This window comes from Caballeronia sp. LZ034LL (assembly GCF_031451215.1).
GTDB lineage: Bacteria > Pseudomonadota > Gammaproteobacteria > Burkholderiales > Burkholderiaceae > Caballeronia.
Genome location: NZ_JARUXR010000002.1, coordinates 685,680 through 741,323 on the forward strand (window position 1 = coordinate 685,680; position 55,644 = coordinate 741,323).

Consider the following 55,644-nt stretch of genomic DNA (forward strand, 5'->3'; position numbering starts at 1 on the left):
CGATTGCATAACCGACCAACGTTTCCTGCAGCGTCGCGACAATGTGCGGCCACAGGCTGCCGCTGGCGAAACCCTCGGCAAGCGCGCGCCAGACCTGTGCGGGCGCCGGCAGCACGTAGTCGGGAATCGCGAATGCGCGCACCGCAATCTGCCAGCATCCAATCACCACGGCGAGGCTCAAAAGCGGATAGATAAACCCCGGCACGGGGCGACGCGGACGTTGCGTGCTCACTGAAAATGTCTCCTCAAATGCGCGCATGCAGCGACGAATGCAGGGTCGCTCATGATGGACGCGGCGCGCGGGCGCGGCAGATCGATGCGCACGTCGTCGACGATGCGTCCCGGCCGCGCCGACATCACCAGCACGCGATCCGCGAGAAACACCGCCTCCGCGATGCTGTGCGTGATGAACAACACCGATTTGCGCTGCGTGAGCCAGATGCGCTGCAGTTCGAGCGTGAGCGCTTCGCGCGTCATTGCGTCGAGCGCGGCGAAGGGCTCGTCCATCAGCAGCAGATGGGGATCGTGCAGCAGCATGCGGGCGATGCCCACGCGCTGCTGCATGCCGCCCGACAGCTCGGCGGGATAGTTGCGGGCGAACGCAGCGAGATCGACCAGTTCGAGCAGCGCCTGGGCGCGGGCGCGTGCGGCCTCTTTGGGGAGTCCCAAGGTGCGCGCGGGCAGCATGACGTTGTCGAGCACCGTGCGCCATGGCAGCAGGTTCGGCTTCTGAAAAGCCACCCCTGCTTCCCTGGACGGCTTCGACAGCCGCGCGCCGCCGATGCGCGCCTCGCCCGCGGTCGGCGTCACGAGTCCCGCCGCCACCTTGAGCAAGGTGGACTTGCCGCACCCCGACGGGCCGAGCAGTGCGACGAATTCGCCTTCCCCCACGTGCAGATCGATCCCGGCGAGCGCATCGATGCTGCCGGTCCGCGTCGCGTAGCGCACCGAAAGCCGCTCCGCACTGAAAGCATGTCGTTCGCTGTTCATCGCGCCCCGCTTGTCTCGGCGAGAAATGCGAGCACGCGCGCCCACGAAGCTTCGTTCGCGCGCGCGTTCGCAGCAGCCGTGCCGCCCGCCGTCAGCGCGACACGGGCAACGGGATGCACGCGTGCAATGCGCGTCGTCGGCACATGGGGGAACAGGATCGCGTGGCCGGCGCCTTCGTTGCGCTGATGCTCGAGGCAATGTCCGAAGCCGCGCGCCGTCAGGTCCGCGACGATCATCCCGGCGTAGTGCGTCGAAGGCCAGAAACCGTCGTCGGTGCCGGAGATCAGCAGGATCGGCGCACGGATGCGTTCGACCTCGATGCGGGCCCGTGCGACCGCCTGTGCGTCGCGCAACGCGGTTTCGAACGCCGGCGCCTGACGCACCGCCTCGCCGGGCTTTGCCGGATCACGAAAGGCGCGCCAGTCGGCCTCGGCGTTGTCCTGCCAAACGTGCGGCAAGGGCCTGCCATCGAGCGTCCAGGCGATCGCGTCGGGCGGCTCAGCGGCGGCTCCGGCGCGCAACGTGCCGTGGCGCACGGCACTCGGCACGTAGCCGATCACCGCCGATACGCGCGCGGGCCACGTTGCCGCGAGTTGCAGCGCAAGTTCGCCGCCGCGCGACTGGCCGGCGACCGCGACGAAATCCCCGGCGGGCGCAACCGTCTCGCGCAGCCAGTCGAGCGCGTTGGCGAAGTATTCGAGCGGTATCCGCGAAATCGTCGCGGGCAGGCCCGGCGCGTTGAAATAGCCGAGCGCCAGCGCCGCATAGCCGTGCGCCGCGTACAGGGCCGCGCGCGGCTCGTTGATGCCCCCGCCCGAGCCGTTGAGCACGACGATGGCGGGATGCGGTCCCGGCGTCGCCGGCAGGAACAGCGTGCCGACGACACCCGCTTCGCTGATCGCGCGCCGCGTCACGCCATCGGCGACGAAATGCTGCTCGAAACTGGCGCTGGCCGCATTGCCGTCCTGATCGCGCGCGTCGATGCGCACGGTAAGCGGCGCGATGGCGTCGGCGGGCGGCGCATCCTTCACGCAGCGCATCGACCAGACGATCCCCATCGGCTGCGCGCCGTGTCCGGCATAGTCACCCGACACAGGCGCATCCGCCGCGAGATCCACCCGCCCTGCTTCATTCGCGGCGAAGCGGTTGTCGCTGCGCCACTCGCTGCCGTCGGCCATCGTCAGATGCGCGCTCAGGTCGACTTCGGCGCCGGCTGCGAAGCCCGTCAGCACGATCTGTCGCGTCACGTCGACCAGCGCCACACGCGGCGTCACCTCAATGCGCGCGCTCATTGCTTTAGCGCGCGCGCACGCAGCGCGGCCTCGTCGAAGCGGCTGAACTCCGGCACGAACTGGTTCGTGAAGACCTGATCGACCGGCACGTCGCCGGCCGGAAATTCGCCGACCTTCTGCATGACCGCGAGGTTGGCGCGCACCGCGGGCAGATCGTAGGCGCCGGGCTGGCGCGGCTTGCCATCGGCGGTGCGCAGCACGCGATCCAGCCGGCGCTTGAGCAACTCGACCGCTTCACGCAGATTCTTCTGCTCGTCGCCTTGAGGTTTCGATTCAGGATGCTGTTCCCAGAATGCCTTGACGCAGAACGCGGGATTGGCGTCGCAGACCACCTGCGCTTCGGTGTAGGCGCGCCCGAACCGCGCAATCAGTTGCGGCTGCGACACGAAAGTGTCGCGATGCGCGATGAAGCCGTTGCCCGCGGTCGCATCGAACACGGCGGGATAGCGGATGCGGCGGATCGGCGTGCCGGAGAGTTCGAGCGCGTCATCCCAGCTGCTGTTGAAGTTGAGCGCGTCGACCGCGCCGGTCTTGAGCGCATGGAAACCGGCGCCGAGCGCACCGACCGCCACATACTCGACGTTCTTGCCCGGCTCCAGCCCGGCTTCGCGCAAAGCGGCACGGCCGCCGGGGATCGTGCCCCACGTCAGCGCGCCGACGCCGACCTTCTTGCCCTTCAGGTCGCCGAGCGCATGCACCGGCGATGACGCGAGCACCGCAAACTCCATCGTGTTCGACGGCACGCCGTTATAGAAATAGCGCACCGGCACGGGCGTGCCGCCGTTCAGATAGCTCGACAGGATCGGCTCGGCGGTGGGATAACCGAAGGTGATGCGCTTGCTCGCGACCTGCGGAATCAGCGCGCCCGCGCCCTGGAAGACGATGAGCTTCACGTCGAGACCTTCGGCCTTGAAGAGCCCGAGTTTGTCGGCGGCGGCGTACGGTGCGCCGTCGTGCACGGCCGGCGGAATCGCCAGACCGACGGTGACGGCGTCGAGCGCCAGTGCAGCGTGCGGTGCGAGCAGCGGCGCGCACAACACGGCGGCCGATGCGACTCTGCGGATGACCTGCTTCATGCGTGATCCTTCGATGCTTCGATGCGACGCGCCGCAAGCGCCTTCAGCGCCGCGCGGTCGATCTTGTTGGTGGCGGCAAGCGGCAGCGCGTCCACGAACCACACGCGGCGCGGATGCTGATACGCCGGCGCGTGTTCGAGCGCGAAGCGCTTCACCTCGTCTTCGTCGAGCGAGCCTTCCCGCGCGATGACGAACGCGACCGGCTTGGTGCCCTTGATCGCATCGTCGACCGGCACGACGCATGCCTGCGCAATCTGCGGATGGCGCTCCAGCATGCGCTCCACATCGCCGGGCCAGATGTTTTCGCCGCCCGACACAAACATGTCGTCGCGCCGGCCAACGAAGGTGTAGAAGCCGTGCGCGTCGCGCTGGAAGATATCGCCCGTGCGGTAATAGCCGTCGGCCGTGATCGGCGGCGGCAGATCGGGACGGTTGTGATAGCCCGTCATCAGTCCGGGACTCTTCAGCCACAGTTCGCCCTGCTGCGCGTCGCTTCCGGTCTCATCCACAAGGCGCAGCGCCACCCGCGGATGCGCCGCGCCCACCGCGAGCGGCGGCGGCGGCAGGCCATCCGGATGCGGTCCGAACACTACCGGCCCGCCCTCGGTCGTACCGTAGGCATTGATCACGCGGGCATTCGGCAAGAGTGCGCGGATCTGCTCGAACAGCGCGCCGCTGACCGGCGCCGACCCCATGCGCACGGTGCGCACCGAGCTCAGATCACTGTGCGCCAGCGTGTCGCGCTCGCGCAGCATCATCGCGATCATCGGTGGGACGGACGTGAGCCACGTGCAACGCCAGGTGTCGATCGCGCGGATGGCATTCGTCGCCTCGAACTGCGGCAGCATGACCGTGGTCGCGTGCGCGGCCAGCGTCAGGAAGACGAGCGCCAGTGCGTTCATGTGAAACAGCGGCGCGGCGATCAGCACGCGTTCGCCGGACAGCGGCTGCGATTCGAGCCGCGTCTGCACGACCCACAGATGGCTCTCGTGCGACAACAGCACGCCCTTCGGCCGGCCGGTCGAGCCGGACGTGTAGAGCATCAGGGCGGTTTCGCCGGGCACGGGCTCGACCGGCTCGACACGCGTACCGTTTGTCTGCCCGACATAAGACGAGAACGGCGTCGCGCTCGAGGCAGTGGCCGGACCGCGCGAGTCGAACACGACCGCGGGCAGCGCATCGGGCACATCGGCGCTGCGCCCGTCGTCGCAAAACACGAGACGCGCACCGCTGTCCGCAATCACGTCCGCAAGCAGCGCGCGCGGAAAGCGGAAGTTCACCGGCACCGCAACCAGCCCCGCACGCATGATGCCGAGCACCGTCGCGACGTAATGCGCCGAGTTGGCGGCCAGCACCGCCACGCGATCGCCGCGCGCGTAGTCACGTGCAAGCGTCGCGGCGACGCGGTCCGCCAGCATGTCCAGTGCGGCGAAGCTGTATTGAACCGGCTCGAGCGCCTCATCCAGTTCGATGAATGCGAGCGCCTCACCGTCGGCGTCACGGTCGATGAGCGCACCGAGATTGCGTCGCCCTTTCATGGTACGAACTCCAGCAAGGTATCGAAGCGCGGCAACGCGACGACCGTATGCACATCGCTCGTTTCGAAGGGCAGCGCCGCGTCTTTTGCGCGGGCGCCGATTTCGCGCCACTGCGGCGTGCGCAGCGTAATCGCGGCGAAACGCGGCGCGCGCGGTGAGACATGCGCCGCCGATGAGCCGAAGCGGGCATCGAATGCCGCGCGCGCGTGGAACGCCAGCGAGAAGCGCGCCGACGGTTCGCCGAGGCGGGCATAGGCCGCGCGGTCCGCATCGATCAGATGCAACGCGGCGAGCGCATAAGCGCCGTTCTCGTGCGTGCGCCATTCGTCGCGGAATACGAACTCGGGCGTCAGATGCTGGCAGAAGTACACGCGCCCGCCTTCGAACTGCCCCGGCTTGAGCCGCACCGTCGCGAAACGCGCCTCACCGTGTGGCTCGACCGGCCGCGAGAAGAACTGCGGCGGCGTGGCTTCCAGACCGGCGGCGGCGAGCGTATCGAACGTGCGCTGCGGGTCGTCGCTGCGATAGACGAGACCGTCCGCGCCAGGCGCGCTGTCCGCGATCTCCTGGCGGATCACCGAGCCATCGGCGGGCAGGCCGATGAGCTCCAGATAGCTGTCGTCGAACACCATCAGATGATTGATCGAGCCGAGCGTGTGATATCCGCGCGGTGTCAGCGTGAAGCCGAGTTGCGCGAATTGATCACGCGCCGCATCGGTATCGAAGCGCGTGTTGATAACGAGATGATCGAGTTCGAGCATCACGGCTTCGCGGCTTGCGGCGCAGGCGCGGTCGAATAGACGCCGCGCCCGCTCGCGACGAGCTTGCCGTCGGCGTCGTACACATGGGCTTCCGCGCTCGACACCTGCGCGCCGAAACGGATCACCTTGCCCTTGACGCGCAGATCGCCGGGAAACGCCGCGCGGTGATAGTCCACCCGCAAGTCGATGGTCGGCACGCCGCGCCCGGTCTTCGAGACGAGCGCCCAGTCGGCGGCGAGATCGACCAGCGCAGCCAGAATGCCGCCGTGCGTGTAGCGCTTGTCGGGATTGACGACCCATTCCTCGCGCCAGGTGGCGGTCAGTTCGATCTCGCCGTCGCCCACGGACGCCACCTTGAGTCCGAGCCATTCGTGATACGGCGCGCGGCGCAGTTTCGCTTCGATATCCTGTGCCGTTGGCAGCGCCGGTGTCGTGTTGTCGCTCATGATCTGATTCTCCCTGGTTGTTTACGGATTGACGACGACCTTGCCCAGCACTTCGCGATCGCGAATCAGGCGCAATCCTTCTGCCGCCTGCTCGAGCGGCACCGCGCGATCGATCGCCGGCTTGAGCTCGCCCTTTTCGATCTGCGTCAGCAGCGCACGCAGGTTGTCGTCGTAGAAGCTGTTGGAGCCGATCACCTTGAGCTCGAAGCTCCAGATGTAGCGCAGGTCTTCCTTCGGATCGTGGCCCGCCGTGGCGCCGCACACGAGCAGCGTGCCGCCGCGCTTCAGGCACTTGAGCGACGGCACCCAGGTGTCGCCGCCGGTGAAGTTCACCACCACGTCCACGCCGCCTTCATGGGTGCGGCGTTGCGGTTTGCCATACGTGCCGATGGCCCACTTCGAGAAGTCCGTCGTGCGGTAGTTGACGACGTGATCCGCGCCGAGCGCCTTGAGTTGTTCGAGCTTCTCGTCGCTGCCCGCGCAGGCAATCACTTCCGCGCCGAGTTGCTTCGCGAGCAGGAGCGAGGCGGTCCCGACTCCGCCGCTCGCGCCAAGGATCAACACGCGGTCGCCTGCCTTGACCGTGTTGTGGGTGATCAGCATGCGATGCGCGGTGCCGTACGCGACCGGCAACGCCGACGCATCGTCGAAGCTGACTGCATCGGGCAACGCGATCAGTTGCGCCGCCGACACCGCGCAGTATTGCGCCATGCCGCCGTCGAGCATCTCGCCCATCAGCCCCTTGTCGCGATTGAGCGGATTGACGAGCACGCGGTCTCCCGCCTTCCAGCCTTCGACATCGCCGCCGACCGCGACGATCTCGCCCGCCATGTCGAGGCCGATCACGACCGGCAGCGGCACCTTGATGCCCGGCATGCCGCGTACCGTGAACACGTCGTGATAGTTGAACGAGGACGCGCGCACGCGGATCACGACGCCGTCGGGCGCGGCCTGCGGCACGGGCTTGTCGGTGACGACCTTCAGCTGATCGAGATCGCCATGGGCGTCCAGCACGAGGGCTTTCATCGTCGCTGGAAGAGGACTGGTCATGTTTTGACTCCGGTTTTGAGTGGTGACAAGGGGTTCAGTGCTGCGCCTTCGAGGCGTCGTAAGCTTGCGTCGCGAACAGGTCGGCGGGCAGCGTGCCCTTGATGACGCCGCCTTCCACGAAGATCTGGTGCTCGCGTTTGAGCGTGTCGATGTCGAGCGGCTCGAAGGTCACGCGATTGATGTCCGACCAGCGCGACGCGTAGGCATCGGCGTCCGCGGCGGGCAGATTGGCGCTCTTCTGCAGGATCGCGGCCACTTCCGTGCGATGCGACGCGCCCCACTGCAACGCGGTCCGCATGCCGGCGATGAGCTTCGCGATCTCGTCCGGATGCTTCGCGAGGAAGTCCGAGCGCACCGCGCTCACACCGATGTACGGCGTCGCGTCCGACTTCGTGAGCTTCTTCCATTCGTCGCCGAAGTTGCCGAGGCGGCGCACCTTCAGCTCCTTGAGCTGCGCGACCGTCACCGAGCGCAACGCGGCGGCGTCCACCTGTTTCTGCACGAGGAACTGCGCGAGCCGCGCCTCGTTGCCGGGCACGATCGAAAAATCCGCTGCGCCGATCTTGTCGTTGCCCTGCAGGACAGCCGTTGCGATTGCCGCGACGGAACTGCCCGGCGGCGACATGCCGACCTTCTTGCCGCGCAGGTCGGCGAGCGACTTGATCGGCGAATCATCGGGGGTGACGAACTCGACGTCGGCAGGCTGGGTGGCGAGCACGATCTTCACCGGAACGCCGTCGGCAGCGGAGCTGAAGACCGCCGCGGCCGGCGCGGCGAAGGCGAAATCGATTGCATTGGCGGCGAGCGCGCGGTTCGGTGCATTGACGTCGGAGAAGCGCACGAACTGCACGTCGAGTCCGCGTTGCTGCAGGAATTTCTGCGCCTCCAGCACCGCGCCGAAGCCGAGGCTCACGCCGCTCGTCCAGTAGCCGATCCGGATCGGCTCGGCATGCGCTGCCTGCGTGGTGAGGCCGAGCGAAGCGGCCGCGACGCTCGCGGCGAGCGCCGCGCGCTTGAAGATGGCGAAGACCGACATGTGTGATTCCCCGTAGTATGCGAATGAAAATGGTCTAGACCGTCCGCTTCCAGCGGAACAGCCGGCGTTCGAGCGGCTTGAGCACGCCCGCTTCAAGCAGCAGCATCAGCACGACGAGCGTGAGCGTCCAGGCGAAGACCTGATCCGTCTGCACGAGATCGGCCGCCTGTCGCAGGCGATAGCCGATGCCGCTCGACGAGCCGATGGTTTCCGCCACCAGCGAGACGCGCCAGCCGAAGCCGAACGCGAGCCGTGCGCCGGCGAACAGGTGCGGCAGGACGGTCGGCACGAAAATCTTGCGCATGATCTGCGCGCGCGACATGTGGAAGCTGCGCGCGAGCTCCACGTGCTGCGCGTCGACGGTGCGCGCTCCCTGCCAGACGTTGGTCAGGATCAGCGGCATCGCGGTCATGAAGACGACGAAGATCGTCGTCGTATTGGAAATGCCGAACCAGATGATCGCGAAGACGGCCCAGATGGCGGACGACACGGTGTTGACGATCGACAGGACCGGCTCGAAGAAGCGCGCGCCCCGCGGATTCGAACCCAGCACAATGCCGAGCGGCCCGCCCACGGCGACCGCAATCAGAAAGCCCGCCAGGACGCGGTACAGCGTGGCGCCAAGATCGGTGAAGAAGGTTTCCGAATGCACGAGCGCGTCGAGTGCCTCGATGACCCGGAGCGGCCCGGGAAGCACGAACGCGGGCATGCGCAGCGCGGCGAACTGCCATGCCGCGACGAGCAGCGCCACGAGCAGCGCGCGCTGCGCCACGAGCAACGGCAAGGAGCGAGTTTCAACAGTGGACATCGATGGACAGGAACCCGGTTGGATTGTCAGACGAGCAGGCGCAGACGGCGCACGGCTTCGGCCACGTCGCGATCGGTGGCGTCGCGCGGACGCGGCAAATCGACGTTCACGATCTCGCGCACGCGCCCGGGACGCGGCGCCAGCACCACGACACGATCGGCCAGCACGACCGCTTCCTCGACGTCGTGCGTGACGAACAGCACCGTCGTATTGCGCAGCGCGCGGATACGCAGCAACTCTCCATGCATCTGCGAGCGCGTCTGCGGATCGAGCTTCGAGAACGGTTCGTCCATCAGCAGGATGCGCGGTTCGCCGACCAGACTGCGCGCCAGCGCGACGCGGCTGCGCATGCCGCCGGACAGCTGATGCGGATGGCTTTCCGCGAAGCCGTCCAGCCCCACCATCTCCAGTGCGGCAAGCGCCCGGGTCCGCCGCTCTTTGCCGGACAACGCCGGGCGCGCGGCTTCGAGACCGAACTCCGCGTTGGCGCGCACTGTGCGCCAGGGCAACAGCCGGTCTTCCTGGAACATGTAGGCGAGCGCGCGGCGGTCATCCGGCCGCGTGGCGCGCGCGTTGCCGAGCCAGAGCTCGCCGGCGTCCGGTTCAGTCAGCCCCGCGATGATGTTGAGCAGCGTGCTCTTGCCGCAACCTGAGGTGCCGAGCAAGGCGACCGTCTCGCCATCGGCGACCTCGAACGCGATGTCGTCGAGCACCGCCAGCTCGCCGAAACGCTTGCTGACACCTCTCACCGAGATGGCTCCGCTCGTCATCGGCGTGGCTCCACGGTCGTGAACACGGGCAACGAGGCGCCCGCGCTCGACAGGCTCGCGTAGACCTTCTCCATCGTCATGTCGCGGAAAGTCTCGATATGCCGCCGGGCGATGGTTTCAGCGCGACGGCAGTCGTTGGCATCGAAGGCGTCGATCATCGCCTTGTGATCGTGCTTGATCTCGGGCTTGGTCTTCTGCACGCCGAAGCCCAGCGCGACCAGCCGCGACATCTCGTCCATCAGGTTCGCCAGCATGCGATGCAGTCTTTCGTTGCCGCTCGCCTTCGCGATCGCCAGATGAAACTCGCGGTTTGCGTCCATGAACACGTCGATCTGGTCGTTGAGGGCGCGCTCGGGATGCGGCACACGGCACGCTGCCTCCAGCCGCCGCAACAAGGCGGTATCGACCCGGCCGCAGGCAAGCCGGGCGGCCAGCGGTTCGAGTTGCACCCGCAACGCAAACACTTCTTCGACATCGCGCAAGGTGACGGCGGCGATCCGGTAGCCCTGCCGCGGCATCGCGCGGACATAGCCTTCATGGGCGAGACGCACGAGCGCAATGCGGCAGCTGCTTTTGCCGAAGCTGTACTGCTCCATCAGCTGATGCTCGGTGAGCACCGATCCCGGCATGAAGCGGCAGGTCAGCACGTCGTGGCGGATGCGCTCGTAGGCGTCTTCGCCGCGCGGCGTCTGACCCGGTGAGCTTGCCTCTGTTGAATCGTGCGATGAAGGTTGAAGCTGTTCTGAGCTGCTCACGAGACTCTCTTGAATGACTCAAGAGGTCATCGTAAAACCGTCTCGTTCGTCTGATAACGAAGAAATTCGCACAAGAATGTGAGCAGATGCGATAGCGTGAGCCGCCCAGAGCAGCGCTGAGCGACTTGCACGCATGCACGCCATGTGCGGGAGACTAGTCCAGCGAGGGGCTGACAGGCTCTGCCGAAGCTTTGTCGAGAGGGGTCGCGCGTGAGGATCGCGTCGCGCTGCGCGCCAGCAGAGCATGCGCGATCCATTGCAACGCGCCGCACAGCGCGAGATAGACGATGCCCACGAACAGGAAGATCTGCGCGGGATAGATCATCAGCCGGTTGTTGAGCTGATTGGCGAGGAAGGTGAACTCCGGCACGCCGACGATGTAGGCCAGCGACGTATCCTTGATGAGCGAGACCCACTGATTGACGAACGACGGCATCATGACCCGCACGGCCTGCGGCAGGACGACTTCACGAAGCGCCTGCCAGGGCGTGAGCCCGAGAGACAGCGCCGCTTGCCGTTGCCCTTCGCCGATCGCGGCGATGCCCGCGTGCACCGAATGCGACAGATACGCGCCGCCGATCAGCGCGAGTGCGCAGACGACCGTCGCCAGTCCGGGAACGTCGATGTGCAGAAGCACGGGGATCAGGAAGAAGGTCCAGAAAATCAGCATCAGGACCGGGATGGCGCGAAAGAAGGCGACCACCGCCGTGAGTGCGAGATGCGCGACACCGTGCGTCATGGCAAGCGCAATGCCGCCCGCGAGTCCGATCAGCGCCGCGAGTATCGCGGAAAGGACCGAGAGCGTCACCGTCAGCGCAACGCCACCCAGAGGGCCCGCGGGAAACGCGCCGAGCAGCAGGTAGCGCAGCGCGGGAAGCCATTCGGCGAGACTCATGCGTGCCTCCGCAGCAGCGCGCGCGTGCCGGTGCGCTGCCAGACAACCAGCGCCGCTTCAATGACCGCGATCGTCAAGACGTAGAACACCGTCGCCGTACCGAATGCCTGGAAGGTCTTGAAGGTTTCCGTGTCGACCTGCCGCGACATGTATGAAAGCTCGGCAACGCCGATCGCCATCGTCAGCGACGAGTTCTTCACGACGTTCATGTACTGCCCCGCGAGCGGCGGCGTCGCGATGCGCAGTGCCTGCGGCAGAACGACATGGCGCAGCGTCGTATAGCGGTTCATGCCGAGTGCGGCGGCCGCCTGCTGCTGCGCCGGGGTTACGCCGCGCATTCCGGCACGAAACTCCTCGCCGATGAACGCAGTCGTGTAGCAGGTCAGGCCTACCCAGCCCGCGAACAGTTCGAAGCTCGGCCAGCGCAGCGTGAAGGAGCCGAGCACGGCGGCATGCGGCGTATTGAGCCACGTCATCCAGTCGGACGGCAGCAAGGCGGCGGCCCCGAAGTACCAGAACAGCAACTGCACGAGCAGCGGCGAATTACGGAAGATGAAGACGTAACAGGCGCCGGCGCGCGCGAGCGCCGCATTGTGCGAGGTGCGCCCGACGGCCAGCAGGAAGCCGAACAGCGTCGCGCAGATCGCCGCGCACGCCGAAAGCAGGAGCGTGACGACGAAGCCTTGTTGCAGCCAGGTGAAATACTTCGGTTCGAGCCAGCTTTGCATGATTCACGGGAACGGCGACAGAATGCAAGAAGCCCGGGCCGCCGATGCACTCGGGCGGCCCGGGACAGGGTCAACGACGAGAACGATCAGCCTGCTTTCTGCGGATCGCCGATCTTGAACAGCCGGGGCAGCGGTGCGGCGCTTTTCGGGCCGAACCATTTGTCGTAGATCCTGCCCGCTTCGCCGTCCGCTTCGAGCTTCGTCAGCGTGCCGTTCACGGCGTCGAGCAAGCGCGTCTCGCCCTTCGGGACGCCCACGCCTTCGTAGTCGTTCGAGATCGTGAAGGGCGGAATCTCGTAGCTGGCCTTGTCCGGTACGCGCGCGAGCAGCGCGACCAGCTTCGGTCCGTCCTGCGTGATCGCCTGCACGTTGCCGGTCCGCAGCGCCGCGAATGCGAAAGGCGTGTCGTCATAGGCGACGATGGTTGCGCCCGGAAACTTCGCGCGCACCTGCTGCTCGTTCGTCGTGCCCTTGTCCGCGCCGATGCGCAGGCTGCCCAGCTGGTCGGGAGACTTCAGTACGCCCTTCTTCGCTATGAACTGCGTGCCCGATGCGAAATACGGCGTGCTGAAATCGACTTCCTTCTTCCGTTCATCGGTGATCGTGAAGTTCGCGAAGACGAGATCGACCTTGCCCGATTTCAGGAACGCGATGCGATTGGCGGGGTTGGTCGGCTGCACCTCCAGCTTCACACCGAGGCTCTTCGCGACGGCACGCGCGTAGTCGACATCGAGGCCCACGATCTGGTTGTCCTTGGGATCGACGAAGCCGAACGGCGGATTGCTGTCGAAGGCAGCGACGCGCAGCACGCCTGCTTTCCTGATGTCGTCCAGACGATCCGCATGCGCGGCAGTCGATGCCACCAACAGCAGCGCTGTGAGCGCTGCTCCCCAGATTTTCGTTTTCATTGCTTGGTTCCTTGTTGTGGTGCCTCACGTCGCCGGCTGATGCCGGCGCACAGGCCAGGCACGCACTTTAGCGATGCGGCTCTCACGAGGGAACCAAGTTTTTGTCAGGTCGAAAGCATGTGCGCCGATTAGCCGGATGGGGTTCGGAGTGTGTTCGAACAAGTAATCGAGCGTGTCGAAGTGGAAGGACGTTCCGTGCGGCTCCCTGTGACTCTCGATCGTCAGGGCGATGCCGGCGTCACTAAACCATCGTTCTGTGTTTGCAAATCAGCAGGAAGATCGAATGTTCTTCATGTTGGCGCGACTTCGATTTGCAGCGTGAGCGTCGAATTACAAATGACAAGGCCTGAACATTACACATTCGAAATAGATTGTTCGGATGCAGTAAGCCAAAACTTAAGATCGGCTTCCCCAAAACCCGTGCTTGTCACGTCAATAAAGGAAGCAAATGAAACGAGTCGCACCCGTCGTCGCAACAGGTATCCTGATCGCCCTTCCCGGTATCACGCACGCGCAAAGCTCCGTCACCTTGTACGGTCTCGTCGACGCCGGCATCGCATACACCAACAACCAGCGCGGTGCGCATAACTTTCAGGCGACGAGCGGCAAACTCAACGGCAGCCGCTGGGGCCTCAAGGGCGTCGAAGATCTTGGCGGCGGCTACAAGGCGCTGTTCACGCTCGAAAGCGGCTTTCGCGTCAATGACGGAGCGCTCGGTCAGGGCGGCCGCGAGTTCGGCCGGCAAGCCTTCGTCGGCGTGGCGAAGACGGGCGTCGGCACGCTCACGCTCGGGCGTCAGTACGATCCGAATACCGACCTGGTGTCCGCCTATGCCGGACCGGGCTTCTGGTCGCCCGCCACGCATATCGGCGACAACGACAACCTGAACCAGACTTTCCGCATCAACAACGCCGTGAAGTTTCGCAGCGATACCATCGCCGGGTTCACCGTCGATGCGCTCTATGCGTTCAGCAATCAGGCGAACAGCGGAGCAGGCACCGGCTTCGGCAACAATCGCGCGTGGGGCGTCTCGGCGAACTATGTGAACGGGCCGCTGTCGCTCGGCGGCGGTTACGTCAGGCTCGACCATCCGAACGCCACGTCGAATACGGGCGGCGCCTTGGGTGGCGCATCGAGCACCAGTGGCGATGATTACAGCGGCGCGTTCTTCTATGGCGTGAATGGCGGCGTGGCGCGCCAGCAGATCGCGGTCGGCGGCGCGAACTACGCGCTCGGTCCGGCGACGCTCGGCTTCGCATTCAGCCATACGCAGCTCGACTATAACGACGGCTCGTCTCGCAAGTTCAACAACTACGACGTGAATGCGCGGTACAACATCACGCCGGCCACGACGCTCGTCGGTGTGTACACCTTCACCGACGGCCGCGCCAACAGTCTGCCGGGCGCCGGCGGAGAAACGCTCAAGCCGCGCTGGCACCAGTTCACGCTGGGCGTCGATTACGTGCTGTCGAAGCGCACCGACCTCTATCTGTCGGCGGTGTACCAGCTTGCGTCAGGCGATGCATCGACGCGCGTGGGCAGCGGCTACCAGAAGGTCGCGGCGATCGCGGACGCGGGCGCGCCCTCTTCCACCAATCGCCAGGTGGCTGCGTTCGGAGGCGTGCGCGTACGCTTCTGAGATTGCCTGCTGCGCGATCGGCGACGTGTAAGCGTGTCGCCGATCGCGAATGACGCTGTTCATCCTGCGGCATAACCCAAGCGCTTTCCGCTCCGAAGCCTTGATACAGGACACGTCTGGAAGCCGTCTGAGCCGTGCGCTCCCGGGTCACACACGGGCGACATTGCGTGTCGCCCTCCTAACCCGCCTGGCTGCTTTCATTATCTTTATTCGATATTTGGGAAGCACGACGGCGTCGATATACTGCCGCCCCGTATGCACGCCGTACCGGGTCCGCGCCCCGCAGGTCCTAGCGCCCATCGTTTCGCCCCTCCTCCACACAAGCAAGATGTCGACGTCCCTGTCTCGCCAAATCAAGCTGGCCGCCTATGTCATGGCTGGCCCGGTCTCGGGTCATCATGGCGGCTGGCGCTATCCGTCCGCGCAACATGACATTCTGAATGTGCGCTTCTATCAGGATCTCGGCCGCCAGCTCGAAGCGGGCAAGTTCGACATGATGTTCATGCCGGACATCCAGGCGCTTCCCCGCCGTCTGGGCGACAGCCTCAACAGTCAGCTCACGCACGGCGCGCTCGGCGCGTTGCGTCTCGACCCGCTGCTCGTGCTGACTGCCATTGCCGGCAGCACCTCGCGGCTCGGTCTCGCGGCCACGATTTCGACTTCGTATTTTTCGCCCTTCCAGGTGGCGCGCTCGCTTGCAACCATGGACCACCTGAGCGCGGGACGCGCCGCCTGGAACATCGTCACCTCGTTCCAGGACGCGGAAGCGCGCAATTACGGCCTCAAGGAGCAACTCTCGCGCGACGAGCGTTATGCCCGCGCCGAGGAGTTCGTCGACGTGACCTGCAAGCTGTGGAACAGCTGGCACGACGACGCGCTCAAGTGGGACCGCGCCGCGCCCCAGTTCGCCGACCCGTCCCGTGTCGCGCCCATCGATCACCATGGCAAGTGGTTCGACGTGGCCGGGCCGCTCAACGTGAGCCGCCCGCCGCAAGGCCGCCCGGTCTTCATCCAGGCGGGCGCTTCGGAGCGCGGCAGAGACTTCGCGGCGAAATGGGCCGAGGTGATCTTCGTCACGCATTCGTCGATCGAGTCCGCACAGGCGTTCTACGCCGACATCAAGGAGCGCGCGCGCAAGTTCGGCCGCGACCCCGATCAGGTCAACGTGCTGCTCGGCATGGTGCCGGTCGTCGGCGAGACCAATGCGATCGCGCGGGACAAGCAGGCGCTGCTCGACTCGCTGTGCGAGCCGGAAGCCGGCCTGTCGACGCTTTCTTATCAGCTCGATGTCGACCTCTCGCCATTTCCGCAAGACGAAGTGCTGCCCGATCTCGACGTCGCCGGCGTGCAGGGACACTACCGCGAAGTGGCCGAACTCACGCGCAAGCAGAACCTGTCGCTGCGCGATATCGGCAAGCGCTACGGCATCGGCCCGCTGCGCGACTTCAACGGCTCCGGCAGCACCGTGGCCGCGCGCATGCAGGAATGGTTCGACGCGCGCGCCTGCGACGGCTTCATGGTGCAGATGCCCTACCTGCCTGGCGGCGTCGAGGACTTCGTGCGCCTGGTCGTCCCCGAACTGCAAACGCGCCGCGTCTTCCGCGAAGACTACGCCGGCACGACGCTGCGCGAGCATCTCGGCCTCGACCGCCCGGCGCACTGAGCAGCCAGTGCAGCGCGCCCGCTCCCTATAAAAACCACCGGACTACCCCACGTCATGAAGACCACACCGCCCAACACCAGCCGACGCCGCTTTCTCGCACAAGGCACTGCGGCGGCAGCCGCCCTGTCGTTTCCGATGATCTCGCGCGCCGCGCCGCCGACCATCCGCTATGCGAGCGCGGGCGTCGTCGGCCCCGGCGAACTGGAGACGGTGATCTTCAGCGACTGGTTCAAGGCCAACGTGCTGAAGCGTCATGGCAAGGAGTACGTGATCGAAACCACGACCGCGCGCGGCACGCCCGGCGTGGCGACGCTGCTGGCCGCCGAGCAGGCCGATCTCGGCACGCTCGCCTTCACGAGTTTCGCCACGCTGATCGGCACGGATGCAGTACCGGGCGGCGTGAAAGCCGTCGCGGAGATCCATCGTGACGCGGTGAAAGGCTACGCGTCGAACCCCTTCGTCGTGCTGGCGGACAGTCCGATCAAGCGCATCGAGGACCTGAAGGGCAAGTCGGTCGCCGTCAACGCGTTCAACGGCAGCGTCGACATCATTCTGCGCATCGCGCTTCAGCAGCACGGCCTCGACCCGAAGAAGGACGTACGGGTCGTGGAGATGCCGTTCGGCAACATCGGGCCGGCGCTGCGGCAGAAGCGCGTCGACTGCGGCGTGCTGGCGATGCCGTTCCAGGTGGACGAGGCGAAACGCGGCGGCATCCGCACGCTATTCGACGCGGTGGGCGTGGTGCCGCCCTATCCGGTGTTGTTCCAGAGCGCGCGCAACCGCTTCCTGCAGGCGCAACCGCAAGCCGTGCGCGCGTGGCTCGCGGACTATGTCGAAGCGCAACAGTGGATCTACGCGCCCGCGAACCGGCAGAAAGTCGTGGAACTCACCGCGGATCTCGCCAAGACCCCGGCGAAGTCGCTGGACGAATACTTCCTGACGAACAAGGACTTCTACCGCGACAGGAACGCCACCATCTCGGCGGCGAACATCCAGCCGCCGGTCGATGCAATGAGCAAGCTGGGCCTGCTGCCGAAACCCGTCTCGGTCGCGTCGTTCGTGGACGCTTCGTACCTGCCGCGTCGCGCATGAACGCCGTCTTGCAGCGCGCGGACGCCATCGCCATCGAAGGCGTGTCCAAATGGTTCGACAAGGACGGCGCGCGTACCACGGCGCTCGACGGCGTCGACCTGCACGTCGCGCCAGGTTCGCGCGTGGCGCTGGTCGGCCCGTCGGGCTGCGGCAAGAGCACGCTGCTCTATGTGGTGGGCGGCTTCGTCGAGCCGAGCGCGGGCACGGCCAGCGCATTCGGCGCGCATATCGACGGGCCGGGCGTCGAGCGCGGTGTCGTGTTCCAGGAATACGCGCTGTTTCCCTGGCTGACGGTGGCCGACAACATCGCGTATGGATTGCGGCGCAAAGGCGTGAGCAAGCGTGAGACCGCACGGATCGTCGAGCGTTACGTCGCCCGCATGCATCTGCAGGGCTTCGAGCATCACTACCCACGCGATCTCTCGGGCGGCATGCGCCAGCGCGTCGCGCTCGCACGCACCTTCGCCACCGAGCCGCCGATCCTTCTGCTGGACGAACCGTTCGGCGCACTCGACGCGCAAACGCGCGAATACATGCAGGATGCCCTGCTCGATCTGTGGAACGCGTCGGAGAATACGCTTCTTCTGGTCACGCACGACATCGACGAAGCGGTGTATCTGTGCGACACCGTGTACGTGATGTCGCGCCGGCCGGGACGCATCGTCAAGCGCATCGACGTGGATCTCGATCATGGCGAGGGCCGCGAATCGATCATGCTGTCCGAACGGTTCCGTGAACTGCGCAACGACGTGTGGCTCGCAGTGCGCGACCAGGTGCGGGGCCACGACGACGAGGCGCACCGCTGATGTTCGCCGCGCTCGCCCGCCGCGAAGAAGTGGCGAAGCCGCTGACCGGCGTGCTGTCCGTGCTCGCGTTCCTGCTCGCATGGGAGACCGCCGCGCGCCTCGAACTGTTTCCGCAAGGCTTCGTGCCTGCTCCCGCCGAGGTGTGGCGCGCAGGGCTGCATCTGATCCGCAGCGGCGAACTCTTTGGCAATCTCTGGTCGACCGTATGTTCGGCCGCACTCGGTCTCGCGGCCGGAAGCGTGCTCGGCTGTCTCCTCGGCATGGCGATGGCGCTGTGGCCGCGCTTCGACGTGCTCGTGTCGCCGCTCGTGCGCTGCACCTATGCGCTGCCGAAGACCACGCTGATTCCGCTGCTGGTGCTCTGGTTCGGCGTGGGCGGCGCGACCAATGTCGTGGTGGTGGCCGTCACCGCGATGCTGCCGCTCATCGCCTATACGCTGCGCGGCACCCGCGACGTGCCGCAGGTGCTGATCTGGAGCGCGCGGACGCTCGGCACGCCGCCGCTGCAGATTGTCTGGCGCGTGCTGTTGCCCGCCGCGCTGCCGCAGGTGCTCGCGGGTGTGCGCGTGGCGCTCGGGCTTTCGGTGCTCGTCGCCGTGTCTTGCGAGATGATCGTCTCCAATCAGGGTATCGGCAAACTGATGCTTCAATACGGCGAGCAGGGCAGCTACGACTATCTACTCGCCGGTCTCGTCGTGGCAACGTTGGCCGCGTGGCTGGCGGACATCGCGTTGCGCGGCATCTCCGCGCGGCTGCTGCGCTGGCATGAAAGCAGTGCAACGGCCCGCTCACGCCGCGCCCGGCGTGCCACGTCCTGAAACCGATCGAGTTTGCATGCCTTCGCTCCGCCTGACGTCCTCCTCCGCGCCGACCTTGCCTCGTATCGGCGAGTTCATCCGTCGCGCCTGCCTCACCGCCCTGCCGATCGCCGGCGTGCTGGCGCTCTGGCAACTCGCCGTCTCGCTCGGCTGGGTGCGCGCGATTTTCCTGCCGCCGCTGCCCGCCGTATGGGATGCGCTGACCGGCATCGTGACGACGTCCCTCATCGCCGACACGCTCGGCACCAGCGTGCTCCGCGCGGTCCTGGGTGTGGCGCTTGCCGCGGCGGTTGGCATTCCGGTCGGCTTCGCCATTGCCGAGGTGCGCTGGCTGCGCTGGTGGTGCGAGCCCTATGTTGCCTTCGGCTATCCGCTCCCGAAGATCGCGCTGGTGCCGGTCATCACCGTCTGGTTCGGCGTGGCGGACTTGTCGAAGGTGGTGCTCGTCTTCGCCACCTGTGTCTTTCCGTTTTTGCTCGCCGCTCAGTCCGGGGCCGCACTGGTGCCGCAGAAACTGCGCTGGGCCGCGCTCGCGCTCGGCACGCGTCGCCACGAACTGTTCCGCCGCGTGATCCTGCCCGCCAGCGTGCCGTCGCTCATCACCGGCTTGCGAGTGGCATTTCCCGTCGGGCTGATTACCGTGTTCACGGCCGAGATGGTGTCGGGCGGCGGGCTCGGCGAAGCCATCGTGCAGGCGCAGCGCTATTTCCAGTCCGCGCAGGTCTATGCCTATGTCATTCTGACGATGATCGTCGGCTATCTGGCGGATCAATTCATCGCCTGGCTGCAACGGCGTCTCGCGCCCAGTGCCTGAGGTTCCCGGCGCTTCTCCGGAGTAGTCCATGTCCGACTCGCAGCACCACTCAACCACCGCGCAAGGTCATCGCGAGCCCGGCTTTCTTGTCGATACCGCGTGGCTCGCCGCTCACCTCGGCCGCCCCGACCTGCGCCTGTTCGACTGCAGCGCAACCATGCAGGTCGATCCTGTCATCCAGCAACGCGTGCATCCCGAGCGTGATGCTTTCGAGGCCGCGCATATTCCTGGGGCGCGTTTCATCGACATCGAGGCTGATCTCTCCGACCGCTCGCATCAAGTGCATCTGATGCTGCCGCCGCGCGACGCATTTGCTCAGGCCATGTCGACACTCGGCGTGTCGAACGACAGCCTCGTCGTCATCTACAGCACGAGCAACATCTGGTGGGCCACACGCGTCTGGTGGATGCTGCGCGTCTATGGCTTCGACAATGCTCACATCCTCGATGGCGGCCTCGCCAGGTGGCGGGCGGAGGGACGTGCCCTCGAAGCGGGACCTTCCGCGCCGGCCGCGCCAGGGCGCTTCGTGGCCTCGCCGCCGCGCCCGCTCGTCGCCGGGCGTGATGACGTGCTGAGCGCGATCGGTACGCCGCACACGCGCATCGTCAATGCGCTGAGGCCCACGCAATACAGCGGAGAAGAAGCGCCGCGCAAGGGACGGCGCGGGCATATCGAAAGCAGCATCAACGTCCCGGCCGGTTCGCTGCTCGACGCCGCCACCGGTTGCCTGCTCGATGATGCGGCATTGCAGGCCGTGTTCGGATCAGCGGGGATCGAGCCTTCGCAACGGGTCATTGCCTATTGCGGCGGCGGGGTCTCGGCGAGCCTCGACGTGTTCGCGCTGACCAAGCTCGGTTACAAGGACGTCTGGCTTTACGACGCGTCGCTCGGCGAGTGGGGATCGGACGACAGCTTGCCGATGCGGGAGGAACCGACCGCTTGAGTGGAGTGTCCCTCAGGACGAGCAATAGACGCTATCTCGGGCGAGCTCGCCCTCATGCAGTCCGGCGGCATCCATGTCCGGACGTTGAAAAGACACGCAACCGGTGCGCGATGATCGTCATCGCGCACCGGCGTCTTCGTATGAACCCGTCGTTCCGTAATGCCCTCTCCGCAGGCTTCTTCATCAGAACCGATGCAAACCACATCTGCTGCCGATTGATATCGACATTCCTTTTACTCGTTTAGGTTTTTCGGGTGCGCACGTCATCATCGGGTGTTTGCCGCCTTGTCGGCTCTGCATCGGATCGAGACGCCTGACGGCCGTACGGCGGTCATCAGGCTGGAGCAGCCGTACAGCGCGGGTTTTCCTTTCAAGCCCGGTTCGCACGATCCCGACCACGCAAATCAAACGAGGAGCACCGTCATGCTTGATACCACGTACGAAACCATCTCCGTGCAACCGCTCACGCGGCATATCGGCGCGTTGATCGGCGGCATCGATCTGACGCAGCCGCTCGTACCGCAGCAAGTGGCGGACGTGCGCCGTGCGCTGCTGGCGCACCAGGTGATCTTCCTTCGCGATCAGCCCATCACGCTCGATCAGCACCTTGCGTTCGGCCGGCACTTCGGCTCGCTGCATATCCACCCGAACAGTCCCGGGCCGGACGGCTATCCGGAGATTCTCACCATCCATAGCGATGCCGGCACGAAGCGGGTGGCCGGCGACCGCTGGCACAGCGACGTCTCCTGCGACGAAGCTCCGCCGATGGGCAGCATCCTGCATTTGCACACCCTGCCTTCGCATGGCGGCGATACCCTCTTTTCAAGCTCCTACGCGGTGTATGAGTCACTGTCGCCCGGTCTGCGCAGGTATCTCGAAGGCCTGACGGCGACGCACGATGGCGAGCCAACCTATCGGCAGCGCAACCGGCTGCGCGGTATCGACGATACCGGCAAGCGCTTTCCCAAAGCGTCACATCCCGTGGTGCGCACGCACCCCGAGACGGGCCGCAAGGGCGTGTTCGTGAACTCGAACTTCACCACGCACATCGACAATGTGCCTGCCGCCGAAAGCGACGGCATCCTGCGGCTGCTGTTCGAGCGCTTTGCCTCACCCGAATTTCAGGTGCGCTTTCGCTGGGAGCCGGACTCGATAGCCTTCTGGGACAACCGCGCGGTGCAGCATCTTGCGGTGTGGGACTACTACCCGGAGGTGCGTTCGGGATATCGCGTGACCATCAATGGAGACAAGCCGTTCCTGTGAGCACGCGGTCGCGGTCGCATCCGGGCACCCGGCGAAACAAGAGATATGCAATGCATCATATCTACGTTCAACCCGGCGACGAAGCCGACTAGGATGGAGACTTGTGGTGAACGACGAGCGCATCAGCCCGTTCACCCGTCCGGGAGACTGGGGCGCATCCTGCCCCGGCTCATTGATCTCACGTCAACGCAGGTGCTCATCGATGATTTCCTACCATAACGGCGCTGCGATCCAGGCCTCCGCGGTTCGCCTGGGCAACCTGTTCATCGCGCGCGCCTCGATTCTCGAGGAAGACGGTGAAGCCACTTCCTTGGGCGATCTCGGCGTCTTCGCCAATAGTCAAGGCGCCTGCCGGTTCGCCGTCCGCTGCGCGGCAGCGTTCATCGACGGCGAGAACATGCCGCTTCCTCCCTGCCGGATCGCCACGGCCTGACCCCACGCAACATGGGCCATCGCACCGCGCCAGTCTGGCGCGGCCCGAATGTCTTGCTGAACGGCGTCTTGAACGCCGCCTGCAAGTCCTGACACGACGCGCTCAGCCTGTCACTTCCACGTCGCCGAGCGGAAATCGAGATTCCATCCCGCCGATTGCGGTTGCCAGTTGAGTGATGGATCCTGTACATAGTTCAGCTTCAACTCGGCGATCAGCACCGCTTGTCCATCGTCGCGCGTGAGCGCGAGAATCTGGCGAAACAGCGCATCTCGCTTGCTCCGGTCCGACTCACCCTCGACCTGATCGATGAGCGCCTGTACCTGAGGGTTGCTGTAATCGGACCACGTGCCTGTCTTCGACACCGACCCGCCGATCACATGAATGGGATCGTAGATGGCGTTGCCGAACTCCGAGAACGCCAGCGGGCCGCTCTGATGCACGTTGTTGATGCGATTGAAGGCGACGTAATCGATCACCTTGACCTGGGCCCGTACACCGATCTGCGACCAGTAGGCCGCGACCGCTTCGCACAGCGTGCGGGGAAAGGCGGCGGCGCAATAGAGGCTGGTATCGAAGCCCTTGGGATAGCCCGCCTGCGCGAGCAGCTGCCGCGCCTTGGCCGGGTCATACGGGAATGGCTTCAGGTCGGGGTTGCTGCCGTAGGGATAACTCGACGGTATCGTCGACGCGAGCGGCGCGGCTGCGCCACGGAACACGCTCTTGATGATCGCGTCACGGTCGATGGCGTAATTCAGTGCAAGACGAACATCGCGCTTGCTGAGCGGCGTCTTCGGATCGTTCGAGTAGATGCGCACGTGCAGCGGACTGCCGCCGGGAACTGAAATCACGGATACCTGGTTGTCGGCGCGCAGGCGCTCGGCGTCGTTGGCGCTGACTTCCGCAGCCACGTCCGCCTCGCCATTGACGACCGCGTTGACCCGGCTGGCCGGTTCGCCGATAAACCGATACCGGATCGTCGCAATCGCCGGCCTGGCGCCCCAGAAGCCATCGTAGCGCTGAAGCACCAGCGACTGCCCGACGGTACGCGAGGCGACGCGATACGGCCCGGTCCCGACAGGAGCGAGCGCGAACGCCTCCGGATTCGGCAGCGACTGCGTGTACTTCTGCGGCACGATGTAGAGATAGCCCGCGATCTTGTTGAGGAACGCCCCGTCCCGCCTGGCGAGCCTGAAGACGACCGTACGATCGTCCGGCGCGCTGACCGACTCGACCGTATTGATGAAATAGGGGCGCCGCGTGCTGCGGGTCGCGGGATCGAGCACACGTTCGAGCGAATACTTCACGTCTTTCGCGGTGAACGGATCGCCGTTCTGGAACGTCACGCCCGAGCGCAGCGTGAAGGTCCACGTCAGGCCGTCGTCACTTTGCTTGTACGCAGTCGCCAGGCGCGGCACCAGTTGTCCGGTGCGATCGAAACCATACAGGGTGTCGAACACGTTCCACGCGAACTTGGCGGAGTCCACGCTGGGTGCGACCTGCGGATCGAGATTGCCGGGCTCGGAAGACAAGACGACCACCAGCGTCTGCCGGTCGACCGCAGGCTTTCCGCCCGCGGCGCAGGCCGCGCTCATGCCGTGGAAAAGTCCTGCGAGCAGGACGGCCGATGCCAGCGCACGGCGCGCGTGCGCGGCGGTGAAATGTAAAACCATGAGTGGGTTCCGTTGCGAGTGGTGAAAAAGGCTTGCCGGCGCGAGCCGGCTCCCAGGTTCTTTTTTTCTTCGCGGCCTGGTCAGGTTGCAGCGTGGGTTTCATGGGCCGATTCGTCCCAGAAACGCGCCTGTCTTGCGGGATGAGATGCGGGCAGCGTCGGCGCGCCGTCGAACAGCTTCTCGCGCAGGGTGCCCGGGGCATAGACGCGCTTGTACACGCCACGGCGCTGTAACTCCGGCACCACCAGATCTGCGAAATCGGTGAAGCTCTCGTGCGCCAGCACGTAACCGAGATTGAATCCGTCGATACCGGTTTCTTCGACCCACGCCTGCATCTCGTCGGCGATCTCTTCCGGCGAGCCGACGGCGAACGCCCCGCCCCCGCCGATGGCCGCCCGCTCCAGCACGTCGCGCAGCGTCCATTGGCGGTCGGGGTCGTTCGTATAGCGTTCGATCGCGGACTGCATGCCTTCGGTATGGACGTGCCTGAGCACGTCGTCCAGTCCATAGGTCGAGAAGTCGATGCCGGTCCAGCGCGACAGCAGCGTGGCGGTCCCTTCGAGACTGGCGTGCGCCAGATAGTCGCGATGTTTCGCCTGCGCCTCGTCGCGAGTCGGTGCGACGATCACGGCAAGCGATGCGAAGAACTGGATGTCGTCGGCTTGCCGGCCTGCCTCGACAGCCCGCGCGCGGATGTCCTGCACGATATCGCGCACGACCCGCCGGCTCGGTCCGCTCACGAACACGCATTCGGCGTGCTGTGCGGCGAAGGTTCTTCCTCGCCCTGACGCGCCGGCCTGATACAGCACCGGCGTGCGCTGCGGCGAAGGCTCGCCGATGAACAGGCCCTGACTCCGGAAATACTCGCCCTGGTGATCGATGGCGTGCACTTTCGACGGCTCCACGAACACGCTCGCCGCCTTGTCGCGGCGCGCGGCGCCGTCTTCCCAACTGCCTTCCCAGAGCTTGTAGACGAGTTCCATGTACTCGTCCGCCAACGCGTAGCGGGTATCGTGAGGCCGCGCCGGCTCGCCGTTCAGTGCACGCGTGCCGCTGTCGCCGAAGCTCGTGACCACGTTCCACCCGACGCGTCCCTTCGTCAGATGATCGAGCGTATTCATGCGCCGCGCGAACAGGTACGGCGGCTCGTAGGTCACGCTGCTCGTCACGCCAAAGCCGACGTGCTCCGTCACGGCGGCCATGGCCGATATGAGCAGCAACGGATCAAGCCGGGGAAACTGCACGCCCAGGCGCAGTGCGGGATCGCTGCTGCCCTGATAGACGTCGTAGAGGCTGATGCCGTCCGCCAGGAAGATGCCGTCGAACAGACCGCGCTCGGCAATGCGGGCAAGGTCGGTCCAATAGTCGAGCGTGTGATAGTCGACCGAACGATCGCGAGGATGCCGCCACAGGCCCGCGGAAAGATGCGATGGCGCGGCGAGCACGAAAGCGTTGATGCGGATGGGCTTCGACATCACCGGACTCCGGTTTGCAGGGTGGGACGGGACGGAGCGGAGGACGAGGAAGCGTCCACCGCAGGAAGGTCGACATGACAGGCAATGCGGTGCGTCGCCGAGATCGCCCGCAATGCCGGGAGTTCGTCGCGGCAGCGCTGCAGCGCGTACGGGCAGCGCGCCTGGAACGGGCACCCGGCCGGCAGATCGAGAGGCGACGGAATCTCGCCCCGGGCCGCCGGGGCATCGATCTGCGCCGCGCCCGAAGCAATCAGCACCTGCGTATAGGGATGACGGGCCTGGCGAATGACATCGTCGCGCGTGCCTTCTTCCATGAACTGGCCGAGGTACAGCACGCCGATGCGATGGGCCATGTAGGCCACCACCGCGAGATCATGCGAGATCAGCAGATAACTCAGTCCCCGCGCCGCCTGCAGGTCTTTCAGCAGATTGAGCACCTGGCCCTGCACCGACACATCGAGCGCGGAGACGGGTTCATCGAGCACGATCGCGCGTGGCTCAAGCGCCAGCGCCCGCGCAATCGCCACGCGCTGACGCTGGCCGCCGCTCAGTTGATGCGGCAGACGCTTGCCGATGGCAGGCGGCAGTCCCACGCTTGCCAGCAAGGCATCGACGGCGCGGCCCTGGGCCTCGCCCTGATGCATGCCATGTGCGCGCAGCGGTTCGGCGACGATCTTCGCGACCGACATCAGCGGGCTCAGCGCGCCATACGGATCCTGCAAGACCGGCTGAAGCAGACGGCGCAGCTTCTTTTCAGCGGATCCGCGCAGTTCACTCACCGGGATGCCCGCGACCCGAACCTCACCACTCGATGGACGCTCGGCGGCCAGCACGAGTCTGGCGATGGTGCTTTTCCCCGAACCGGATTCGCCGACCAGTCCATACGTCTCGCCATGCGCGACGCTGAACGAGACACCCGATACGGCGCTCAACGCGCGTGTGCGGCCAAGCCAGCCCCGCCGCACCGGGTAGCGGCGATGCACATCGACGACGCGGATCAGATCGTCGCTCATGCCGGCGTCCTGCGGGAAGCGCGCGCGGACTCCGGACCGGTGCCGCTCGCGTGCAGGTGGACGCGCCGCGGCACGTTCCAGCACGCGGCGGACCGTGCCCCGGCATCGTCCCAGCCGAACCAGTCGGGATACGCGGACCGACACTGTTCATGCGCCTCGCTGCACCGCTCGGCGAAGCGGCATCCGGGTGGTGTCGCCGGCCCCGCCGGGACCTGTCCCGGCAGGGTTGCCAGACGTCCGTTGATCGTCTCGAGGCTCGGCGTCGCACGCAGCAGCCCTTCGGTGTACGGGTGAGCCGGTTCCGCGAAGACGCGCCCGATCGGCCCGCGTTCGACGATACGGCCCGCATACATGACCGCAACATCGTCGCAAAACCTGCTCGCGACGTGCAGATCATGGGTGACGAAAATCACGGTCATGGCGCGCTGGCGCTGGAGGTTGCGCAGCAGCTGGAGGATCTGCAACTGCACGGTGACATCGAGCGCCGTAGTGGGTTCGTCGCACAACAGCAGTTCCGGCTCGCAGGCCACCGCGATCGCAATGCACACGCGTTGCCGCATGCCTCCGCTCAGCTGGAACGGATAACTGCCCAGTCGCTCCGCAGCGCCGGAAATGCCGACCGCCTCGAGCGCCTCGATCGACAGGCGCCGAAGTTCTGCGCGCCGACGCACGCCGCGATGCCGCCTGAATGTTTCGGCCAGTTGCGCGCCGACGGTCAGGACAGGATTCAACGCGGTCATTGCGTTCTGCAATACCATGCCGATGCGTCGCCCGCGCAGCGCGGAGAGCGCCGCGGGCCGCTCCTTCATCAGATCGACGCCATTGAAGCGCACCTCGCCCGCCACGATTTTCGCGCCGGCGGGCGGCAGCCCGACGATCGACGCGCAGGTGACGCTCTTGCCCGAGCCGGACTCGCCGACGAGCGCCAGCGCGCGGCCCCGTATCACCGAAAGATCGACGCCATCCACGGCCGTCACCACGCCTTCGGGACTGGCGAACTGTGTGGTCAGGCCGCGAATGTCGAGCAGGTTATCCATGCGTGCGCCTTCCATCAGATGACCGCACGGTTGCCGGGCAACAGACGATCCCGCAATGAGTCGCCGAGGCGGTTGGCGGCGAGCACGGTGAGTGCCAGCGCCAGGCCGGGCGCGAGCGAAATCCACCAGGCGGTATCGAGCACGCCGCGCCCGTCGGCGATCATTGCGCCCCAGGACGCGAGCGGCGGCTGGATCCCGAGTCCCAGAAAGCTCAGGGTCGATTCGAGGATGATCACGCTGCCAATATCCAGCGTCGCCAGTACGACGAAGACGCCCGCCACATTGGGGGCGATGTGCCGGCACAGCACCGCTATCCGGGAGACGCCTGCCAGCCGCGCCAGCAACACGAAGTCGCGTTGCCGCAGGGTCAGCGCTTCGCCGCGCAGCACCCGCGCAAACCGCGCCCAGTGAGCCAGCGCCAGCAGCACGATCAGATTCGGCAGCGTCACACCCACCGCGCCCGCCACGACCATCGCGAGAATCAGCGCGGGGACCGCCAGCTGGATGTCGGCGATGCGCATGACGATCGCGTCCAGCGCGCCGCCGGCGTAACCCGCCGCAAGACCCAGCAAGGCCCCGACACCGCCCGCAAGCGCGATCGACGCCAGCGCGACGAAGAGCGACACGCGCGCGCCGTACACCGTACGTGACAGCACGTCCCGGCCGATCTGGTCGGTGCCGAACCAGTGAGCGCGCCCGGGTGCGCTCAGCACGTCGGACAGCGAGACGGCGGTCGGATCGGCGCTGACCAGCCATGGCGCGAGCAGCGCTGCGCAGACGATCAGCCCCAGCGTTCCCCCGGCCAGCCACGACCGCCAGTGGCGTTGCCGACGAGGCCGGGCGGCCGGCACGTTCGCGCCCGCGGCAGGCGGCGCCGGCCAGCGCCGGAATCCCGTTGCATCCCCGGCCTGTGGAACGTCATGCATAGCGAATCCTCGGGTCCAGAACGGCATAGAACAGATCGACCACCAGATTGAGCGTGGCGAAGAGCACGGCGGCGAAGGCGACGGCCGCCTGAACCACGGTGTAGTCGAGATTGTTGATGGAGTCGTAGAGCAGCTGGCCGAGACCCGGCCAGCCGAACACCACTTCGACGGAAACCGCCCCGCCCATCAGCACGCCAAACTGCATCGACAGGAACGTGAGCACCGGAAGCAGTGCGTTGCGCCACGCATGGCGCAACACCACCACGTGTTCAGGCATGCCTTTCAGGCGCGCAAAGCGCACATAGTCGCCTTCCAGGGCGGTCGCCATGCTGGCCCGCGTCAGACGCAGCACGCCCGCGGCCACATACCAGCCGAGCGCCAGCGCGGGCAGGATCAGATAACGTACGCTGCCGTAACCGCTCGTCGGGAGCCAGTGAAGACGCAGCGCGAACAGTTTGACGAAGAGCAGCCCGAACAGGAACGGCGGCACGACCTGTCCGATCGCGCTGACCACGGAGCCCAGGCGGTCGGCGATGCCCCCGGGCCGTGTTGCAGAGACGATGCCCAGCGGCAGGCCGATCAGCAGGGCAAAGGCCAGCGCGGCGAGAGCAAGCTGAAGCGTCGGCCACGCGGCCTGCCAGACCACGGCCAGTGCAGGCCGCGAAAACCGGTATGAATTGCCCAGGTCGCCGTGTGACAACTGCGCGAGAAAGCGGACGAACTGCACGGGCATGGGCTTGTCGAGACCCATCTGCTCGCGCAACACCTGACGGTCGGCCTCGGTGGCTTCCGGCGGCAGCATCAAATGAGTGGGATCGCCGATGGCGCGCACCACGACGAAGATCATCGCGATGACCACGAGGACCGTGATGCAGCCCTGCCCGACGCGACGCAACAGATAGCGAATCATGACTGCCCTTTTCTACTGTTTGCCGGGCGCATCGCTGTCTGATGTGAAGGGCATGAACGGCGGTGCATTACGACGATCGAGGGATGTGTCATTCGGGTTGACGTGAAGAGTACGCACGCGCCTGGCGCGCGGTGCGCAGAAGGATCGACACGATCAGACCCGCGCAGAGCGGCTCATTCTAGGCAAAGCAATGCCGTCGGCAAAATGCGTTAATTCGCTTTGCTTTCGATGCGCGCTCGAATAACCAAATGATGCGCGTCTTCATTGAAGGTCGGCCTCGCTGGACGCGCCATGTCGCGGAGGCGCTCCATCTCGCCGCCGGGTCGTGGTCCCCGACGGCGTCAGACTCATCATCGATCTGGATTTCATCGCAGGTGAAGATCGAAGAAGGCCGCTACGCGCGCTTGCGCGGCCTCCGCGGCGGACCGGTGATAGGGAGGGAAGCCCCGGCGGTCGAAACCGTGGCCCGCGCCCGCATACGCTTCGACTTCGAGCCTGCCATTGTCCGATGCGCATGTCTGAATGGCGTCGACCACGGCCGACGGCACCCAAGGATCGGTCTCACCGAACAGATAGAGTGAGGGCGTCCTCGCACCGGCGAGTTCATCCAGATGGGCGTCGAGGCCGACACCGTAGTAGGACACGACAGCTTCGACGGATTCGCGCGTGCCGGCGAGCGCCGCCAGCCGGCCGCCCAGGCAATAGCCGATCACGCCGACCGCGGCCGCCGGGCCCAACCGGTCGCGCAAGGCGTCCGCCGCCACGCCGACATCCGAGACCACCGCATTCGTATCGACCGATGCGCCCTGCTCCCGCGCCGCGTCCGGCTGATCGTACTCGTAGTGCCGGCCCGGCGACTGCCGCCAGAAAAGATCGGGCACCAGCACCGTATAACCCGACGCTGCATGACGCAGCGCAACGGCGCGCGCGAAGGCATTGACGTTGTACACCTCCGGCAAGATGATCAGGCCGCGCCCGTTCGCATTCGAACGAGTCTCGTCAGGCACGGCCAGATACGCTTCATAGTTGCGCCCGTCGCGCGCCGTCAGTGAAATCCACTCAGACATCTCTTATCCTCATCGAACGGGGTTCAGCCCGGATGCGCCGCATTGCCGGGCAATCCCAAAAAAATCCTCAAAGCCCTCTTTGAATGACACGGCACGCATGCTCGCGGGTCGCCGACCGCGTCGGTGTTGACGTGACTGAGCGCGCCGGGGTTCTCGCCTCTGCGCACGCATTCGCTTGTGGGGATCCCTCCGCGTCATCCCGCGACGGGCCGCGCTCCTCATGAACGGGCACGCCCTCAAACCAGGTAATACAGGTCGGCCGAGCGGCCCGCTTCGGCTCGTCCTGCGCAATGCGGGCAGGCGTTGTCGTCGCCGAGCAGCGCGTAGGCTCGGCGCACGGCCCGCACCGTGGCGGACCACGTCTCGTCCTCTTCAGGAAAGAACCGGTCCGCCGGATACCAGTCCGGGAAGCCCAAGCGTTTCAGCAAGCTGAGGAATTCAGGCCGCAGCCCTGCGAGCAACACGACCAGTCCATCACGCTGGGCATCGTGCAGGAAGTGCTCCAGTCGCTCGATGCACACGACATCCGGATTGCGCACCCGCTTCAGACGCCAGATATGCATTGACGACGGGACGAACGCTACGTGCCTATCCTCCGGACGGCGCCCGGTTCTTTGCGAGGAAATCCAGCGAGGCCCACCCGGCCCCGTGAGCGGGACAGAATACCGGCACGAGCACATCGCCGGTCACCGGCTCATGCCATACCCAGGCGCTGTCGTCGAGGTAGAGACAGTCATCGCCCGCCGCGGGCGCGAACCCGCCGGCGCGATCTCCCGCTTCCTTATGGACGAACCGCCGTGCATCGGCTGCGTCGAGTCCCGCGCGGATCACCACGCGATGCGTCCACAACGAACTGCCTCGCGGCGGACCTTGATGACGCCATCCCGTTTCCGCGCAGACGATCAGCGCCGCCAGACCGAAGACGATCAGCGCCGGGACGAACGTTGCACTCCGGGTTTCGGCGGAGCGCGTCTGACCACCGACTTCATGGGCGGTGTCGATTTTCGCGGCAATCAAATTGTCTGACTCCATCGCTGCACGCCCCGGCGTGAACAGTTGCTGACCGTGAGCACAATCTAGCAGCCAGCCGCGCGCCGGCCAACCGAGCGTTCCGAGAATGCATATTCCGATCGGCCAGGTCGCGACGGGTGGCAGGCGTCCGGTCCGTGCATCGGTGTTGAGCACGCGGATGCGCGCCGTCGATGCGTCACCCTATTACTCGGCCGGTTCCATCGATCGGGCAACTCACTGCTCGAGACGCCCGCCTGTTTCGACGGAGGGCGCGGGACGAGCACGCTGGTTGTAGAGAATCTTGCGACGCCGCTCCTGTTCCTCCGGCGTAATGCTGGCCGGATCCTCAGGCTCGCCGGCAGTCACCGCCAGACCTCGCCGCACCGCCGGCCGTTCGGATAGCTCATCGAACCAACGCCTGAAATGGGGGAATTCCGTCAGGTCGATACCTTGTTGCTGCCACGAGACCGTCCAGGGATAGGACGCGATGTCCGTCACCGTGTACTCGTCTCCAGCGATGTACCGGCGGTCGTAAAGCCGGTTATTCAACACGCCGTAGAGGCGATGCACCTCGTCGTCGAAGCGACGTTTCGCGTAGGTCTGATCCCCCGCGCTGTCGGGCAAGCGCGAAAAGTGACCGCGTTCGCCGAACTTGGGTCCCTGATTCGCCATTTGCCAGAACACCCATTGGACGACTTCATATCTGGCGTGCACATCGTCCTGCCGCCAGAAGCGCTGCTCTTTTTCGGCCAGATACAGCAGGATGGCGCCACTCTCGAACACGCTGACCGGAGCGCCACCGGAGCGGGGTGCCGTATCGACGATGGCGGGCATACGGTTGTTCGGACTGATGGCGAGGAAATCATCCTTGAACTGATCACCCCGTCCGATGTTCACCGGGACGATCCTGTAGGGAACGTCCAGTTCTTCGAGCAGGATAGTCACCTTCTTGCCATTCGGCGTCGGCCAGTAATGCACGTCGATCATGAGCGTGTGTCCTTTGAAATTTTTTGGCGAACGACACCTGGCGCCTTGATGTCAATCGAAGAACGCAATCGTGCGAAATTCGATGCTCTGCCGGGGCGGCGTGCCGGCGGGCGTGGTCGGGTCCGCGAAGCCCGTATGCGGCGCAAAGCGCGCGACCGACACGTCCGAGTCCCAGCACTTGATCAGCATCACTTCGTCCGGTTGCAAATCAGGGAGGTATAACCAGCGTTGCGCCGGGTTGAACACCAGGCCATAGGTCTCGCCGGTGCGCCCCGCAAAAATCAGATCCGAGGCGATCAGATCACCCGGGTCGATCGTGCGTGCATCGCCAATGGCCAGCGGCCAATCACGCGCCGGATGGGCGATGGGGCGCCAGACGTTGATGATGGCGGCGCGGCGTTGCAGAAGGTCTTCGGCCTGCTCTCCCATGATTTCGCGCACCCGTTTGGGACCGGACGACACGGTCTGGTCGACATGGACCCGCTGGGCGGGCTGACGCGGCGCGTACGACGTGCGATCCGCCGTGCCTTCCTCACGGCGTCGCAGCGTGTGGTCGAACACCACCACCCTCGATGCACCCGTGATGTCCTTGACCAGTTGCGCCGTTTCCGGATGCCCGAGCGCGAGGGTCTGCGCCTCGTCCCAGAAATCCCGCACGGCGGTCCTGTGCCTCGCCCACGCGACACCTTCGATATCGAGGCTCAGCCTGTCCGCAATGGACCGTGCGTTTTGCACCTGAACCTCGTAGCTCTGGTATTCCCCCCGGGTGCGCGCCACCCCGTCGGGCGGCTCGCCCACATAGGTGTAAGGCTTTTCGTGAGAGCGCAGGATGAACTGCAGATTCCCTCGCACGGTTTCGGAACGGTTGACGATGCTTGCTTCTGGATCGCGGAATTCGGTCGCCATAACTCACCTGTATCGGGACACGACTACATGGTCATCTTTCGGAGCACTGCAGGGCGTGAGCCATTCCAGAACCAAAATGCCCGTCACGAACGACGTCACGCCTCGCGCAAATTATCGCGGAGAGAATCAGAACGAGACTTCACAGTTTGACATCGTGACCTCCGATGAAACAGGCGGAAATCGAGAAAGCACATGCAGATTTGATGGTTCACGTTGCGCTCGAACCATGAGACGCTGGCAAGTTGGCCGGATGCTTCGGGCTGCTCTGCTCGTTCGCGCCAGGCGCGCACCTTGCTGCGTGGCTCGCTGAATTGCCTTCCATCAAACGGAGAAGAACATGTCGGAACACGTATACAAGCAAATTGAACTGACGGGCTCGTCACCGACGTCCAGCGATGACGCCGTTCGCGTCGCACTCGAGAAAGCATCGAAAACGCTGCGCAACATTCACTGGTTTCAGATCACCGATACGCGCGGATTGGTTGAGAACGGCAAGATTGAACATTGGCAGGTGACGTTGAAGATCGGTGTGCGCATCGAGGACTGATGCATACGGACACTCGCGCTGTGCCGGGAAGCGTCGCTTCGTGTTCGGTTATCCACGAACGGCGCCTCGAAGCGAGCGCGTCCGAGCCGGCCCGCCCGAGTCCACGCATGCGCCGCCCGATCGTCGGACGGCCATTGGAGCGTTACCATTCGGGCTGGCAATCCTTGCGCACAGCCTGTTCGGCCTGCAATGGAAAACAGGCGGCACGACGGGCCGCCCCTACGACCAGTCCAATGAAGCAACGAGCAACCGTGATTGTCGAACGAGACGGCCGCGTCCTGCTGGTCGCGCGCGCACGGGGTCGATGGGCCTTTCCGGGAGGACGCGCGAAGACGAGCGAGGAACTCGCCGATGCCGCCTCTCGGGAGCTGAAGGAAGAAACCGGCCTCGAAGCGACCGGGGTTCACTACGCGTTCCAGTTCCGCGGGTTACGTACGAGGCATTTCGTTTTTATCGCCAGCATCAGTAGCGAGAGCGAACCCGTGCCTGCGAACGAGATCGTCCGATGCAGCTGGATGCCGCTGAAGGACTTGCGCCGGATCGAGGCGAGCATTCCGACGAAAGGCATTGCCGAAATTTTCGTCAAGCAAATGCACAGCGGCAAAGCCGGTTTGCTCAAGGAAGCGATCGATGGGTTGCTCGTCTAGACTCGCAGGGCGACGGAGCCGTCCGGGCCCGGGCCATCAGGATCTCATGCGAACGCGTGCAAGCATGCGCTACGTGCGTGACCTGACGAGTCGGGGCGGCCGCGCACTCAGCGCTCATTCCAGGAATCGCGCCACCGCACGCAGCGCGAGCGATGTATGGCTGAGCATGTTGGCCTTCTCGAGAAGATCTCGCTTCATCGCCTCCATCGTTTCCGCACTGAAATACTCGCTCGGACCGGACAGGACGAGAGCCCCTATCGCCTTGGACGCCGATGATTTCAAGACTGCCCCGCAGGCACATATTCCGATCACGTTCTCGTGCTGATTGGTGGCGAAGCCGTCTGCGAGCACCCTCTGCAACTCTTCCTCGAACTGCAACGGATCGGTGATCGAATCGTGCGTTCGCGCGCTCAAGTGTCCCCTGCTCAGAAGGGCCTCACGTTCGGACGGTGACAGATGGGCCAGAAGCAACTTGCCCGATACGGTCGTGTGATAAGGCGCGCTGAGGTGGGTGTCGTAGTACGGCGTCACGCTGTATCTTCCCGGCGCCGATTCCAGCATGGCGCGCTCCTCCCCGAAAAAAAGGATCAGGCTCGCGGACGGTCCGTGCCGGTCGCACAGTCCGCGCAACAAGCTCATCGAGTCGCGCCGCAACGTATTGAGCGGATGGTCCATGACCAGCGGCAGAAGGCTTCGCGCGGATGGCCGATAACGGCCGCTGCGCGTTCGCTCGACCTGGCCATGCTCCACCAGCGTCTGCAACAACCGATAGGCGGTGCTCGCAGGAAGACCCGCTGCGTCTGCAACCTCCGCATGGGCCAGCGCACGCATCGCGTCGTGCAGCACGTTCATGACCTGCAACCCGCGTGCGAGTGAGCCGGTTTCCGTGTTGCGTGCGCTCGCGCGGTCGGCCGTGACCTCCGTCGGCCGAAGCGTCTCTCCCGTCAGACCATTCTCTTCGCTCATTCGTCTCTCACCTGTCTTCGACATCCGGACGACACGGCATCTATCCCGGATGGCTGGTTTCGTTATGACAAACACATGGTTGAACGACCCCATGAATCTCACGACAATGAGAAGAATTATCCAATAAGCGGAATTTTCTTTCCACTCATTCGGATGAACGGCTGAACCGGCCGCTGAAGCCGGTCGACCGAATCGAGGCCCGCCCGCATGGGTCAACGCTAGCCCACCACATGACAACCGACTTCAAGCCGATCACGCGCGCCGCCGCAGCCATCGACACGCCGTCCGATCGAGCCCGGCGTGCGCTCGACAGAGCCCGCACGCTTGCGCTGCGGCTGCGCGGCAGCGCTGCGTCGCGCGACGCCCAGCGCATTCTTCCCCATGACGCGCTCACCCTCTTGCGGGAGCATGATCTGCTCAATCTGCGCACGCCCGCGGCGCTCGGCGGCGACGAGATCGAATACGGCGATGTGGTACGCGTGATCGCGGAACTGGCGCGCGGCGATTCGAACGTCGCGCAATTGCTCGTCCCGCACTATGTGTATCTGGAACGCATGCGCCTGATGGCGGACGAAGCGCTAGGCCAGCGTCTGTGGCGGCGTGTGCGGGACGGCGCGCTGATCGGCAATGCGTCCACCGAAAGGGGCAGCGCCCGATCCGGCGAAATCACCATTCGGCTCGTGCCCGAGCAGGGCGGCTATCGCCTCACCGGCCGGAAGTTCTACAGCACGCCCACGCTCTTCGCGGATGTGGTGTTCGCCACCGTGCGCGACGAGCGCGACCGCATCGTGTATGCGGTGTTGCCGACGGATCGTGACGGCATCACGCGCGTCGACGACTGGGACGGGCTCGGTCAGCGCGTCACCGGCAGCGGCACGACGATCTTCGAGAACGTGCGCGTGAACCCGGACGAGATCATCGTCGTCGGCGACTGGATGGAGCGTCGCCACTATACGAGTTCCGGCGCGCAAATCCTGTTTGCCGCGCTGAAGTCAGGCATCGCCCATGCCGCGCTCGACGATGCGCGCGACTGGGCACGCGATGGCGCACGGCCTTCGCGCACCACGGGCGTCGAGCATGTCACGCTGGACCCCTATGTGCAGGCACTGGTCGGCGAACTGTCGACGGCTGCGCTCGCAGCGCAGCTGGTGCTGCATCATGCCGCCGACGCGCTGACGCAAGCCTCGCACGCCCAGTACGCCGACCTGCCGGCGCAAGCGCTCGAAGCAGTGCTGGTCGACACAGCCGTCCAGACCGCGCACGCGCAGCTCGCCACCGAACAGGCCGCGTTGCTGATCGCACAAAAGCTGTTCGATGTGGGCGGCACGTCGACCGCGCTCAAGCGCCACAACTTCGACCGGCACTGGCGCAATGCCCGCACGATCAGCCTGCACGACCCCATCGTCTACCGCAGCAAGGCCATCGGCGCGCATCTGCTGCGCGGCGATGCGCCGCCGCTCGGATTCACCTACTGACACGCGCCCGCGCCCTTGTCCTCCATGACCTTCGACTATCTTCCCGCCACCGCCGATGAATCCGCAGAGAGCCCGCTCGAGCGCGTGTGCCGCCAGCCGTTCAATCTCGGTCTCTTTCTGCCGATTCAGAACGGCGGCTGGTCGATCTCGACGCTGCCGCGCTCGACCGACTGGTCCTTCGACTACAACGCGCGCCTGACGCTCCAGGCCGAGGCATTGGGATTCGATCTGGTGTTCGGACTGGCGCAATGGATGCCCAAGGGCGGCTACGGCGGCGAGACCCGGTACCGCGAGATATCGCTCGACAGCTTCATCACGACTGCGGCGCTCTCGGCCATCACCCGCCGCGTCCTGCTGATCTCCACGATCCACGTGCTGTACGGACCGTGGCATCCGCTGCATCTCGCCAAGATCGGGGCGACGCTGGATCACATTTCCGGCGGACGCTGGGGCGTGAATCTGGTGACCGGCCACATCGCCGACGAGGCGCGCATGTTCGGTCAGACCCGCGAGGAACACGATGCACGCTATGCGCGCGCAGCCGAGTTCGTCGAGATTCTCGACACGCTCTGGTGCACTGACGCGAACGTGAACATCGAAGGCAAGCACTGGACCCTGCATGATGCCTATGTCTCGCCACGCCCGCGCCACGGCAGACCGATCCTGATCAATGCGACCGGCTCCAAAGCGGGCTTCGCGTTCGGCGCGCGTTATTCGGATTTCGTCTTCATTCCGAGCCCGGTCGGCGTCCAGCTCGAACCGACGCTGGCCGCGCTGCCGGAGTTCACCGGGCAACTTCGTGCCGCCGCAAATGCGACCGGCCGCGCGGTCAGGCCGATCATCAATCCGACCATCGTCAGCGCCGCCAGCAACGCACTCGCCCAGGCGCGCTACGAACGCATGCTCGCCTCGGAGGACCGCGAAGCGGCGGCCAATTTCAATGCCCGCTTCAACACCAAGACCGGCGCCAGCGACGCGCACGCATGGAGTACGCACGAGCGCCGCGCCGGCGAGCGGGCGGTGGGCGGCAATCTGCATCTGGTGGGCAGCCCGCAGCGCATCGTCGATGACCTGCTGAGGTTGCGCGACGCCGGTTGCGCGGGCGTACAGCTGACTTTCTTCGATTTCGAACCGGACCTCGCGCATTTCGGCACGCACATCCTGCCGCTCATGCGCGAAGCAGGCTTGCGGCTTTGAACCTTCGCTGCCGCAACGCGCCGGCGCGTTGCGAACGTCGACTCTCCTCTTCTTCTTGCCTGACATAAACATGCCGAACCGCAGAGAATTCTTCATCAAGGGCAGCGCCGTCGCAGGCGCGGGCCTGCTCACCTCATTGAGCCCGCTCGCATCCCGTGCATTCGGCGCACCGGCCGCTTCCGGCTCGACCGTGCTGGTCGCCAACACGCTGCCCGAACCCGCCGGCCTGGCCGCAGGCTCGACGCCCGCCAATCCGACCAACGTGGTGTCGAGCAACCTGTTCGATGGTCTGATCTCCTACGACGAGAACTTCAAGCCGGTCCCGCAGCTCGCGACGTCGTGGACCGAATCCGCTGATCGCCGCACCATCACGTTCAAGCTGCGGGACGACGTGAAATGGCACGACGGCACGCCCTTTACCTCGGCCGATGTGCAGTATTCGATCATGGAAGTCTCGAAGAAAGTACATCCGATCGCGCGTCCCACCTTCGCGCAGATCACGGCGGTCGATACGCCCGATGCGCACACCGCCGTGTTCCGGCTTGCGCAGCCCTCGCCCGTCATCTGGGCTTATCTCGATACCTCCTCTGCCTTCATTTTCCCGAAACACCTGTATGCGGGCACGGACCCTCTGACCAATCCGTACAACGCGAAGCCGGTAGGCACTGGCGCATTCGTGTTCAAGGAATGGAGTCGCGGCAACTACATCCGGCTCGCGAAGAACCCGGATTACTGGGACAAGGGCAAGCCGCACGTGGACGAACTGATCTTCCGCATCATCCCGGATGCGAGTGCGCGCAGTGTCGCCTTGCAGAACGGCACGGTGCAGTATGCGCCGCTCACGCCGGTGTCGTTGATCGAGGCGCGCCGCCTGGAGAAAGACCCGCGTCTCACGGTCGAATCCAAGGGCTGGCGCGCCAACGCGCCCATGTTCTTCATGGACTTCAATCTGCGTCGCAAGCAGTTCCAGGATGTGCGCGTGCGCCGCGCGATCGCGCATGCCATCAACCTGAAGCAGCTTGCGCAGGCCGTGTTCTACGGCTTCGCCACGCCGGCGACCGGGCCGGTGCCGAGCTATCAGAAGAGCTTCTATACCGCCGATACGCCGCAGTATCCCTACGATCCGGCGAAGGCTGAGGCGCTGCTCGACGAGGCGGGCTACAAGCGCGACGCGAGCGGTGTGCGGTTGCGCTTCAATCATCTGAATCACACGTATGGCGAGGATTACCAGCGCGCCGGCATGTTCATCCAGCAGCAGCTCAAGCGTATCGGCGTGGAGGTCACGCTCGTCAATTACGACCTTCCGACCTATCTCCGCAAAGTCTTCACCGAGCACGATTTCGACACGATGAACGCGTTCTACGCGGCCTTCGCCGACCCGCAGATCGGCGTGGTGCGCCGCTACTGGTCGAAGAACATCATCGCAGGCGCGGCGTGGAGCAACGGCTCGGGCTATGCATCGCCGGAAATGGATCAGGTGATCGAGACCATCCAGAACGAACAGGACCCGCAGAAGCGCACGCAGGCCATCCATCAGTTGCAGGTGATTGCACAGCGCGACGTGCCGTCGATCAATCTCGGCGAGCTCAAGTTCTTCCGCATCTATTCAAGGCGCCTGCAAAACGTCAACACGACGCCGATCGGCGTCTACGCGTCGCTCGGCGACGTGAGCCTGAGCGCGGCGGGTGGCGCATGAAGACGCCTTCCGCCCCGTCCGGCGCTCGCCTGAGGCTGCGTCGCCCGTGGCCTTATCCGCTGCGGCGCGCACTGCAGGCGTTGCCGCTGGTCGCCTTGATCGCCGTGACGAACTTCTTCTGGCTGCGCCTTGCACCGGGCGATCTCGCCGATGTGATCGCCGGCGAAGCGGGCGCCGCCACACCCGAGTACATGGCCGAACTGCGCCGCCAGTTCGGCACCGACCAGCCCTTGGCGATCCAGTTCGTCGCCTATCTCAAGCGTCTCGCGCATTTCGACCTTGGCTGGTCGTTCCGCTACAACGAGTCGGTCGTGCATCTGATCCTCGAACGTCTGCCTGCCACGGCATTGCTGCTGGTGAGCGCGCTGGTGATCGCCCTCGTGGTGGGCTGCGCGGCCGGCACGCTTGCCGCGGTATCACGCTGGCGCACGGTCGATGTCGTGGTCTCCATCATCTCGACCCTCGGATTTGCCACGCCGCTGTTCTGGCTCGGACTGATGCTGATGGTGCTGTTCTCGGCGCATCTGCAATGGCTGCCTCCGGGCGGCATGACCACGCTGGGCGTCAGGGCACACGGCTGGGCTTACGTGCGCGATGTCGCCGCGCACATGGTCATGCCCGTCTTTTGCCTTGCCGCTTACTATCTCGCGATCTATGCACGCCTGATGCGCGCGTCCGTGCTCGAAGTCGCCAACCTCGATTTCGTGCGCACCGCGCGCGCCAAGGGCGTATCGCGCATGCGCACGGTACTGTCGCACGTGGTGCCGAACGCGCTGCTGCCCATTGTCACAATGAGCGCCTTGCAGTTCGGCACGCTGCTGAGCGGTTCGGTCGCGATCGAAACCGTGTTCACCTGGCCCGGCCTCGGACAACTCGCACTCGATGCGGTTTCGTCGCGCGATCTCAACTTGCTGCTGGGCATTCTGTTCATCAGTTCCCTGCTGGTGCTGGCGGTCAATCTGCTGGCGGACCTGGCCTATGGCTGGTTCGACCCTCGCATCGAGGTGCAACGATGAATCGCGCCGTTTCTCCAGCGCGGGCTCGGCCCTTTGGCTGGCTCACATCCTTCTTGCGGATCACGCGGGAAGCGCCCAATCTCGTAGCCGGCGCGCTGCTGTTGCTCGCCATCCTGATCGTCGCGGTCTGCGCGCGGCATATCACGGCCTACGATCCCATGGACATGGTCGGCATGCCGTTCCTCTGGCCGGGCGCGGACGCAGGCTTTCCGCTCGGCACCGACATGATGGGCCGCGACATGCTGAGCGGCATTGCCTACGGCGCACGCGTGTCGCTCGAGATCGGCATCGCGGCGGGTGTGCTCGCGGCGCTGGCGGGCATGCTGGTGGGCGCGGTGGCGGGCTTCTATGGCGGCTTCGTCGACGAAGCGCTGATGCGCCTGACGGAGTTTTTTCAGACCATGCCCGCGTTGCTGTTCACCATCGTCATGGTGGTGGTCGTGCGGCCGAGCGTGGCGACCATCGTGCTGTCGGTTGCGCTGACGAGCTGGCCTCAGGTGGCCCGGCTGGTGCGCGCGGAAGCACTGCGCGTGAGCCGGGCCGAGTACGTCCAGGCGGCGCGCGTGATCGGCATGACACGACCGCGCATTGTCGTCACGCATGTCTTGCCGAACGTCATGACGCCTGCCGTCGTGATGATCTCGATTCTCGCAGGCAACGCCATCCTCACCGAAGCGGTGCTGTCGTTCCTCGGACTGGGGGACCCCAACGTGGTCACCTGGGGCAGCATGATCGGTCTCGGACGCGAATCGCTGCAAACCGCGTGGTACATGACGGCCATTCCCGGCGGCGCAGTGCTGGTCACCGTACTGAGCCTCAATCTGCTCGGCAACGGTCTGAACGATCTGGCCAATCCGCGCCAGCGCGGCAAGCGGCGAGGTGGCGCATGAGCACCTCCCCGCTTCTCGAAGTGAAAGACCTGAGCGTGGCCTTCACGGCGCGCGACGGCTCCGCCGCGCTGGCGGTCGATAGCCTGTCGCTCGACATCGCGCCGGGAGAAACGCTCGCGCTGGTCGGCGAGTCCGGCTGCGGCAAGTCCACCACGGCGCTGGCGCTGATGGGACTGCTCTCGGTGCCCGAGGCACGCGTGACGAGCACGCAGATGCATTTCAACGGCACGAATCTCGGCACGCTCGACGAACGCGGCTGGCGAGCCTTGCGCGGCGGCGGCATCGGCATGATTTTCCAGGATCCGCTCTCCGCGCTCAATCCGGTGCGAACCGTGGGCCGGCAGATCGTGGAAGCGCTGACGCTGCATCGCGGCCTGCGCGGGCGCCCGGCGCGCGCCGAGGCGCTCGAACTGCTGCGACTGGTCGGCATTCCCGAACCCGCGAGGCGCTTCGACGACTATCCGCACCGGCTCTCGGGCGGCATGCGCCAGCGCGTGCTGATCGCCATGGCGCTGGCGGGCGAGCCACGCCTGCTGATTGCCGATGAACCGACCACCGCGCTCGACGTCACCATCCAGGCGCAGATCCTCGCCCTGCTCGCCTCGCTGCAACGGCAGACCGGCATGGCGCTGCTGCTGATCACACACGATCTGGGCATTGTCGGCCAACTGGCGCATCGGGTCGCGGTGATGTACGCGGGACGCAAGATCGAGGAGCGTCACGTCGATGCCCTGTTCGATGCGCCGCTGCACCCCTATACACAACGGCTGTTGCGCGCCCGGCCTGCGCCAGGGAGCGCCGATGGCAAGCACACGCGGCTCTCCGAGATCCCTGGCGCGGTACCCGCGCCCGGACTGGCGCCCGGCGGCTGCGCGTTCGCGCCGCGCTGCGCGTTCGCGCAAACGCAATGCCGCGCCGCCGTACCCGACTGGCAGGCGAGCGGCGAAGGCGCGGGCAGCGGCGTGCGCTGCGTGCGCGCGACCGATCCCGCCCTGATCGAAGCGAGGCACATCCATGCTGCTTGAAATAGAACACCTGAGCGTCCGTTACCGGACGCGGCGCGGCACGCTGACTGCCGTGGATGACGTATCGCTCTCCATCGCGCGAGGCGAGACCGTGGGACTGGTCGGCGAATCCGGCTGCGGCAAGAGTTCGCTCGGCCGGGCGCTGGTGCGCCTCATCGACAGCGACGACGGTGCGGTGCGGCTCGAGGGTGTCGACATCGCGCGGCTCGACGCGCGCCGCCTGCTGCCGTGGCGCAAGCGCATGCAGATGGTGTTCCAGGACCCGTTGTCCGCGCTCGATCCGCGCAAGACCATCCGCAAGACCCTGTCGCTCCCGCTCGCACTGCACGGGATCGGCACGCGCGCGGACCGGCGGCAACGCATCGACGCATTGCTCGAACAGGTCGGACTCGCACCGCATCTGGCCGACCGTCTGCCGCACGAACTCTCGGGCGGTCAGCGCCAGCGCGCGAACATCGCGCGGGCCTTGTCCATCGATCCGGATATCGTCGTGTGCGACGAGCCGGTGTCGGCGCTCGACGTATCCCTGCAGGCACAAGTGCTCAACCTGCTGGGCGACCTGCAACGCCAGCGCGGCATGGCCTACCTGTTCATCAGTCACGATCTGGCGGCGGTGGGCCATCTCGCGGACCGTATCGCGGTGATGTACCTCGGCCAGATCGTCGAAATCGTCCCGCGCGACAAACTCTGGCGCGAGGCGGCGCACCCGTACACCCGTCTGCTTCTGGATTCCATCCCTTCGCGGAGCATGCGGCTGTCGGGCACGAATGGCTCAGCCTCGACCGAATTGCCCAGCCCCTACGACCTGCCGCAAGGATGCCGTTTCCGTCAGCGCTGCCCGCACGCGATGCCCATCTGCGCGCAGACCGATCCTGTGCAAACCGTGCTGTCGACGGGCCATGCGGTTCATTGCCATCTCTACCGCGACGGCGCGCCGGTGACGGCTGCCGGCGTCGCCAGCCCCTTGATCGTCAACGCCTGATCTCATCCAACAAGAACGAGGAGTAACCGAATTGATCACCCGCCGCCAGTTTTTCCAGATGGCCACCGCCGCAGCCGCCGCGCCTCTCGTGCCCGGTCTGAGTTTCGCGGCGAGCCCGGACGCCACGCACAACGACAGTGTTCTACAGGCATGTGTCGTGCCGGAGCCATCGGGATGGGTCGCGGGTCTGAGCATCTCCAACCCGGCCGTGATCGTGTCGGTCAACCTCTTCGATGGCCTCATCACCTACGACGACGCACTCAAGCCCGTTCCGCAACTGGCGCGTTCGTGGGAAGAGACGCCTGACCGGAAGACCGTGACCTTTCATCTGCGCGACGACGTGAAATGGCACGACGGCAAGCCGTTCACCTCAGCCGACGTGCAGTACTCCCTGATGGAAGTGACCAAGCGCTTTCATCCTCGTGGCGGCGCGACGTTCGCCACCCTCACGGCCGTGGAGACGCCCGACGCGCATACCGCGATCTTCCGTTTCTCGTCGCCCGTCCCTGCATTGTGGGCGGCGCTCGGCGGCTTTGAAACCCAGATCCTGCCCAAGCATCTCTATGACGGCACGCCGCCGCTCACCAACCCGCTGAATGCGCAACCCATCGGCAACGGCCCCTACAAGTTCGTCGAATGGCAGCGCGGCAACTTCGTGATGCTCGAACGCAATCCGGACTATTGGGACAAGACCAACGAGCCGCATTTCGAACGCATCATCTTCCGCATCATTCCGGATGCGGGGGCGCGGCTGACCGCCCTGCAATCGGGCGATCTCCGCTACGCGCCGACCGACGCGGTCCCGTTGCCCGATCTCGTTCGCCTGCAAAAAGACCCGCGCTTCGTCGTGTCCGGCCGGCCCTTCGATGGCATTGCGCCGATCTGCTTCTTCGACTTCAACATGCGCCGCAAGCAGTTCCAGGATCTGCGCGTGCGACAGGCCTTCGCCCATGCGATCGACCGCAACGCGCTCGCGCGCATCGTCTGGTATGGACTCGCGAAGCCGGCACAAGGGCCGATCCCGAGCTATCAGAAGGCGTTCTTCAAGTCCGATCTGCCGCAATACGCCTTCGATCCGGCCCGCGCCGAAGCTCTGCTGGACGCCGCGGGTCTCAAGCGAGGCAGCGATGGCGTGCGCCTGCGCCTGAACAATCTGCCCCTGCCGTTCGGGAACCAGTACACGCTGACCGCGCAGTTCATCCAGGCGCAGTTACGCCGCATCGGCGTGGAATTGCAGCTGATCGCGACCGACGTACCCACCTTCAATCGCCGGGCGTACGCCGACTACGACTTCGACACGATCACCAACTGGTACTCGGCGTTCGCCGATCCGCAACTGGGCGTCACGCGCCGTTACTGGAGCAAGCAGATCAAGCCCGGCTCCACGTCCAGTAATGCGAGCGGCTACTCGACACCCGAGATGGACCGCGCGATCGAGGGGCTCGTCTCCGAGGCGGACCCGGTGAAGCGCAAGCCGTTCATCGACGCGATGCAACTCATCGCGCAGCAGCAGGTGCCGTCCATCAACCTGCTCGAACTGCATCTGTATTCGATCCACGCCGCAAGCCTCAAAGGTTTCAGCCCGACACCGGTAGGCGCCTATTCGTCGCTCGCCAGCGTGCAGAACACATGAGCGCAGGCTCCACAACGTTCGAGAGATACGACACCATGAACACTGTCACTGACACGCCCGCCGTGCTCCATCCGCGCTGTCCCGCGCCAGGCAGCGCCGAACTGCGCGCACTCATCGACGAAATCGCCGCAGGAAGCGAGGCGCGCGATCGCGGCGAGGCGGAGACGCGCGACGTCATCGAGCGCATACGCGCGGCGCGGCTCGGGCTCTTTCGTCTGCCGCCGTCGCAAGGCGGCGCGGGCGCGACGCTGCCGCAGCTCTACGAACTCGTGCTCGATCTCGCTGCCGCCGATTCGAACATTCCGCATATCCTGCGTAATCACTTTGCGTTCGTCGAAAAGGCGCTGCGCGCGTCGCATCTGCCGCCATACGCGCGCTGGCTCGAGCGTATCCGCAATGGTGAACTGTTTGGCCTGGGCGCGAGCGAGATCGGCACGCAGAACGTGGGCGACGGCGACGGCAACACGCTGCTCGTGCCCAAGGGCGACGCGTTCAGTCTCACCGGCGTCAAGTATTACAGCACCGGCAATCTGTACTTCGATCACATCATGGTCAATGCGAAGACGCCCGAGGGCCGCTTCGTCGCCGCGCGCGTGGGCGTGCAAGCGCCGGGCGTGGACGTGCGCGACGACTGGGACGGCATCGGTCAGCGCCTCACCGCGAGCGGCACGACCGTCTACACCGATGTCGCCGTGCAGCCGCATGACGTGCTGCCGCTCGACGAAGACGTAAAGATTCCGCATCAGGCCACCTTCGCGCAACTCTGGCTCACGACGATCATCGCGGGCATCGTGCGGCGCATCGCCGACGATGCCACGCACCTGCTCGACAGCCGCGTGCGCAACTACTATCACGCCAGCGCCGCACGTCCCGCCGACGATCCGCTGCTGCAGGAAGTCATCGGTGAGCTGCACAGCGCGGCGTATGTCGCCGAGTCCGCGGTGCTGCGCGCGGGCGCGACGCTCGGCGCGGCGTTCGAGTCGTCGCGCGCGGGCCAGCCCGACGAAGCGCTGTATGTGGAAGCGGCCTTGCAGGCCGCGAAGTCGAAAGTCGCGGTGGATGGCATTGCGCTGAAAGCCGCCACGCGTCTGTTCGATGCGGGCGGCGCATCGGCGGCGCGCCAGAGCGCCCGGCTCGACCGTCACTGGCGCAACATTCGCACCATCGCCTCGCACAATCCGGCCGGCTATAAGGCGCGCGCCATCGGCGAGCATGCGGTCAACGGCACCGCCCTGCCGCGCGCGGCGTTCTTTTAACGAGCCCGCAAGGTCCGCTTCTTTCAATCATTCAAGGAACGTCTGATCATGTCTCGCCCGATCTCCGCCGCACACCACAGCCTTGTTGCCGCCGATACCGCCGCCGGACCGTGGCAGCACGTCATTGCCGGAGGCGCTGCCCGCGCCATCCGCTCATTTGATCTGCAGCACCGCTTGCCGGACATCGATGCGCCGCGGAATGACTTTGGTGTCGAACGCGAGATTCGCCGAGTCCTGCTGCGCGCGCAGCACCTCGTCCGGAATGGGATAACCGACGCCCCACTCCAGGCGCGAAATCGCCCGGTCCCAGACTTGCAGCGGCACGCCCGTGTTGCCTGACAGGAACCGCGCGGTGTCCTCCGGATGTGCGAGGTTTTCGCGGGTCTGACGCCCCAGTTCATCGAACAGCAGGCGCAGCGCGGCCGGATACTTCTGCGCAAAATCGCGCGTGGAAATGTAGAAGCCGTATTGCGGCACCGACAGATCGCCGATGGTCAGGATCGTACGCGCGCCCGTGGAAAGTTCGGTATCCGCATAGCGCGGATCGGGCACGGCCCACGCGTCGACGAAGCCGCGTTCGAAGGCGGAACGCGCATCGCCGTAAGACAGGTAGGCGAACTGGGCGGAGTCCGGCGCCATATGCGCGTCCTGCAGCGCCTTCAGCACGAACAGGTGGCCCTGCGAGCCCTTCGCGAACGCGATCTTCCTGCCCTTCAGATCATGCAGGTTCTGCACCGGCGAATCCTTGGGCACGACGATCGCATAGCTTTTCACGAGCTTCGGCGCGTAGGCCACATAGACGACCGCGGGGGCCGCTCCCGCCTGCGCCATGATCGGCGGTGTGGAACCCACGGTGCCGACGTCGACGTCGCCCGCATTGATGGCCTCGACGAGCGGCGCGCCATAGACGAATTCGTGCCACGTCACGTTCACGTGATGCACCGCGAAGGCCTGCTCCAGTTTGCCCGACGCGCGCAGCGCCACCAGGCCGTCGCCCTTCTGGATACCGATGCGTATCCGGGCGGGATAACCCTCGTCCGCGTGTGCGGGGCACAGAACAGCAAGACACACCGCAGCGAGCAGGGACTTCAGGAATCGAAATGCCATCATGAATCGAAGTGAGGATTGACGGGGCGCGCAAGGCCATAGTGGCCGCGCAACGTGGAAGCTTCGTATTCGCGCCTGAACAGGCCACGTTTTTGCAGGATCGGCACGACCTGCTCGGTGAAGACGTCGAACTGCGCGGGCAGCACGGCCGGCATGACGTTGAAGCCATCGGCGGCACGGCTCTCGACCCAGTCGGCGATCACGTCGGCGATATGTTCCGGCGTGCCGGACAAGGTGAAGTGCCCGCGCGCCGCCGCGAGCTTTCGCAACAGTCCGCGCAAGGTCGGCCGCTCGCGTGCAACCAGCTGAGTGATGACGGCCGCGCGGCTTTGCGCCGCCTGCACCGTGGACGGGTCGGGAAAGTCATCGACGGAGAGCGGCTGATCGAGCGGCAGCGTCGAGAAATCATGTCCGCCGAACCGGTTCGACAGGCGCCCGAGCCCGACGCTCACGTCCGTCAGGGAATCGAGCTCGTCGAGCAGCGCGCTGGCTTCGGCTTCGGTCGAACCGATCGCGGCGCTGATGCCCGGCAGGATCACGATGTCCTCTTCCCTGCGGCCCAGCGCCCCTTCGCGCCGGCCTTGAGTTCGGCGTAGAAGTCGAGCGCCGACTCCTTGGTCAGATGAGCGGTGAACACCGCTTCCGCATGCCGCGCGGCGAACGCCTTGCCCGTCGACGATGAGCCGGCCTGCACCAGCACCGGATGCCCCTGTGGCGGGCGAGGCAGATTCAACGGCCCCGCCACGCGATGAAAGCGGCCTTCGTAGCCGATGCGCCGCACGCGCGCCGGGTCAAGAAAGCGACCTGCCGCGGGGTCGTCGATGATGGCGTCGTCGGCCCAGCTGTCCCACAACTGCGTGACGACATCGAGGAATTCGTGCGCGCGCGCGTAGCGTTCGGCGTGCTCGATCTGCTGCGTATAGCCGAAGTTGGGCCCCGCGCCGCCGACCCACGACGTCACGATATTCCAGCCAATGCGTCCGCGCGAAATATGATCCAGCGAAGCAAACTGGCGCGCCAGATTGAACGGCTCGGAATACGTGGTCGACGCCGTCGCGATCAGCCCGATGCGCGAAGTCGCCTGCGACAAGGCCGCCAGCGTCGTGAGCGGCTCCAGCGCGCCCGACGCGACGAATTGCGCGCCGTCGCCGAGGGCCAGCGCATCGGCGAAGAAGATGGAGTCGAACAGGCTTTGTTCGGCCTTGACCGCGAGATCGCGAAAATAGTCGATATCGGTGAGCGCCTGGCGGGTCGCGCCGGGATGACGCCAGCCGGCTTCGTGATGTCCACGTCCGTGAACGAAAAGATTCAGATGCAGGGGTCGGGGCATGACTTGCCTTGTGTCGATCGTCGCTGGCGGACGCGGCCGGTTCGTTGCGCCGGTCAGTCCGCAGGCCCGGAGAATCCTGCCTGACGCTCGTCAGGCAAGCGCCGGTTTCCTGATGACCGGTGTGCGTAGGCGAAGCGTGCGTTGCAGGCGAGGCGGCACAAGCTTACAAACCGGCGCCCCGAATCCAAACCAACGAATCGAGCTATCCATTCCGGGATTGGCGCGGAGGCGGTCGCGCCCTGTTTATCAGGAACCCGCGATTGGTTAGCTTGATCAATCGGTTCGCGCCATGATCCGGCGTTGTCAGGATCGCGGGTCACACATTCCGATAGCGCTCACATGGCCCGTCCTCACCGCTTGGCAAGCGCATTGCCTGCCACCTTCGCCGTCCTGGCGCTCGCACTCGGCACACTCGCCGCCACGCCCGCTCGCGCAGCCGATGCGGCCAACACACTCCGCGTAGGTTTCGTTCCCGGCCCCTATGCGGACGAATTCCGGCAAGGCGTCGAACCGCAACTCGTCAGGAAGGGCTACACCGTGCGCTATGTCGAATTCAGCACGGGGCTCGAAGCGAACCAGGCAGTCTATCGGGGCGAGATCGTGGCGGATGTCATGCAGCACAGCGTCTATCTCAAGTCCTATAACGACCGCAACGGCACCGACCTGGTTGGCGTCGTGCAAGTCCCTACGCCGCCGATGGGACTGTTTTCGACCCGGCACCATGCGTTGTCCGAGGTAAAGAAAGGCGCGACCGTCGCTGTTCCCAACGATCCCGTCAATCTGGAACGTGCCCTCAAGATTCTTCAGCGCATCGGCTGGATCCGCATTCGCTCCAACCCGAATCCCGTCGATGTCACGGAGCGCGACGTGATCGACAACCCTGCCGGCATCAAGCTGGTGCTGCTCGAATCCGCGCAGGCGCCGCGCGCGCTGGAAGATGTCGATTTCGCGGCGATTCAGGGCAATTTCGCGGTGTCGAGCGGACATGCGCTGTCGAGCGCGCTCGCGCTCGAACAGATGACGTCGCCCTACGTCAATCAGGTGGTGGTGAAGGCCGCGAATCAGCATTCGAGACAAACCGAGGATATCGTCGCGGCGTATCGTTCGGATGCGTTCCGCCAGGCGATCACGGGTAATCGCGCCTATGACGGCTTCCGCCTGCCGGATTATTTTCCGCACTGAGGTGCGGACGAAAGGGATGCAGCCCGCGCAGGCGGGCGCGAAGTCCTCCGGCGTTTCAGACCGGGCGCACGCCGACCACGGCTCGCAGAATGACCGGCTGCCCCCCGCGCAGCGATACCGCGCCGAACACCGAGCGCGCATGCACGCCGGCCTCGCCCAGCACCTCGACCAGCACGTCCGACGCACCATCGAGCACCTTGGCATGATCTTCGAAAGCGGCGTCCGCATTCACGAAGCCCTGCACCTCGAGCACCTGCCCGACGCGATCGAGCGAGCCGAGTTCATCGCGGAGCACGAGCAAGACTTCGATCGCGGCCTCGCGCGCGAACGCGACGCCGTCCGCCACCGTGAGCGTGTCGCCGAGCCTGCCTTTGGGCGGCTTGTCATCGACCGCGCCACTGGCGGACTTTCCCGAAACGAAGATCAGGTCGCCCCAGCGCGTGGCATTGCGATAATTCGCTCTCGGTTCGTTCGAGGTTCGGCCCGGTTCGATCAGCCGGTTCAGTCGTTCGTCTGCACTCATGGTGTTCCTGAAGGTTGGCGCGTTGCGGGTGCACGCGTGCGTACCCGGCCAGGCATGGTATGCAAGGGCCGCGCGCACGGAAACCAAGCAAGCGTCATATCGATATGAGCGGGCGGTACCTGTTGCATGAGTACGGCGGCAGATCGCCGCTCGCGTCAAACGCAATCACGAGTCGACATCGAGGTGCGAACGCATCAGCTGGTCCGGCGCGGTACAGCCGAGAAGACCGAGCGTGCGCCGCATTTCGTCGCGCAGGATGTCGAGCACGCCCGCCGCGCCGGACTGGCCGTCCGCGGCGACGCCGTAGAGCGGCGCACGTCCCAGCATGACCGCATCGGCACCCAGCGCAAGCGCCTTGACGATATCGGTACCCCGCCGGAAGCCACCGTCAACCAACAGCTTCATTCTGCCTTCGTTGCATTCGGCGATCCGCTCGAGTGCACGCAGCGTATCGATCGCGCCATCGAGCTGACGTCCGCCATGGTTCGAGACCACGATGGCATCGGCGCCGATCTGCTGTGCCCGCTTCGCGTCGCCTTCACACAGCACACCTTTGACCGCCAGTGGCCCGTCCCAGCGCTGCCTGAAATACGCGACGTCGTCCCACGCGAACGACGGGTTCTTGCGATCGCGCACGAATGCTGCGAGTTGCGCTGGCGTGGCTCGCGGGCCCGCGAACTCGCGGAGATTCTCGAAGCCTGGCATGCCGTGGGGCAACCAGGTTGAAAACAGCCAGCGCGGACGCGTCATGCCCTGCCAGACGCTGCGCGGCGTGGTGCGCAGTTCGTGCGCAAAGCCGTTGCGCAGATCGCGTTCACGTTTGCCGGAAAGCAGTGCGTCCACCGTGACGATCAAGGTGGTGTATCCGGCGGCGCGGGCGCGCTCCATCAGACGCTCGGAGAGCCCGCGGTCTCCCCATGGATAGAGCTGAAACCACCGTGGCCCGTTGCTGGCCGCCGCGGCCGCCGCGGCCGCTTCGATCGATACGTTGGATGCGGAGGACAACGCGAAGGCCGCGCCGGCGCCGTGCGCGGCCTTCGCCAGCGCGAGGTCGGCGTCGGGCCAGAAGATGCCGTTGAGGCCGGTGGGACCGACCACGAACGGCACCGCGAGCTGCTCGCCGAACCAGTCGACAGCGGTGGAGCTGACCGGTGACCCCGGCAACAGATCGGGCACGAAACGGTAACGCCTGAACGCCTCGCGATTGGCGCGCAGCGTCGCTTCATCTTCCGCGCCGCCTTCGAGGTAGTCGAATACGACGGATGGCAAGCGGCGTTTCGCACGCGCACGCCAACCATCGATGTTGAACGGAGCAGACATGAACGGGAGTCGCTGAAAAGGCTGGCCAGTTTCGCACAAGCACCGTCGTTGTCGATACCCGCTGGAGAATAAACAAATCAGTTTACGTTTGTTGTATTTCGATAGTCAGCAACCAATAATCGCGTGTCATGCCCGCAAGACGCCCTGGCGCATCAAGGTGGCGCACTGCGACCGCACGCATACCCAAACAATTGCAATAAATCGCAATTATCCAGATCCACTCGCTTCCACAGACACGCCGCCACTCGAAAGCCATGAGTCAATCCGACACGCTCGCACCCGCATTCACCGCCGACCCGCACGAAGAACAGCATCGTCCCTCCCATATCAGCCCCGAGGAATGGCATGCGCGCGTACAACTCGCGGCGAGCTACCGGTTGATGGCTGCGGCCGGCGTCGACGATCTCACTTACAACCATCTCTCGGCGCGCGTTCCGGGCGAGCCGGATCGCTATATCGTCAAGGGCGAGCGTCAACTGTTCCAGCAAGTCACTGCGTCGTCGCTGCTGAAATACGACCTGGACGGCAACAAGCTGAGCGACTCGGCCGACTCGGTGAGTCGCGGCGGCCAGGTCATTCATGCGGGCGTGTTCGAAGCGCGCCCCGACATCCAGGCCGTATTCCACACGCATACCACGGCCAATCTCGCCGTGTCGATGCAGAAGATCGGCCTGCTGCCGCTGAATCAGCACGCGCTGCGCGTCTACAGCCGCACGGGCTACCATCGTTTCGCCGGCTTTGAATTCGATGTCTCCGCGCGCAAGGCGCTGGCCGACAGCCTCGGCGACAAGCTCTTCCTCGTGATGCAGAATCATGGCGCCCTGATTTGCGGGCGCACGATTCCCGAGGCTTACGTGGAGCATCACAACTTCGAATTCGCATGCCGCGCGCAGGTGGCGGCCCTCACTGCAGGCGGCATCGACCAACTGATCGTGCCGCCCGACGACGTCGTTGCTCACGCCACCGCGCAGGTCGAGAAGTTCCTCACGACGATCACCGAAAACAGCCGCGACTGGGGCGCCCTGCTTGCGCTCGCGCGCACGCTCGACCCGGCGTTCGAGCGATGATTCGCCGGTTCAGGCGCTCGCGCGCTCTTTGCCTGGCCGTCGGCGCCACGCTTGCCGCGCTCGCCTCGTACAACACGCAGGCGGCAACCACCCTGACCTATGGTTATATCGCGCCCGTCGCCTATTACTGGGACGTGTTTGCGGCCAAGGCGCTCAGTTACGACGCACAGGAAGGCATCGACATCCGGCCCATGCGGATCGACAGTGCAAGCCAGTCGGTGCAGACGCTGCTGGCCGGCGCGGTGGATGTCCTGTCGACGCCCGCCGAGCTGGCGATTGCCGCGCGCGAAAAGGGCGCCGATGTCACGATGATCGGCGCCGAAACCGCGCGTGCCTCGTTCGCGCTGATCGCCCGGCCGGAGATCACGCGCATCGAGGATCTGCGCGGCAAGACCATCGGCGTCACGCAGATCAACGAAGCGGTGTCGACCATGGTTGCCCTGCTGCTGGAACAGCACGGCCTGAAGCGCGGCGATTATCAGCTGCTCGCCCTGGGCGGCGGTCCGACGCGCTATGCCGCGCTGAGCCGCGGCGCGATCGCGGCGACCGCACTGAGCCAGCCGCAGGACTTCCGTGCGGTGAAAGAGGGATTGACCCATCTCGGCTACACCTTCGAAGCTTTCGACGGGGTCTACATCGTGTTCGCGACACGCGCGCACTGGGCACAGGAGCATCGCACCGACGTGACCGCATTCCTGCGTGCGACGGTGCGCGCCGGACGCTGGCTGCGCGATCAGGCGCACCGCGCGCAGGCGATCGCGATACTGCGCGATGCGATCGGCATCGACGAAGCAGATGCAGCGCGCACGTACGATCTGTACTTCGGCCCTACGGCGGTGATGGCCAGGGACGGCACCTTGCCGGATGCCGACGTGCAACGCTATCTGACGCTGCGCGGCAGCCGGGACGCCCCCGCGCACTATGTGGAGCGCAGCTATTTGCAGCAGGCGCTCAAGGCGTCGGGAGGCGCGCCATGAGCCTGCCTGGCGTCTCGCACGATGCGCTGCGCGGCAAGGTCCGCGGCGGCGCGCAGACGCTCCATCGGAGGCGTTCATGGCCGGGCGCGCGCGGTCCGCTTGCCGGTCGCGCCGCGTCAGTCGTGCTCGGGCTGCTGGTCTGGGAGATCGTCGGGCGCTGGGTGGTCACCAATCCGATCCTGTTCGCGCCGCCTTCGCGCGTCGCGATGGCCGCCTGGCCGCTGCTTCAGAATGGACGGCTGGCGCGCGACATCGCCATCAGTCTTGGCGAGTTCGCGGCAGGCTTCGCGCTTGCGGCCGTGTGCGGGATTGCGGCCGGTGTCGGGCTCGCGCTATCGAGCCGCTGGCGGACCTTCGCCGAGCCGTGGATCGACATCCTGTATTCGAGTCCGCTCGTCGCGCTCATGCCGTTCTTCATCCTTGTTTTCGGCATCGGGATGGCCTCCAAGATCGCCATTGTCACGACCGTGGCGATCATCCCGATTCTCTACAACACATTGAGCGGCGTGCGCGGCGCGGACCCTGCCTGGCTCGACGTCGCGCGCGTCTACCACTGCTCGCGAGCTCAGGTGCTGACACGCATCCTGCTGCCGGCCGCCCTGCCCTCGATCGTCGTGGGACTGCGGCTCGGCATCGGACGCGGACTGACCGGCGTCGCGGTCGGCGAACTCTTCGCGGCGCAGGGCGGCCTCGGCTATCTCATCACGACAGCGGGCCAAAGCTTCGATACGCCCACGCTCCTGCTCGGCGTCGCGCTGTTCTCGCTGATCGGTATCGTGCTGATCTCGCTGCTCGGCCGCATCCGCACCCACGTCGACCGCAACGCACGCGGAGGAATCAGATGACTGACGCCACGCACGGCAAGCCGCCCGCGACGCCGCGCCAGGCGGTGCGCATCCGCAATCTGCATCGGCGCCATCCGGGCCCGGATGGCTCACGGCACGTCGTGTTCGACGGACTGTCGCTGGATATCGCCGAAGGCGAATTTGTCTGCCTGCTCGGAGCGAGCGGCAGCGGCAAGACCACCTTGCTGCGCGCCATCGCCGGTCTGGATCCACTCGACGACGGCGCGATCCACATTGCGCACGCCGGTGACCACGGCGCGTGCGGCTTCGTCTTCCAGCAGGATGCGCTGCTGCCGTGGCGCACGGTTCACGAGAACGTCGTGTTCGGGCTCGAGATGCAGGGCGCCGGGCGCGAAGCACGCGACGCGCGCGGCACGGCCCTGCTCGCGCGGGTGGGCCTCACACGCGTCGCGCGGCATTATCCGGCGACGCTGTCG

General features: G+C 65.5%; 57 protein-coding genes (2 of these 57 running past the window's edge). 25 read left to right on the forward strand and 32 right to left on the reverse strand.

Annotated elements, in window-relative coordinates:
* The 15 genes from QCE83_RS17490 to QCE83_RS17560 all read right to left on the reverse strand — a co-directional run.
* Window positions 1-232: the 5' end (the start) of an ABC transporter permease gene (locus QCE83_RS17490; protein ID WP_309813378.1), read on the reverse strand. The gene continues 566 nt to the left of window position 1, outside the view; only the first 232 of its 798 coding nucleotides appear in the window; it begins with the start codon at window positions 230-232; its stop codon lies off the left edge, out of view.
* A complete protein-coding gene (locus QCE83_RS17495; protein ID WP_309813380.1) occupies window positions 229-990 on the reverse strand; it encodes an ABC transporter ATP-binding protein in 762 nt (253 codons plus the stop codon). The genes QCE83_RS17490 and QCE83_RS17495 overlap by 4 nt, the downstream gene beginning before the upstream one ends.
* Entirely contained in the window at window positions 987-2,282 is a 1,296-nt protein-coding gene (locus tag QCE83_RS17500; RefSeq protein WP_309813385.1) for an acyl-CoA thioesterase/bile acid-CoA:amino acid N-acyltransferase family protein, read from the reverse strand. Before QCE83_RS17500 ends, QCE83_RS17495 begins: the two co-directional genes overlap by 4 nt.
* Window positions 2,279-3,358: an ABC transporter substrate-binding protein gene (locus tag QCE83_RS17505; RefSeq protein ID WP_309813389.1), complete on the reverse strand. Its 1,080-nt coding sequence runs from the start codon at window positions 3,356-3,358 to the stop codon at window positions 2,279-2,281. Before QCE83_RS17505 ends, QCE83_RS17500 begins: the two co-directional genes overlap by 4 nt.
* Window positions 3,355-4,896: a class I adenylate-forming enzyme family protein gene (locus QCE83_RS17510; protein WP_309813392.1), complete on the reverse strand. Its 1,542-nt coding sequence runs from the start codon at window positions 4,894-4,896 to the stop codon at window positions 3,355-3,357. Before QCE83_RS17510 ends, QCE83_RS17505 begins: the two co-directional genes overlap by 4 nt.
* Complete coding sequence (locus tag QCE83_RS17515; RefSeq protein ID WP_309813396.1) at window positions 4,893-5,657, reverse strand: VOC family protein; 765 nt, start codon at window positions 5,655-5,657, stop codon at window positions 4,893-4,895. The genes QCE83_RS17510 and QCE83_RS17515 overlap by 4 nt, the downstream gene beginning before the upstream one ends.
* A complete protein-coding gene (locus tag QCE83_RS17520) occupies window positions 5,657-6,103 on the reverse strand; it encodes a PaaI family thioesterase (RefSeq protein WP_309813399.1) in 447 nt (148 codons plus the stop codon). Before QCE83_RS17520 ends, QCE83_RS17515 begins: the two co-directional genes overlap by 1 nt.
* A gap of 21 nt (window positions 6,104-6,124) precedes the next feature.
* Window positions 6,125-7,129 carry a zinc-binding dehydrogenase gene (locus tag QCE83_RS17525; protein ID WP_309815463.1) on the reverse strand — a complete coding sequence of 335 codons (1,005 nt, stop codon included), beginning with the start codon at window positions 7,127-7,129 and terminating at the stop codon, window positions 6,125-6,127.
* Between the two features lie 58 nt (window positions 7,130-7,187).
* Entirely contained in the window at window positions 7,188-8,189 is a 1,002-nt protein-coding gene (locus QCE83_RS17530; RefSeq protein WP_309813402.1) for an ABC transporter substrate-binding protein, read from the reverse strand.
* Between the two features lie 34 nt (window positions 8,190-8,223).
* Window positions 8,224-8,997: an ABC transporter permease gene (locus QCE83_RS17535; protein WP_309813405.1), complete on the reverse strand. Its 774-nt coding sequence runs from the start codon at window positions 8,995-8,997 to the stop codon at window positions 8,224-8,226.
* Window positions 8,998-9,023: 26 nt separating this feature from the next.
* On the reverse strand, window positions 9,024-9,767 hold the full coding sequence (locus tag QCE83_RS17540) for an ABC transporter ATP-binding protein (protein WP_309813409.1): 744 nt from the start codon (window positions 9,765-9,767) through the stop codon (window positions 9,024-9,026).
* Window positions 9,764-10,522, reverse strand: coding sequence for a GntR family transcriptional regulator (locus QCE83_RS17545; RefSeq protein ID WP_309813411.1), 759 nt, complete (start codon window positions 10,520-10,522; stop codon window positions 9,764-9,766). Before QCE83_RS17545 ends, QCE83_RS17540 begins: the two co-directional genes overlap by 4 nt.
* A 154-nt stretch (window positions 10,523-10,676) precedes the next feature.
* The gene (locus QCE83_RS17550; protein WP_309813413.1) at window positions 10,677-11,417 is read right to left on the reverse strand and encodes an amino acid ABC transporter permease; all 741 of its coding nucleotides are present in this window, start codon (window positions 11,415-11,417) and stop codon (window positions 10,677-10,679) included.
* Entirely contained in the window at window positions 11,414-12,145 is a 732-nt protein-coding gene (locus tag QCE83_RS17555) for an amino acid ABC transporter permease (RefSeq protein WP_309813416.1), read from the reverse strand. The genes QCE83_RS17550 and QCE83_RS17555 overlap by 4 nt, the downstream gene beginning before the upstream one ends.
* Before the next feature lie 86 nt (window positions 12,146-12,231).
* The gene (locus tag QCE83_RS17560; RefSeq protein ID WP_309813419.1) at window positions 12,232-13,053 is read right to left on the reverse strand and encodes an ABC transporter substrate-binding protein; all 822 of its coding nucleotides are present in this window, start codon (window positions 13,051-13,053) and stop codon (window positions 12,232-12,234) included.
* A gap of 448 nt (window positions 13,054-13,501) precedes the next feature.
* Between QCE83_RS17560 and QCE83_RS17565 the strand changes: the two genes are divergently transcribed.
* The 9 genes from QCE83_RS17565 (at window position 13,502) to QCE83_RS17605 (ending at window position 22,524) form a co-directional block, all read left to right on the forward strand.
* Window positions 13,502-14,692, forward strand: coding sequence for a porin (locus QCE83_RS17565; RefSeq protein WP_309813423.1), 1,191 nt, complete (start codon window positions 13,502-13,504; stop codon window positions 14,690-14,692).
* Window positions 14,693-15,065: 373 nt separating this feature from the next.
* Window positions 15,066-16,355 carry an LLM class flavin-dependent oxidoreductase gene (locus QCE83_RS17570; protein WP_309813426.1) on the forward strand — a complete coding sequence of 430 codons (1,290 nt, stop codon included), beginning with the start codon at window positions 15,066-15,068 and terminating at the stop codon, window positions 16,353-16,355.
* Window positions 16,356-16,409: 54 nt separating this feature from the next.
* On the forward strand, window positions 16,410-17,447 hold the full coding sequence (locus QCE83_RS17575) for an ABC transporter substrate-binding protein (protein WP_309813428.1): 1,038 nt from the start codon (window positions 16,410-16,412) through the stop codon (window positions 17,445-17,447).
* Window positions 17,444-18,253, forward strand: a complete 810-nt coding sequence (locus QCE83_RS17580; protein ID WP_309813432.1) for an ABC transporter ATP-binding protein — start codon at window positions 17,444-17,446, stop codon at window positions 18,251-18,253. The genes QCE83_RS17575 and QCE83_RS17580 overlap by 4 nt, the downstream gene beginning before the upstream one ends.
* Entirely contained in the window at window positions 18,253-19,071 is an 819-nt protein-coding gene (locus QCE83_RS17585) for an ABC transporter permease (protein ID WP_309813434.1), read from the forward strand. Before QCE83_RS17580 ends, QCE83_RS17585 begins: the two co-directional genes overlap by 1 nt.
* 16 nt (window positions 19,072-19,087) lie before the next feature.
* On the forward strand, window positions 19,088-19,885 hold the full coding sequence (locus QCE83_RS17590) for an ABC transporter permease (protein WP_309813439.1): 798 nt from the start codon (window positions 19,088-19,090) through the stop codon (window positions 19,883-19,885).
* A 28-nt stretch (window positions 19,886-19,913) separates the two neighbouring features.
* On the forward strand, window positions 19,914-20,828 hold the full coding sequence (locus QCE83_RS17595; RefSeq protein WP_309813445.1) for a sulfurtransferase: 915 nt from the start codon (window positions 19,914-19,916) through the stop codon (window positions 20,826-20,828).
* 423 nt (window positions 20,829-21,251) lie between these two features.
* Window positions 21,252-22,091, forward strand: a complete 840-nt coding sequence (locus QCE83_RS17600; RefSeq protein WP_309813447.1) for a TauD/TfdA family dioxygenase — start codon at window positions 21,252-21,254, stop codon at window positions 22,089-22,091.
* 106 nt (window positions 22,092-22,197) lie between these two features.
* Window positions 22,198-22,524, forward strand: a complete 327-nt coding sequence (locus tag QCE83_RS17605) for a hypothetical protein (RefSeq protein ID WP_309813449.1) — start codon at window positions 22,198-22,200, stop codon at window positions 22,522-22,524.
* Between the two features lie 110 nt (window positions 22,525-22,634).
* On the opposite strand, the gene QCE83_RS17610 is transcribed toward QCE83_RS17605, so the two are convergent.
* The 11 genes from QCE83_RS17610 to QCE83_RS17660 all read right to left on the reverse strand — a co-directional run bounded on the left by QCE83_RS17610 (window position 22,635) and on the right by QCE83_RS17660 (window position 33,526).
* On the reverse strand, window positions 22,635-24,194 hold the full coding sequence (locus tag QCE83_RS17610; protein ID WP_309813452.1) for an ABC transporter substrate-binding protein: 1,560 nt from the start codon (window positions 24,192-24,194) through the stop codon (window positions 22,635-22,637).
* Between the two features lie 80 nt (window positions 24,195-24,274).
* Window positions 24,275-25,669, reverse strand: a complete 1,395-nt coding sequence (locus QCE83_RS17615; protein WP_309813453.1) for an LLM class flavin-dependent oxidoreductase — start codon at window positions 25,667-25,669, stop codon at window positions 24,275-24,277.
* A complete protein-coding gene (locus tag QCE83_RS17620; RefSeq protein ID WP_309813456.1) occupies window positions 25,669-26,682 on the reverse strand; it encodes an ABC transporter ATP-binding protein in 1,014 nt (337 codons plus the stop codon). The genes QCE83_RS17615 and QCE83_RS17620 overlap by 1 nt, the downstream gene beginning before the upstream one ends.
* Window positions 26,679-27,719 (reverse strand): ABC transporter ATP-binding protein, encoded by a 1,041-nt coding sequence (locus tag QCE83_RS17625; protein WP_309813459.1) that lies wholly within the window; start codon window positions 27,717-27,719, stop codon window positions 26,679-26,681. The genes QCE83_RS17620 and QCE83_RS17625 overlap by 4 nt, the downstream gene beginning before the upstream one ends.
* A 14-nt stretch (window positions 27,720-27,733) precedes the next feature.
* Window positions 27,734-28,645, reverse strand: a complete 912-nt coding sequence (locus tag QCE83_RS17630; protein WP_309813462.1) for an ABC transporter permease — start codon at window positions 28,643-28,645, stop codon at window positions 27,734-27,736.
* Window positions 28,638-29,555 (reverse strand): ABC transporter permease, encoded by a 918-nt coding sequence (locus QCE83_RS17635; protein WP_309813464.1) that lies wholly within the window; start codon window positions 29,553-29,555, stop codon window positions 28,638-28,640. Before QCE83_RS17635 ends, QCE83_RS17630 begins: the two co-directional genes overlap by 8 nt.
* 365 nt (window positions 29,556-29,920) lie before the next feature.
* Window positions 29,921-30,622: a dienelactone hydrolase family protein gene (locus QCE83_RS17640; RefSeq protein ID WP_309813466.1), complete on the reverse strand. Its 702-nt coding sequence runs from the start codon at window positions 30,620-30,622 to the stop codon at window positions 29,921-29,923.
* 236 nt (window positions 30,623-30,858) lie between these two features.
* Complete coding sequence (locus tag QCE83_RS17645) at window positions 30,859-31,185, reverse strand: STAS domain-containing protein (protein WP_309813472.1); 327 nt, start codon at window positions 31,183-31,185, stop codon at window positions 30,859-30,861.
* A 25-nt stretch (window positions 31,186-31,210) separates the two neighbouring features.
* Entirely contained in the window at window positions 31,211-31,807 is a 597-nt protein-coding gene (locus QCE83_RS17650; RefSeq protein WP_309813474.1) for a hypothetical protein, read from the reverse strand.
* A gap of 60 nt (window positions 31,808-31,867) precedes the next feature.
* A complete protein-coding gene (locus QCE83_RS17655; protein WP_309813476.1) occupies window positions 31,868-32,620 on the reverse strand; it encodes a glutathione binding-like protein in 753 nt (250 codons plus the stop codon).
* Between the two features lie 51 nt (window positions 32,621-32,671).
* On the reverse strand, window positions 32,672-33,526 hold the full coding sequence (locus QCE83_RS17660; protein ID WP_309813478.1) for a CmcJ/NvfI family oxidoreductase: 855 nt from the start codon (window positions 33,524-33,526) through the stop codon (window positions 32,672-32,674).
* Between the two features lie 337 nt (window positions 33,527-33,863).
* Between QCE83_RS17660 and QCE83_RS17665 the strand changes: the two genes are divergently transcribed.
* Together QCE83_RS17665 and QCE83_RS17670 are read left to right on the forward strand one after the other, a co-directional pair.
* The gene (locus QCE83_RS17665; RefSeq protein ID WP_309813479.1) at window positions 33,864-34,073 is read left to right on the forward strand and encodes a dodecin; all 210 of its coding nucleotides are present in this window, start codon (window positions 33,864-33,866) and stop codon (window positions 34,071-34,073) included.
* A gap of 233 nt (window positions 34,074-34,306) precedes the next feature.
* Window positions 34,307-34,720 (forward strand): NUDIX domain-containing protein, encoded by a 414-nt coding sequence (locus QCE83_RS17670; protein WP_309813482.1) that lies wholly within the window; start codon window positions 34,307-34,309, stop codon window positions 34,718-34,720.
* A gap of 114 nt (window positions 34,721-34,834) precedes the next feature.
* Here the strand turns inward: QCE83_RS17670 and QCE83_RS17675 are convergent, their stop codons facing one another.
* Window positions 34,835-35,686, reverse strand: coding sequence for an IclR family transcriptional regulator (locus QCE83_RS17675; RefSeq protein WP_309813485.1), 852 nt, complete (start codon window positions 35,684-35,686; stop codon window positions 34,835-34,837).
* Window positions 35,687-35,916: 230 nt separating this feature from the next.
* On the opposite strand from QCE83_RS17675, the gene QCE83_RS17680 reads away from it, so the two are divergent.
* From QCE83_RS17680 to QCE83_RS17720, 9 genes are all read left to right on the forward strand, one after another.
* Complete coding sequence (locus tag QCE83_RS17680; RefSeq protein ID WP_309813488.1) at window positions 35,917-37,161, forward strand: acyl-CoA dehydrogenase family protein; 1,245 nt, start codon at window positions 35,917-35,919, stop codon at window positions 37,159-37,161.
* Window positions 37,162-37,185: 24 nt separating this feature from the next.
* Window positions 37,186-38,358 carry an LLM class flavin-dependent oxidoreductase gene (locus QCE83_RS17685; protein WP_309815465.1) on the forward strand — a complete coding sequence of 391 codons (1,173 nt, stop codon included), beginning with the start codon at window positions 37,186-37,188 and terminating at the stop codon, window positions 38,356-38,358.
* A 70-nt stretch (window positions 38,359-38,428) separates the two neighbouring features.
* Complete coding sequence (locus QCE83_RS17690; RefSeq protein WP_309813490.1) at window positions 38,429-40,054, forward strand: ABC transporter substrate-binding protein; 1,626 nt, start codon at window positions 38,429-38,431, stop codon at window positions 40,052-40,054.
* Window positions 40,051-41,070, forward strand: coding sequence for an ABC transporter permease (locus QCE83_RS17695; RefSeq protein WP_309813491.1), 1,020 nt, complete (start codon window positions 40,051-40,053; stop codon window positions 41,068-41,070). The genes QCE83_RS17690 and QCE83_RS17695 overlap by 4 nt, the downstream gene beginning before the upstream one ends.
* Window positions 41,071-41,123: 53 nt before the next feature.
* Complete coding sequence (locus tag QCE83_RS17700; RefSeq protein WP_309813493.1) at window positions 41,124-41,960, forward strand: ABC transporter permease; 837 nt, start codon at window positions 41,124-41,126, stop codon at window positions 41,958-41,960.
* Window positions 41,957-42,985, forward strand: a complete 1,029-nt coding sequence (locus tag QCE83_RS17705) for an ABC transporter ATP-binding protein (RefSeq protein ID WP_309813495.1) — start codon at window positions 41,957-41,959, stop codon at window positions 42,983-42,985. The genes QCE83_RS17700 and QCE83_RS17705 overlap by 4 nt, the downstream gene beginning before the upstream one ends.
* Window positions 42,975-43,967 carry an ABC transporter ATP-binding protein gene (locus QCE83_RS17710; RefSeq protein WP_309813498.1) on the forward strand — a complete coding sequence of 331 codons (993 nt, stop codon included), beginning with the start codon at window positions 42,975-42,977 and terminating at the stop codon, window positions 43,965-43,967. Before QCE83_RS17705 ends, QCE83_RS17710 begins: the two co-directional genes overlap by 11 nt.
* 31 nt (window positions 43,968-43,998) lie before the next feature.
* The gene (locus QCE83_RS17715; RefSeq protein WP_309813499.1) at window positions 43,999-45,600 is read left to right on the forward strand and encodes an ABC transporter substrate-binding protein; all 1,602 of its coding nucleotides are present in this window, start codon (window positions 43,999-44,001) and stop codon (window positions 45,598-45,600) included.
* 35 nt (window positions 45,601-45,635) lie between these two features.
* Complete coding sequence (locus tag QCE83_RS17720) at window positions 45,636-46,856, forward strand: acyl-CoA dehydrogenase (RefSeq protein WP_309813501.1); 1,221 nt, start codon at window positions 45,636-45,638, stop codon at window positions 46,854-46,856.
* A gap of 153 nt (window positions 46,857-47,009) precedes the next feature.
* Here QCE83_RS17720 and QCE83_RS17725 read toward each other — a convergent pair whose 3' ends face one another.
* Genes QCE83_RS17725 through QCE83_RS17735 form a run of 3 tightly spaced genes read right to left on the reverse strand, consistent with a single transcriptional unit; the run spans window position 47,010 to window position 49,293 of the window.
* A complete protein-coding gene (locus QCE83_RS17725) occupies window positions 47,010-47,966 on the reverse strand; it encodes an aliphatic sulfonate ABC transporter substrate-binding protein (RefSeq protein ID WP_309813503.1) in 957 nt (318 codons plus the stop codon).
* The gene (locus QCE83_RS17730) at window positions 47,963-48,502 is read right to left on the reverse strand and encodes a hypothetical protein (RefSeq protein WP_309813506.1); all 540 of its coding nucleotides are present in this window, start codon (window positions 48,500-48,502) and stop codon (window positions 47,963-47,965) included. The genes QCE83_RS17725 and QCE83_RS17730 overlap by 4 nt, the downstream gene beginning before the upstream one ends.
* Entirely contained in the window at window positions 48,499-49,293 is a 795-nt protein-coding gene (locus QCE83_RS17735; protein ID WP_309813508.1) for an NtaA/DmoA family FMN-dependent monooxygenase, read from the reverse strand. Before QCE83_RS17735 ends, QCE83_RS17730 begins: the two co-directional genes overlap by 4 nt.
* Before the next feature lie 339 nt (window positions 49,294-49,632).
* Here QCE83_RS17735 and QCE83_RS17740 point away from each other — a divergent pair, with 339 nt between their 5' ends.
* A complete protein-coding gene (locus QCE83_RS17740) occupies window positions 49,633-50,475 on the forward strand; it encodes a MetQ/NlpA family ABC transporter substrate-binding protein (RefSeq protein WP_309813511.1) in 843 nt (280 codons plus the stop codon).
* 55 nt (window positions 50,476-50,530) lie between these two features.
* On the opposite strand, the gene QCE83_RS17745 is transcribed toward QCE83_RS17740, so the two are convergent.
* Together QCE83_RS17745 and QCE83_RS17750 are read right to left on the reverse strand one after the other, a co-directional pair.
* Window positions 50,531-50,998, reverse strand: a complete 468-nt coding sequence (locus tag QCE83_RS17745) for a RidA family protein (protein WP_309813514.1) — start codon at window positions 50,996-50,998, stop codon at window positions 50,531-50,533.
* A gap of 165 nt (window positions 50,999-51,163) precedes the next feature.
* Window positions 51,164-52,318: an alpha-hydroxy acid oxidase gene (locus QCE83_RS17750; protein WP_309813517.1), complete on the reverse strand. Its 1,155-nt coding sequence runs from the start codon at window positions 52,316-52,318 to the stop codon at window positions 51,164-51,166.
* 254 nt (window positions 52,319-52,572) lie between these two features.
* Here QCE83_RS17750 and QCE83_RS17755 point away from each other — a divergent pair, with 254 nt between their 5' ends.
* The 4 genes in view from QCE83_RS17755 to QCE83_RS17770 are tightly spaced (each overlapping or abutting the next) and all read left to right on the forward strand, a layout consistent with a single transcriptional unit that may run on beyond the window.
* Window positions 52,573-53,385: a class II aldolase/adducin family protein gene (locus tag QCE83_RS17755; RefSeq protein ID WP_309813520.1), complete on the forward strand. Its 813-nt coding sequence runs from the start codon at window positions 52,573-52,575 to the stop codon at window positions 53,383-53,385.
* Window positions 53,382-54,362 carry an ABC transporter substrate-binding protein gene (locus QCE83_RS17760; RefSeq protein WP_309813525.1) on the forward strand — a complete coding sequence of 327 codons (981 nt, stop codon included), beginning with the start codon at window positions 53,382-53,384 and terminating at the stop codon, window positions 54,360-54,362. The genes QCE83_RS17755 and QCE83_RS17760 overlap by 4 nt, the downstream gene beginning before the upstream one ends.
* On the forward strand, window positions 54,359-55,207 hold the full coding sequence (locus QCE83_RS17765) for an ABC transporter permease (RefSeq protein ID WP_309813527.1): 849 nt from the start codon (window positions 54,359-54,361) through the stop codon (window positions 55,205-55,207). Before QCE83_RS17760 ends, QCE83_RS17765 begins: the two co-directional genes overlap by 4 nt.
* Window positions 55,204-55,644: the 5' portion of an ABC transporter ATP-binding protein gene (locus QCE83_RS17770; protein ID WP_309813530.1), read on the forward strand. 369 nt of this gene lie beyond the right edge of the window; the window shows 441 of its 810 coding nt (coding positions 1-441); the start codon lies at window positions 55,204-55,206; its stop codon lies beyond the right edge, outside the window. Before QCE83_RS17765 ends, QCE83_RS17770 begins: the two co-directional genes overlap by 4 nt.

Bases quoted from the DNA above. Each gene is read 5' to 3' on its own strand.
- QCE83_RS17495 (WP_309813380.1), bottom strand. From the start codon at position 990: ATGAACAGCGAACGACATGCTTTCAGTGCGGAGCGGCTTTCGGTGCGC.
- QCE83_RS17635 (WP_309813464.1), bottom strand. From the start codon at position 29,555: ATGATTCGCTATCTGTTGCGTCGCGTCGGGCAGGGCTGCATCACGGTC.
- QCE83_RS17725 (WP_309813503.1), bottom strand. From the start codon at position 47,966: ATGATGGCATTTCGATTCCTGAAGTCCCTGCTCGCTGCGGTGTGTCTT.
- QCE83_RS17565 (WP_309813423.1), top strand. From the start codon at position 13,502: ATGAAACGAGTCGCACCCGTCGTCGCAACAGGTATCCTGATCGCCCTT.
- QCE83_RS17665 (WP_309813479.1), top strand. From the start codon at position 33,864: ATGTCGGAACACGTATACAAGCAAATTGAACTGACGGGCTCGTCACCG.
- QCE83_RS17520 (WP_309813399.1), bottom strand. From the start codon at position 6,103: ATGAGCGACAACACGACACCGGCGCTGCCAACGGCACAGGATATCGAA.
- QCE83_RS17690 (WP_309813490.1), top strand. From the start codon at position 38,429: ATGCCGAACCGCAGAGAATTCTTCATCAAGGGCAGCGCCGTCGCAGGC.
- QCE83_RS17740 (WP_309813511.1), top strand. From the start codon at position 49,633: ATGGCCCGTCCTCACCGCTTGGCAAGCGCATTGCCTGCCACCTTCGCC.
- QCE83_RS17710 (WP_309813498.1), top strand. From the start codon at position 42,975: ATGCTGCTTGAAATAGAACACCTGAGCGTCCGTTACCGGACGCGGCGC.
- QCE83_RS17555 (WP_309813416.1), bottom strand. From the start codon at position 12,145: ATGCAAAGCTGGCTCGAACCGAAGTATTTCACCTGGCTGCAACAAGGC.
- QCE83_RS17750 (WP_309813517.1), bottom strand. From the start codon at position 52,318: ATGTCTGCTCCGTTCAACATCGATGGTTGGCGTGCGCGTGCGAAACGC.
- QCE83_RS17735 (WP_309813508.1), bottom strand. From the start codon at position 49,293: ATGCCCCGACCCCTGCATCTGAATCTTTTCGTTCACGGACGTGGACAT.
- QCE83_RS17510 (WP_309813392.1), bottom strand. From the start codon at position 4,896: ATGAAAGGGCGACGCAATCTCGGTGCGCTCATCGACCGTGACGCCGAC.
- QCE83_RS17600 (WP_309813447.1), top strand. From the start codon at position 21,252: ATGCTTGATACCACGTACGAAACCATCTCCGTGCAACCGCTCACGCGG.
- QCE83_RS17615 (WP_309813453.1), bottom strand. From the start codon at position 25,669: ATGTCGAAGCCCATCCGCATCAACGCTTTCGTGCTCGCCGCGCCATCG.
- QCE83_RS17595 (WP_309813445.1), top strand. From the start codon at position 19,914: ATGTCCGACTCGCAGCACCACTCAACCACCGCGCAAGGTCATCGCGAG.
- QCE83_RS17515 (WP_309813396.1), bottom strand. From the start codon at position 5,657: ATGCTCGAACTCGATCATCTCGTTATCAACACGCGCTTCGATACCGAT.
- QCE83_RS17575 (WP_309813428.1), top strand. From the start codon at position 16,410: ATGAAGACCACACCGCCCAACACCAGCCGACGCCGCTTTCTCGCACAA.
- QCE83_RS17620 (WP_309813456.1), bottom strand. From the start codon at position 26,682: ATGAGCGACGATCTGATCCGCGTCGTCGATGTGCATCGCCGCTACCCG.
- QCE83_RS17685 (WP_309815465.1), top strand. From the start codon at position 37,186: ATGACCTTCGACTATCTTCCCGCCACCGCCGATGAATCCGCAGAGAGC.
- QCE83_RS17645 (WP_309813472.1), bottom strand. From the start codon at position 31,185: ATGCATATCTGGCGTCTGAAGCGGGTGCGCAATCCGGATGTCGTGTGC.
- QCE83_RS17550 (WP_309813413.1), bottom strand. From the start codon at position 11,417: ATGAGTCTCGCCGAATGGCTTCCCGCGCTGCGCTACCTGCTGCTCGGC.
- QCE83_RS17695 (WP_309813491.1), top strand. From the start codon at position 40,051: ATGAAGACGCCTTCCGCCCCGTCCGGCGCTCGCCTGAGGCTGCGTCGC.
- QCE83_RS17720 (WP_309813501.1), top strand. From the start codon at position 45,636: ATGAACACTGTCACTGACACGCCCGCCGTGCTCCATCCGCGCTGTCCC.
- QCE83_RS17630 (WP_309813462.1), bottom strand. From the start codon at position 28,645: ATGCATGACGTTCCACAGGCCGGGGATGCAACGGGATTCCGGCGCTGG.
- QCE83_RS17610 (WP_309813452.1), bottom strand. From the start codon at position 24,194: ATGGTTTTACATTTCACCGCCGCGCACGCGCGCCGTGCGCTGGCATCG.
- QCE83_RS17680 (WP_309813488.1), top strand. From the start codon at position 35,917: ATGACAACCGACTTCAAGCCGATCACGCGCGCCGCCGCAGCCATCGAC.
- QCE83_RS17585 (WP_309813434.1), top strand. From the start codon at position 18,253: ATGTTCGCCGCGCTCGCCCGCCGCGAAGAAGTGGCGAAGCCGCTGACC.
- QCE83_RS17625 (WP_309813459.1), bottom strand. From the start codon at position 27,719: ATGGATAACCTGCTCGACATTCGCGGCCTGACCACACAGTTCGCCAGT.
- QCE83_RS17760 (WP_309813525.1), top strand. From the start codon at position 53,382: ATGATTCGCCGGTTCAGGCGCTCGCGCGCTCTTTGCCTGGCCGTCGGC.
- QCE83_RS17765 (WP_309813527.1), top strand. From the start codon at position 54,359: ATGAGCCTGCCTGGCGTCTCGCACGATGCGCTGCGCGGCAAGGTCCGC.
- QCE83_RS17640 (WP_309813466.1), bottom strand. From the start codon at position 30,622: ATGTCTGAGTGGATTTCACTGACGGCGCGCGACGGGCGCAACTATGAA.
- QCE83_RS17705 (WP_309813495.1), top strand. From the start codon at position 41,957: ATGAGCACCTCCCCGCTTCTCGAAGTGAAAGACCTGAGCGTGGCCTTC.
- QCE83_RS17500 (WP_309813385.1), bottom strand. From the start codon at position 2,282: ATGAGCGCGCGCATTGAGGTGACGCCGCGTGTGGCGCTGGTCGACGTG.
- QCE83_RS17755 (WP_309813520.1), top strand. From the start codon at position 52,573: ATGAGTCAATCCGACACGCTCGCACCCGCATTCACCGCCGACCCGCAC.
- QCE83_RS17525 (WP_309815463.1), bottom strand. From the start codon at position 7,129: ATGAAAGCCCTCGTGCTGGACGCCCATGGCGATCTCGATCAGCTGAAG.
- QCE83_RS17570 (WP_309813426.1), top strand. From the start codon at position 15,066: ATGGCTGGCCCGGTCTCGGGTCATCATGGCGGCTGGCGCTATCCGTCC.
- QCE83_RS17530 (WP_309813402.1), bottom strand. From the start codon at position 8,189: ATGTCGGTCTTCGCCATCTTCAAGCGCGCGGCGCTCGCCGCGAGCGTC.
- QCE83_RS17540 (WP_309813409.1), bottom strand. From the start codon at position 9,767: ATGACGAGCGGAGCCATCTCGGTGAGAGGTGTCAGCAAGCGTTTCGGC.
- QCE83_RS17505 (WP_309813389.1), bottom strand. From the start codon at position 3,358: ATGAAGCAGGTCATCCGCAGAGTCGCATCGGCCGCCGTGTTGTGCGCG.
- QCE83_RS17655 (WP_309813476.1), bottom strand. From the start codon at position 32,620: ATGATCGACGTGCATTACTGGCCGACGCCGAATGGCAAGAAGGTGACT.
- QCE83_RS17590 (WP_309813439.1), top strand. From the start codon at position 19,088: ATGCCTTCGCTCCGCCTGACGTCCTCCTCCGCGCCGACCTTGCCTCGT.
- QCE83_RS17745 (WP_309813514.1), bottom strand. From the start codon at position 50,998: ATGAGTGCAGACGAACGACTGAACCGGCTGATCGAACCGGGCCGAACC.
- QCE83_RS17535 (WP_309813405.1), bottom strand. From the start codon at position 8,997: ATGTCCACTGTTGAAACTCGCTCCTTGCCGTTGCTCGTGGCGCAGCGC.
- QCE83_RS17560 (WP_309813419.1), bottom strand. From the start codon at position 13,053: ATGAAAACGAAAATCTGGGGAGCAGCGCTCACAGCGCTGCTGTTGGTG.
- QCE83_RS17580 (WP_309813432.1), top strand. From the start codon at position 17,444: ATGAACGCCGTCTTGCAGCGCGCGGACGCCATCGCCATCGAAGGCGTG.
- QCE83_RS17670 (WP_309813482.1), top strand. From the start codon at position 34,307: ATGAAGCAACGAGCAACCGTGATTGTCGAACGAGACGGCCGCGTCCTG.
- QCE83_RS17675 (WP_309813485.1), bottom strand. From the start codon at position 35,686: ATGAGCGAAGAGAATGGTCTGACGGGAGAGACGCTTCGGCCGACGGAG.
- QCE83_RS17660 (WP_309813478.1), bottom strand. From the start codon at position 33,526: ATGGCGACCGAATTCCGCGATCCAGAAGCAAGCATCGTCAACCGTTCC.